This window comes from Ruegeria sp. L11 (assembly GCF_056531755.1).
The window spans coordinates 1-57,671 of the sequence record NZ_JBQFMI010000005.1 but is presented as its reverse complement, the minus strand read 5'-3'; the positions used below and the strand labels follow the sequence as shown (position 1 = coordinate 57,671).

Below are 57,671 nucleotides of genomic sequence, written 5' to 3'. Positions count from 1 at the left end.
CGCCATGCAAATCCGACAACGCGCAGAGCCGACAAATTGCCCGGACCGCTTTTGTCTGAAAACCCAGCGGTCCGGGCTTCCATTTCCATCCAGATAACAGGTCGGGGGATTTCAAAAAACGGAGCAAAACCGGTACCTTGAAAACCGGTTTCCAGAAAAATGTCCAAATGGTAGGCTGCGAGACTATGGAAAGCCGGCCAAATCGTCGATTAGCAGCCATCTTAGCCGCCGATATCGCAGGCTATTCAAGATTGGTTGGCTTGGATGAAGAAGGCACCATCGACAAGCTGCGCCGGATCCGCGCTGAAGTTATCGAGCCCTTGATCGCCGGGTATTCAGGGCGCATTGCGAACACAGCCGGTGATAGTTTTCTGATCGAATTCCCCAGCGCAGTCGATGCGGTTCGCGCTGCAGTCGAGATACAGGCCGAACTGTCGAAAAGAAACTCGGATACCGAACCTGATCGCGCAATCGTTTTTCGGATCGGTTTGAATGTCGGCGATGTCGTCTCGAACGCCGATGACATCCTGGGTGATGGTGTCAACGTTGCCGCACGGCTTGAGGCGCTGGCAGAACCTGGGGGGATTATCGCCTCGCAGGCGATTGTCGGATACGCGCGCAACAAGGTGCCCTTCGCCTTTACGCCAATTGGCCCGCAATCCGTCAAGAATATCGCGGACCCCATTGAGGCGTTCCGCGTCGAAACAGATGCGTTGACCCCGGCGGTAAAGCAAAAAACGAAGAAAGCGCCGCGTTTAATGAAGCTAGCTGCAATCCTGATCGTGTTGGGCGCGACCGGGTATATCGGGACAAAGACATGGGAAAAGGGTCAGTTGCGCGCTTCTGAAGCACAGATGGCTTACCCTCTGCCGGACCTGCCCTCGATCGCCGTGCTTCCCTTGACGAATTTCACCAGCGACGCGTCCAACAAGATGTTGATAGATGGCGTTTCCGAGGATCTGATAACGGACTTGTCCCGCATATCAGGGTTATTTGTCATCGCCGGAAACACATCCTTTGCATTTCAGGACCGCGACATTGATGTGGCAGGTTTTGCCGAGAAACTGGGCGTTCGCTATGTCGTTGATGGAAGCCTTAGACGTAGCGGAGAAGGTTTTCGGGTCAACATCCGCCTGACGGACACGTTGAACGGCAGATTGATCTGGGCGGAACGTTTCGACGGTGAAATCGATGAGATCTTCGACCTGCAAAACAACATTGTACTGGCGATTGCGCGCGAGTTGGATGTCCCGCTCGACACGCAAAGCCGGATTGCTATCGAAAACATAGAGACTGAAAAGATCGAGGCGCGCGAAGCGTTCCAGCGCGGGTGGGCGCTTTATTCACGCTTCAATGAACAGGACAATCTGGCCGCAATTCCGCATTTTGAGCGGGCTGTCGAGTTGGACCCGAATTATGCGCGCGCCTGGGCGATGTTAGCTATGGTACATTTGCGACCGCACATCTTCCACCACTGGTCAGGCTTTGCGAATGCTGAAGAGCAGATGCATATCGGGCTGTTCTATAAATACTACCGTGAACTGACGCATCAGGACACCTCGCTTATCCACGTCATCAGGGCAATAGTCGCTCTCAACCTTCCGGACTGGGACAGCGCCGAGGGTGTAAGTCGGGGAACAGAAGAAGCGAGACAAGAAGCCGCGAAAGCCATTGCCCTGCAACCAAGCGACCCTGAAGCGCATGTGACAATGGGATGGGCCTTGATCGCGGGTGGCGAGCCAGAAGAAGGGCTGGCATTTGTACAGGCTGCAATGCGCCTCGACCCGGAATACCCCAGCCACTACGCGCTATTTCAAGGTGCTGCGCTGTTTGCGATGAATGATCTGAAAGGTGCAGAGGCCGTTATTAGGTCTGAGCTGGACCGAAACCCGCAGGCAGTTGAGTTGATGCCATTTTCAGCGTCGGTTCTGGCCTTGAATGGCGATCGAAGCAGCGCGCGTGCAATGATCGAACAATGGCAGAATGGAAAAAACGAGAAGGTTCTGGGCGAAGCGGTGCGCGATTATTTCTTTATCGTGCGATGGATCGGCGAGCATCAGCATTTGAACAATCGCTTGAAAAACGGCCTTCAATTGGCCGCGCTTCCGCCGAGCACGACAGTTGCGAGCCTCAAAGCTGATCTGATGCGCGGAGATGCCAAGGAACAACGTGACGCGGCTCAGTCTTTGGCGCTCTTTGGAGCTGACGCAGCCCCAGCCGTTCCGGAACTGATCATGCTGTTGGGCAGCCCTTCGGTTTTTGTCAGAAAAGAAGCCGCCAACGCATTGGGTGAAATCGGCGGGAAAGCATCCCCCGCTTTGCCTGCATTGGAAGCAGCCGCAGACGGGTCTTTGTCGGGTAGATTTGCCGCCCGAGCCATTGAACAGATACGCGGAGCCTCACAATAACGACGACTTTGGGCGTATTCGATCCCTTGGCTCCTGCTTTTTCTGGAGAGTGTTGGCTGGAAACGCGGGCAGGTATCCTTCGTCCCGGTGACCGCAGCCTCACGCAAGTGTTCTGAACGCATTCAGACTTTCGCTGAAATGCTCGATGAACTCCAGTGTTATCAAAGACGGCTGCTTCAGAACCGGGCGTACCAGCGAAAGTGTATGCGGCAAAAACGGCTTGAATGGCCTGTAGCTTAGCCCCCGGTCTGTGTAATGGACAGCGTCCAGTTCGCTGACGATTGAGACACCAACGCCTTTTATGGCCAATTCACATGCCGCCGTGAATTGCCGGACTTCGATATGAGAGTTGAGTGTAACATTGGCCTGCTGAAATGCCTTCGAAAGCCGTCCGAAAAAGTCGCTGTCGCGCCGCGTATGTATGATGTTCTCATCTGCAAGATCGGATGGCGTCACCTCCGAGAGGTTCTCAAGCGCGTGATTTTTCGGGAATACGCAAACCGTGCGCACATCTACATTTCTGCTTTCGACCCCCGGATGACCGTTAAAGCCATCGGTGATTCCAAAGTCATATTGTTCGCCAACCATCCATTCCAATATCCGTTCCGGCCTGTCCGGTTCGATCGTCATGGTGACACCTGGCCGGTCTTTCAGAAAACTTGCCACAACATCCGGCAGATGGCTGGTGGCGAAACCGGGCAGGCAGGCGACGCGGATATGCCCGGCTTTACGCTGTGTGATATTCTGACTCGCGTCCGATATCTGCTTCATCAATTCCAGGACACGGTCCACGCTGGGTTGCAGATAGCGAACTTCCTGGGTTGGCACCAATCGCCCTTTGCGGCGATCAAAAAGTTGAAAACCAAACGATTTTTCAAGATCCGACAGCAACCTGCTGACAGCTGGTTGGCTCACCCCCAAATCGGCGGCCGCTGCTGTGACCGAACCATTGGTGGTCACCGCCATGAGTGCTTCCAATTGCCGAATTCTCAAAGTTTGTCTCATTGCAGACCCAGTTCCGCTTTTTTATTCACACTGTATAACATTGTATTATGTTTTTTGCCAATAAGTAGGGCTTGAATTATATTTCTGTAACGGTAACGTCGTGAAATCGTCATGTGTGTCGAATACGCGTTGCAGTCGGTACTCAACGAAGCATCAAACCTGATGCATGGGAGGAATCATGAAAAAGAATTTGCTTGGCGCTCTTGCCGTTACAACTGCCTTGTCCCCCTTGGCGGCAATGGCACAAACCGAAGTTCAATTCTGGCATGCCTTTACCGGCCGCCTTGGCGAACTTGTCAAAGCGCAGGTTGAAGAATTCAACGCCGGTCAGGATGAGTTTGTCGTGGTCGAAAGCCACAAGGGCAACTATTCAGAAACCCTGAACGCTGGCATTGCCGCTTTCCGTGCTGGCGAACAGCCACACATCCTGATGGTTTTCGAGGTTGGCACCGCAACGATGATGTCAGCAAAAGGCGCGATCAAGCCGGTCTACGAAGTCATGGCTGAAAGTGGCGCGTCTTTTGATCCCGATGCCTATATCGGCGCGGTGAAGGGTTACTACACCACCACCGACGGTGATATGTTGTCGCTGCCGTTCAACTCGTCCACGCCGGTCTTGTGGGTCAACCGCGACGCCATGCAGGCGGCAGGTGTTGATCCTGATACTGACCTGTCAACTTGGGAAAAAGTCGGCGATGTGCTGGAGCAACTCAAAGCCGGAGGCGAGGACTGCCCGCTGGTGACGGCATGGCAAAGCTGGATTCACCTGGAAAACCTGTCAGCCTATCACAACGTTCCGTTTGCATCGCAGGACAATGGTTTTGCCGGTCTGGACACAGAACTGATGCTGAACGGCCCGGTACAGGTCGCGCACCTGAGCGCCATGGGTGACTGGGCCAAGGATGGGAAATTCATCTATACCGGTCGCAGAAATGAAGGCGGCGCAAACTTCAGGGCCGGAGAATGTGCCTTGTTCACCGAAAGCTCGGCCGGGTATGCCGGGATCAAAGCCGAGGCCGAGTTCGACTTTGATGTGCGCCCGCTGCCGTATTGGGAAGCGGTCACAAGCGAGCCTCAAAACACCATCATCGGCGGTGCATCCCTATGGGTGATGGAAGGTCATGATCCCGAAGAATACAAAGGCGTTGGCGAGTTCCTTAGCTTCTTGTCCTCGTCCGACGTTCAGGCGGCATGGCACCAGAATACCGGCTATCTTCCGATTACCGCAGAAGCCGGTGAAGCGACTCGTGCGGCCGGTTTCTATGATGAAAACCCGGGCACCGATATCGCTGTGATCCAGATGACCGCGAAAGAGCCGACAGCAAATTCGAAAGGTCTGCGTCTGGGATCGTTCGATCAAATTCGCGGTATAATCGATGAGGAACTTGAGGCCATCTGGGCCGGTGAGAAAACTGCCCAGGAAGCCATGGACAGCGCAAAAGAACGCGGTGACGCGCTTCTGCGCAGGTTCGAATCGGCGAATCAATAAACCTCTGAAATCCGGTGCGGGCTCGGCAGAGCCCGCATCCACTTTTCCCGGCGGGTCATCAGGATGGAAAAACGCGTCACATTCCGCGGCTGGCTGTTGCCATTGGCGCTGATCGCCCCACAGGTCGTCATTTCTGTCGTATTCTTCTTTTATCCCGCTGCACAAGCTGTGTGGCAGTCGCTGTTCATCCCAGATCCGTTCGGGTTGTCGTCCAAGTTCGTCGGTCTGGGCAATTTTGAATTTCTGCTAAGCGACAAGTTTTATCGCGCATCCTTTGTAACCACGGCCGTGTTTTCGACGCTTGTTACGCTCTGCTCCATGATCCCGGCCCTGTTTCTGGCAGTCATTGCAGATCGGCTGATCAAAGGATCCGGAGCTTATCGGACGCTGCTGATTTGGCCTTATGCAGTCGCACCGGCGGTTGCGGGTGTGCTATGGCTGTTCATGTTCAACACGCGCGTCGGTGTCGTGTCGTGGTATCTTGGACAGCTGGGCTATGACTGGAACCACGTCTTGAATGGCACCGAAGCGATGGGGCTTGTGGTTGTCGCTTCGGCCTGGGGGCGCATCAGTTATAACTTTTTGTTCTTCTTCGCCGCACTCCAGTCGGTTCCGAGGTCGGTCATCGAGGCCGCCGCGATCGATGGCGCACGATTCTGGCGCAGGTTTTTCACGATTGTCCTGCCGTTGCTGTCACCGACAGCGTTTTTCCTGCTTGTAGTGAATGTGGTCTATGCGTTCTTTGAAACTTTCGGCGTAATCCACACAATCACCGGTGGCGGTCCGCAGCAGGCCACGACCATTCTGGTTTACAAAGTCTTTTCAGACGGGTTCGTCGGTCAGGATCTGGGCTCGTCTTCGGCGCAATCGGTCATTTTGCTGATTGTCGTCGGCCTTCTGACCGTCATTCAGTTCAAGTACGTGGAAAAGAGGGTGCATTACTGATGGCAGCCCAACAGCACGGAATGGTCGAAAAGCGCGGAGCGGGTATCTGGCTGACACATGCCCTGATGATCCTTGGCGTCCTGGTCATCTTCTTTCCGATTTGGCTGGCATTTGTCGCCTCAACCGTTACCCAGCCGGAAGTTGTATCACCACCCATGCCGCTTTTGCCGGGTGATCAGTTCTGGGAGAACTACAAGGCAGCCTTGTTTTCCGGCGTGAATGTCCCCGTCGCAACGATGCTGTTCAACAGCCTTGTGATGGCCATCGGGATCGCAGTGGGCAAGATCGTCATTTCACTGCTGTCGGCATTTGCAATCGTCTATTTCCGCTTTCCCGGTCGAACAACGTTCTTTTGGCTGATCTTCCTGACCCTTATGTTGCCGGTCGAAGTGCGCATCGTTCCGACATTTGAGGTCGTGGCCGGGTTCGGCATGCTCAACAGCTATTACGGGCTGATCTTTCCGCTGATCGCCTCGGCCACGGCGACCTTCCTGTTCCGTCAGTTCTTTCTGACAATCCCGGACGAGCTGGCCGAAGCTGCGCGTGTGGATGGTGCCCGGCCTATGCGGTTTTTCATCGATATCGTCGTACCGATGAGCCGGACAAACATCGCGGCACTGTTCGTCATCCTGTTTATCTATGGGTGGAACCAGTATCTGTGGCCGCTGCTTATCACCACCGACCCTGAAATGAACACCATTGTGATGGGCATCAAGCAGATGTTCCCGTCTGGCGATGATGTAGCTGATTGGCCGGTCATCATGGCAACCTCCATTCTGGCGATGATCCCGCCGGTCATCGTGGTGGTGTCGATGCAAAAGCTTTTTGTCCGCGGCCTTGTTGATAGCGAGAAATAGAAAATGGCAACAGTAACCCTGGAGAATGTCAAGAAGAGCTTTGGCCCGACAGATGTCATACATGGCATCGACATCCACATCGAAGATGGCGAGTTTATTGTCATCGTCGGCCCTTCGGGCTGCGGAAAATCCACGCTGTTGCGGATGGTGGCAGGGCTTGAGACCGTGACCGCGGGTGAAATCCGGATTGGTGCGGAACGGGCCAACGAAAAAGAGCCGATGGATCGCGACATTGCCATGGTGTTCCAGAACTATGCGCTCTACCCGCATATGTCGGTCCGGCAGAACATGGGCTATGGCCTGAAGATCGCAGGGTTGCCCAAGGCCCAGATCGATCAAAAAGTGACCGAGGCGGCCAGGCTATTGCAGCTTGAACCATTGCTGGATCGCAAACCCAGACAATTGTCAGGCGGCCAACGTCAGAGAGTGGCTATGGGTCGCGCGATTGTCCGTGAACCTGCGGTGTTCCTGTTTGACGAGCCTCTTTCGAACCTGGACGCAAAGCTTCGCGTGCAGATGCGGCTTGAGATTCGTGAACTACAGGAAAAACTGGGGATCACGTCGCTTTATGTAACCCACGATCAGGTTGAAGCCATGACAATGGCCGACAGGATGATCGTCATGAACGGCGGTATCGCCGAACAGGTTGGCACACCGCTAGAGGTATACGAAACGCCAAGAACCCTGTTTGCGGCACAGTTCATCGGCAGCCCCGCGATGAATGTCTTTGAGGCCCAACGCGAAAACGGAACCGTCATGATTGGTGGGGTCGCGGTTGGTTCGTCGCAGGGCCCTGATACTGCCTTCAAGCTAGGGGTACGACCCGAGCATCTATTGCTGGATGACAATGGCACAATTGAGGCTACGATTCAGATGGCAGAGCCACTGGGGGCAAACACGCTGTTGCACGGTCAACTGACCGGCTTGGGCGATCCGATCACGATCAGCCTTCCGGGTGTGCACCCGATCGAAGGCCGACATCCGAACATGCGGTTTTCTGTGTCCTCAGACCATATGCATATGTTTGACCGATCCACCGGTGAAAGGCTGGAAGGCTGATGGCATTCCCTCAGGTCGAGGCTTTCCGGGGGGGCGACAACCTGATCCGCATCGTAGGCCACCGGGGTGCGCGAGGTGTGTTGCCTGAAAACAGCATGATTGGCTTCGACTTTTCGCTGTCCATTGGCGTGCCGCTTCTGGAGTTTGATGTTGTCCTCACGGCTGACGACATCCCCGCCATAACCCATAATCACCGGCTGCACGCCCCCAGTTTTCGCGATGCTGACGGTCAGTTTTTGACCGGGGAAGAGCCGAAGGTTTCAACTCTGACGTTTGAGCAGATTCAGAAGTTCGATATCGGGCGGTTGGATGGGAATTCTGCCTATGGTCGGCGATTTCCAGATCAGGCGCTAATGGATGGCGTTCGCGTTCCAAGACTGCTTGACCTGCTGGATCTGGTGAGTGACCCCCAACATAGCGATGCCTGTCTGATGCTCGAGCTGAAATCGGACTCCGATTTGGCCCATGACGCGCGCTACAGAGAGAAGTTTGTCAGTCTTGTCCTGCAAGAGGTTCGTTCCAAGGCCGTGTCGTCGCGTGTGGTGCTGCACAGTTTCGACTGGAATCTGTTAGAAGAATGTCAGCGGCAAGCGCCGGATATACCATCTTCTTATCTGACCCAACTTCCCGAAAACGCCGAGGATTTAGGGGAGGATTCGTCCAAAGCAGTCTGCCCGGATTTTCGCGGCCGCGAAGGCGATATTCCGCGATTGGTTAAGCAAGCGGGTGGCTCACTGTGGTGCCCGTATTATGCGGATGTAACTGCTGAAAACGTCGAACTGGCCAAAGATTTGGGCCTTTGCGTTGCGGTCTGGACGGTCAATGACCCTGAAGATATTGCCAGGATGATCGACCTGCGTGTGGATGCCATTGTTTCTGATTATCCGGGTCGGGTTCAAAGGCACTTGTCTGACCGGGGTAAAAACTGGCGCTAAACCGCCCTGAAGGCCGGGGCTGAATGCCTCGTCCTTCAGTTTCTTAAATTTCCTTCGTAAGGGCAGAGAACCGCTAGAACAGTTGCAAATCCTTCGCGCCGCTTTGGATTTCAGCAAAGTTCGGCATGTTCTGGATCGTAACAGGTGCGGGTTTCGTGCCCGGCATCGCAACCGTCGGTTTCGCCACGTTCGCCATCCCAAAGACCGGTTTTTCCAGCTCACCCCGGATATCGCGCAGCAGCGTTTTATGATCCGGCATCACTTTGACTATCTGCGCAAGATCCTCTTTCGCACGCTGCATGCCCTGGAACCAGATCACTTTCTTCAACGGTCGCAAACGATCTCGGATGCCGGTACCGTAACCCGTATCATAGACCTGTTTACCCAACAGAACCGTTTGATAAACACGATGGTCAAACAGCGTGGCAAATTCCACATCGTGATCCATCGGCAGACGGTGCTGCCACAGCTCCAGATTCTCGGCCAGCCGATCCGGTATCTTCATCTCTGTCCGCGCGTCGATCCAATAGGGATCATCCTTTCGGTTGCCCAATCGGTAGTGCAGGCAGATGAATTCCAGAACCTCGTTATAAAGCTTGTCCATCTGCCGGTTGTATCTTGCCCGCAGTGACGGTGCGACGTCGCGCGTCGGCAAGTGTTCTGCAAACCAGCGCACTGCGTGGTCAATCATGTGGATCGCGGTACTTTCCAACGGCTCGATAAACCCGCCGGACAGACCAATTGCCACACAATTCTTGACCCAGGCATTGCGCACGCGCCCGACGCGCATCGGGATGATCCGCGGTGTCAAACCCTTGCCGCTGTCACCCAGCCATTCAAGATATTCGTCGGCCGCCTGATCATCCGTTCGATGCGCCGAGGAGAACACATAGCCTGTACCCACACGATTGTAGAGCGGCACCCGCCACGTCCACCCCGCGCCCAGCGCGGTCGACCGCGTGAGGCTTTCGATTTTATTGGGATTGCGGTGTTCAACCTGCAACGCCATGGCGCGGTCATTGGGCAGATAGTCCGAATAATCCAAAAACGGCTCGCCCAGTGCCTGATTGATGATCAGGCCGCGGAACCCGGTGCAATCGATGACCATTTCGATGTCATGACGTCCTGCCCGCTCCAGCATCAGATGGCTGACGTTGCCTTGTTCATCCAGCTCGACCTTCTGTACCTCGTCCTGGATATGCTCGACGCCGCGCTTTGTGCAGACCGTGGTAAGCATACCCGCAAACTTCACCGCATCCAGATGATAGGCATAGCCAAAACGCTGTTCAAACTCGGGCTGACCCAGCTGCCGCGCGCCTTTGCACAGACGTCCCAGATGATCGTGAGGCGAGATGGACTGTGTAAAGTCCCGCTCTCCGTTGCCAAAGCGCAGGAAATACTCGGCGGCGTCCAACCCTTCCAGCATCTGGCCATGGGCAAAGGGGTTCACGTAATCGATGCGTTTTCCTTTGGGGTCTTTGTTCCAGTTGCAGAACTTCACACCCAGCTTGAAGGACGCGTTTGTCTCGCGGAAAAAATCCCGTTCGGAAATGCCCGCCTGACGCAGCGTGACCGGCATGCGCGGCACCGTAGCCTCACCCACACCTACAGTCGAGATATTGGGGCTTTCGATCAGGCAGATATGTGGTCGGTCTTTTGTTGCTGAAGTGCGTGAAAACACCATGTCCAGGATCAACGCGGTCATCCAGCCTGCCGTGCCGCCACCTACGATGGTGATTTTGCGCAAACGATTGTTCATATTCTTCTGTCCCCATTGGTTTTGAGGACTATATCAAGTTTCCGACGCTTATCTAGGCTCTGCCATTATGTGCCTTGTGACCCGGCTTTGAACATGTCCCTAAACTGGTCACGCAAGATGTTCTTTTGGACTTTTCCCATTGTATTGCGGGGCAATTCACCCAGTTGAATAAGCGTGCGGGGATGTTTGAACCGCGCCAGGCTGTCGCGCACTGCAACCATGACCGCGTCGAGATCCGGAGACTGCCCGGGTTCCGCTACAATCAGGCCCAGCACGGTTTCACCGAAGTCGGGATGCGGCACGCCGATCACTGCGCTCTCCAGAACACCGGGGTGGCTGTCCAGAACCAGCTCAATTTCCTTGGGGTAGATATTGTAGCCACCCGAGATGATCAGGTCCTTGTTGCGCCCGACGATATGGACATACCCATCTTCGTCGACCCGTCCCAGATCACCGGTGATGAAAAACCCGTTTTCGCGCAGCTCGGCAGCCGTCTTTTCCGGCATCTGCCAATATCCCTTGAACACGTTTGGGCCACGCACTTCGATCTCACCGATTTCACCCTTCGGCAAGGGGTCGCCGACTGCATCGCATATCTTCAGTTCGACCCCCGGCAAGGGAAACCCGACCGTGCCCGCGCGACGTTCGCCGTCATAGGGGTTTGAGGTGTTCATATTGGTTTCAGTCATGCCATAGCGTTCTAGGATACGATGCCCGGTACGCTCTTGGAATTGTGCATGGGTATCCGCCAGCAATGGGGCCGAACCCGATACGAACAAGCGCATATGTTTGGTCAGCTCGCTGGTAAAACGCGCGTCTGCCAGCAGGCGCGTATAGAAGGTCGGAACGCCCATCATCGACGTAGTGTCGGGCATCCTGTTAATGATCTGATCAGGGTCGAATTTTGGCAGCCAGATCATGCTTCCGCCGACAGCCAGAATGATATTGGTGGCCACAAACAGCCCATGCGTGTGAAAGATCGGCAGCGCGTGCAACAGAACGTCTTCCGACGTGAACCGCCACTCTTTGACCAGTGTCCGTGCATTGGACAACAGGTTGTTCTGGGTCAGCATCGCGCCCTTTGAACGTCCGGTGGTGCCCGACGTATAAAGAAACGCCGCCAGATCCTCACCATCCCGATCCACAGTCGCAAAGCTGTCTGGCATTGCTGCCGCCAGATCCATCAGCGAGCCCGAGCCATCCGCATTCAGCGTTTCCACCCTGCCCCCGAAACGCGCGGCAATCGGGGTCAGTTGGTCTTTGCTTCGGCCGTCGCAGACAACAAGTGACGCGCCGCTGTTTTCGATGAAATACGTCAGTTCGTCCACGGTATAGGCGGTGTTCAGCGGCAGGAAAACCAGACCGGCCTGCGCGCATGCTGCGTATAGCGCCAGCGCCTCAGGCGATTTATCGACCTGAGCCGCAACCCGGTCCCCGGGTTTTAGGCCCAGTTGCGTGGCCACATGGGCGATCCGGGCGGCTGTGCTCAGAAAGTTTTGATAGGTGACGGTCGTCCCGTCTGTCAGGTGCAGGAAAGCCGTATCTTTGTCGGCGTGAATGCCAAACAGATCATCATAGAGAGGGTTAGCCATGTTCGATCCTCCGTTTCCCCAGCCATAACGGCGAACCGCTTCTTAGGGGAAGGTTCAACTGTGTCACACTGCGCTTTTGCTTGCAGTTCAATGTCTGGACACGTCGCATTTATTGCGCGGCGCGAGTTGCAGCTCGGAAATCGTGGTTGGTAATGCCTTTCACCGCCTCTGCACATTTTCTGCACGAAAGCCCCATGAAGGCTGCGGATACGTCGCGCCAAAGATGCAAGCGCCGCAGGCAATCTGCCGGGAAAGGAAACCTGCAAGCAGGAGACAGGACATGAGGCAGGAACTGACAATTCGCGGCGTGCCGGACAGCATCGTACTGGACGCGTGGTGGCTGGGAAAGATGGACGAAGCCCCCCGATGGGGAGGCAACAGACGACAGCAGAGTGGTTCTCTGATGTCTACTCTGAAAATGCGCCATGCGATCCCACTTCTTGCATCGCTGGTTGCACTTGCAGATTGGCTGTTTTGGGAACAGCCGCTAGGCATTTCTGTCTCAGTCTTCGCGCTGGTCTTGTCCGCCGCGATCATGGCGATGAAACCCCGGCGTGCGACTGCAAAGGAGTGGCTCATAGCCGCCGCATTTGCCTTGATCACCAACCTGCCGGTGGCCATCGATTTGCAGCTTCTATCATTATTGTTCAGCCTCTCTGGTTTGGTCAGTCTAGCCACCTGGGCGCTATTCGGTCAGGCTGTAAACGAACGTCTGCTGCTGCGCTCCGCCCTGCGCCTGCCTTCCATCGGCGCGACGCTTTTGCTGCGCGACACATGTCGCACCGCGGTTGCCGCCGATCTTGGGTCCGACAGCCGTCGCCACGCAGCCTCGCTGGCGTTGCCCCTACTATTGGGTGCGGTCTTCCTTGCCTTGCTGGCCGCCGCCAATCCGGTGCTGGAAGACCTTCTGGCCGAGCTGGACCCAAGTCTTTTGTTCGAAGGGTACTTTTGGCTACGACTTCTGTTCTGGGGTGTTATGGCCTCGCTGCTGTGGCCGTTCCTTAACCTCAGCGATCCATGGCTGGGCGGCATTGCCCGCCCCGCCACCATGCCAAAGACAGGCCCAAGCCGGGCCGCATTTCTGATCAATCCAATCTCGGTGCGCAATTCGCTGTTGCTGTTCAACCTTATGTTTCTTGTACAAACCGTGATGGACCTTGGTATCCTGACCGGCGGTGTATCCCTGCCTCAAGGGATGAGCTATGCCGCTTATGCCCATCGGGGCGCTTATCCGCTGGTGGCGACGGCCCTGATGGCGGGCGTATTCACTCTGGTCACTCACAGCATGATCGGCGCGGACCGGACGTTGCGCATTCTGATCTACATGTGGTTGGCGCAAAACGTGTTCCTGGTGCTGACAGCTGCTATCAGGCTGCATCATTACGTCGACGCCTATGCGCTTACCTATTTGCGGGTGGCCGCCTTTATCTGGATGGCACTGGTTCTCACCGGATTGCTGCTGACCGTGGTGCAAATCCATCGCGGCTTCGATACAACCTGGCTGCTGAGGCGTTGTTTTGCAGCGCTTCTGGTAGTCTTGTATACCTGCAACTTTGTGAATTTCGCATCAGTCATTGCCAGCTACAATCTGAGCCACGGCAGCGCTCTGATGCAACAGGACACTGGTTACATATGCAGCCTTGGTGCTGATGCTTACCCAGCAATCCGTGATCATGAAACCAGGACCGGACAGCAAGTTTGTGACGCGTGGATGCGATATGATCTTAAAAAGGATGCAATCACCAACTGGCGCGAATGGGGCTTTCGGAGATGGCGGATCCAAGCCTATTATCGGCAGCAGAGTTGAAGGACCCCATTTGATGCCTGCACGCATTCTTGTTGTCGACGACGATCCGGATATCCTTGAGGTAACAAGGTTCGCGATTGAAAAGGCAGGTTATGCGCCACTTCTGGCCAGCGACGGCCTGACCGCGCTTGATACAAACCGTCAGGAAAGCCCCGACTTGATCGTGCTGGATATCGGGCTGCCCGAAAAGGATGGTCTGGAAGTATGCAGGGACATCCGCAAATCCTCGGACGTGCCGATCCTGTTCCTGACCGCCCGTGATGACGAGGTCGACCGTATCGTCGGGCTGGAACTGGGCGCCGATGATTATCTGACCAAACCCTTTTCCCCGCGCGAATTGGTGGCCCGGATTAAGGCCATCCTGAAGCGCAGCGCGCCGACACCTGCGCAGCCCGATCCGGTGCTGTCGCAAGGCAGCCTGCACCTGGATGCAGAGCGGCACCTGTGCAGGTTCGCGTCAACGCCTGTGACGCTGACCGGATCGGAATTTCGGCTGCTGGCAACTCTGATGGCCCGTCCCGACCGCGTTTTGTCCAGGGCGCAGCTGATCGATGCGCTTTACGGCTACAACATCCACGTCTCGGACCGCACCATTGACAGCCACATACGCAATGTCCGTGCCAAACTGGCCCAGGCCGGCTGTGCCGAGGGGATCGTGACCATTCACGGTGTCGGCCTCAGGATGGGTGCATGCACGCCCGGCTGAACCGCAAATGGCGCCCCAGATTGTGGACCATCGTTCTGCTGGTGCTGGGCATTGTCCTGTGCCTGCCCTTTGCCGGGCTGATCCTGTTCCGTTTTTACGACAGCCAACTGGTGCAACAGACCGAAGAAAGCCTGCTGACACAGGCTGCGGTTATGTCAGCGGCGTATGCCGAGATTTATGCAGATGCAGCCGGGATCAAGCCACCCCACCCGAGTGCAATCTCAACCGAGTACGCGGTGTTCCCATCGCTGTCGGTCAATCGCGAAACGGTTCTGCCGCCGCGCCCGGACGCGCGACCGGCAACCGTCCGACCCGGTTCGGGTTATCAGGCCATCGCCGCCCCGCTAAGCCGCATCGCCAACGCCGCCCAGGCGCAAACCCTTGCGGGTTACCGGATGCTGGATGTCGATGGGAACGTTTTTGCCGGTACTGCGGAAATTGGCCAGAAGCTGGACCATGTTGACGAGGTTCGCGAGGCCCTTTCAGGGAAAACCGTCTCGGTCGCGCGCACCCGCGTGCGCGAGGACGCAACGCCTGCGCTTTATACCCTCAGCCGCGGTGCCCGCGTGCGCGTTTTCGTGGCGATGCCAGTGTTCGTGGATCAGACTTTGATCGGCGCGGTTTACCTGAGCCGCACCCCGAACCATATTTTCCGCTTTCTATACGGCGAACGTTTCAACCTTGCCAAAGCTGCGGCATTTGTCGCTTTGTCCACGGCGCTTATCGGGTACGTGTTCTGGCGGTTCATCACCCGGCCGATCCACCTGTTGATCCAGCGCAGCCACGTGGCGGGCCACGGTGGTCAGGCATGGGAACCACCAGACCAACTTGGCACGCGGGAAATCGCGGATCTGAGCCAGAGCTTTCAATCGCTGACGGAACGCTTGCAGGACAAGCAGGATGGATTGAAAACGTACACCGCCCATGTCACCCACGAGCTGAAGTCACCCCTCACTGCCCTGAAAGGCGCGGCAGAGCTGCTGCGCGACGATGATTTGCCACCCGCGCAGAAACACCGCCTGCTGGACACTGTAGAAAAGGGTGGAAAGCGGATGGAGGATCTGCTGGCCAACATGCGCGCCTTCAGCCTTGCCGATCAGAGCGCCATTAACGGTACATGCTGTCTGAACGACATCACTGATCAGCTCGTCCAGACTTTCCCCGCGCTTGCGATCAAGGCTGAGAACGATCACCTGCCCTTACCCGTCGCGGCACCCACCCTGCACATCATGCTGACACATATGCTTGAGAACGCTCAGCAACACGGCGCACAGAATGCCGTGCTGACAGCCTATCAGGACGACGGTGTCATCTGTCTAAAAATCGCAGATAATGGCGCCGGTATCAGTGAAGGGAACAAGGACAAGGTTTTGCAGCCATTCTTTACGACAAAAAGAGAGGCCGGTGGCACAGGTATGGGCCTGAATATTGTCAAAGCGACCATGGAAGCAATTGGTGGGCAACTCAGTGTTGTGCCAAGCAACCAAGGCGCTTGTTTTCTTCTGACTTTTAATTAATCGGGCGCGCAAGCCGCCTGTAAAAGGGGCAACATTCGCCGTTCAGAAGCGCGGAGGTTCTGTCTATCGAACCGCAGTCGCAGACTTTGCGCTTAGCCGCCATTCGCTCTGACACCGCTGCGCGTTTTGACACATCAATGTCCGAGTGGCGTCAACTTTGCTAAGGATTAGTTCGGGTTGATTACCAAAAGTGAGAAAGGTCCGACGCTTTCTAAATGGCCCTTTCCGAGCGCCGCCAGCATATTGTTCAGGTTGTGTCGTGTCTTTCCACCGAGACCTGTTTTCGCACGAGAGGCGGTACCACTCTCAACCGCACCATCGAACAGTCGATCGCGTTTTTTTCGACCCAAACTTGGCAATCAGTCAGCCTTGCGGCGTGTACCAGATTGGAGACGTGTAGGCACGCTCCTGCTGCGAAGTAGGAGCGCCTTCAGGGATGTCGATACCGTAGCGGTATGCGTCGTAGACGTACCAGGGTGGTGTCGGAATCTCGAGCACACGCGCGTAATAGAAAGCCGGGCGCGTCGGGTCGAATTCAGGATCAGTCCAGATTGTCGCAAGTTCCGCGGCACCAATGGTGTTGGTCCAGGTTGCGGAAGCAACATCCACAGTGTCACCAACGGGCGGAACCTTTCCGTCGCTGCCAGTTTCGCGTTCGTCTGACCAAGCGACGTCAAAGACTTTCTCATCGGTCGTCCCGTCCTCATTGAGCCAACCTTTCACGATTTGCACGCGGTCGAGGTTAGCGCCAATTGGATCACGAAGGGCTGCCACCATGAACCTTGGTGCCTGTGCACCTTCGGAGGGGGCCCTAAGGTCGGCACCCATCGGTACGCCTTTTGCATATCCAACCGTCGCCGGAATGCGGGCTGCGCCCCCGGCTTCCGACTTGGGCAGTGGATGGCAGGAGTGGGCCGTCACGCGAAACGCTTTGCCCCCGCAACGCAAATCACCACAAAGATCGTGACACTGATCATGGATAGCGCAACGGGCTCGGCGAGCAAAAGAGCCGCAAGAGTCAAACCGAAGAACGGCTGAAGAAGCTGAAGCTGTCCAACGCCTGCTGTGCCGCCAAGTGCAAGGCCACGATACCAGAATATGAAACCGATTAGCATCGAAAAGATCGAGACGTAGCCTAGACTGAACCAGACCGGCAAGGTCAGCTCGTTTAACGTGGGTGGCCATGTCAGAATCGCGAAAGCAGCCATAATAGGTAAGGATAGAACCAGCGCCCAGGAAATCACCTGCCATCCGCCCAATCGGCGCGACAACTGCGCTCCCTCAGCATAGCCCAACCCGCATGCCACGATCGCCGCTACCATAAAGAAACCGCCAATGAGCGAACCGCCAGCGCCTTGGGAGAGCGCGAAACCAACGACGGCGGAGCTGCCAAGGATTGAGAATACCCAGAACAACGCGGTCGGACGCTCACCACCACGCAGCACGCCAAAAGCAGCGGTGCTCAAGGGCAATAAGCCGATAAAGACGATCGAATGCGCAGCTGTGATGTGTTGCAGTGCCAGTGCCGTCAAAAGCGGAAAGCCGATCACCACACCGAAGGCAACTACAACAAGAGAAATCAGATCCGTGCGCAAGGGTCGCTTCTCTCTGAAAAGGGCCAACAAGAAAATTGCAAGAACCGCCGCCAGAACCGCACGGGCTGATGTCAGGAAGAGCGGGTCCAGGCTACTTACAGCCACCCGCGTGGCGGGTAGTGATCCGCTGAAGATCAACACACCGAGTAGTCCGCTGCCCCAGCCAGAAAACGAGGAGTTCATAAAGAAAGATCCCTTTTGGGACCTTGTAGCTGGAGTGGTGGGAAAAATGCAGATACAAAGCGATACAATTCACGTAAACTGTACTTTTCATCAGTCCCATACAAAGGCAATCTTATATGGCCGTTGCAACCCGTAGAGCTCTTGTGATGGAACACATAACGCGTCTCATCCGATCGCGGGCACTGGGTGCGGGTGAAAAACTTCCCTCGGTCCGGGGCCTCGCAACGCGCTTGGGCGTGTCACCTTCGACAGTGGTTGAGGCCTATGATGTCTTGGCTGCAAAAGGAGTTATTTTTGCTCGACGCGGCTCAGGGTTCTATGTGTCAGACCGCGTACAGCCGTTCGAGGTTTCACAGACCGGGCCGCTGCTTGAGCGCGAGATTGATCCGCTCTGGGCTGCGCGACAATCGATTGACGCCGGCGAGGGCATGGCAAAGCCTGGATGTGGCTGGATGCCTGCCGATTGGATGCCTGTCGAGTCGCTCCGGCGAGCGATGCGCCGAGTGGCACGTGGCAACGACAATATGCTTACAGATTACAGCTGTGCACAGGGCCATTCTGGTCTGCGCCAGCATGTGGCACGAATGCTGTGCGACCAGAACATAGAGGTAGATCCCGATACTGTTTTGCTCACCAATTCCGGATCGCTGGCGCTGGACTTGATTTGTAGATTGCTTCTCAAGCCCGGTGATACCGTTTTGGTAGATGATCCTTGTTATTTCAACTTTCAGGCCCTTCTAAGAGCGCACCAGATTTCCATTGTCAGTGTGCCCTACACGCCTATCGGCCCCGACCTTGCCGCATTTGAAAACGTGCTTTTGAGAGAGCGCCCACGGCTCTACCTGACCAACTCGGCATTGCACAACCCAACGGGCGCGACACTCACTGCAGCGACTGCACACCGTGTGCTGTCTTTGGCCGAAACCTATGATTTGCAGATCGTGGAAGATGCTATTTTCTCTGAGTTCGAACCTGATCTTTCGCCAAGGCTGGCTTCACTGGATGGGCTGAATAGGGTTCTCACGATTGGGAGCTTCTCCAAAACCCTTTCTGCATCGTTGCGATGTGGATACATAGCAGCGCGCCCTGACTGGATTGCGTCTCTGACTGAGCTTCAGGTTGCGATCAGCTTCGGAGGCCCCAGCCCAATGGTGACAGAATTGCTACATTCAGCGCTCACTGATGGCAGCTATCGCAAACACATGGAGGCGCTTAGGGACAAATTGGATCGCGTCCGCGCGCGTTCAATCGAAGAATTAAATACGCTGGACATAAGGCCTTTCGTGAAGCCCAGAGGTGGATTTTATCTATGGTGCGAACTGCCCAACGGGCAGGATGCTGCTGCGATGGCGCGAAAAGCTCTTAAGAAAAATGTTGTTTTGGCACCCGGAAATGTCTTTAGCCCAACTCAATCAAAGAACTCGTTTCTACGTTTTAACGTAAGCCAGATGGCCGGAAAGACACTATCGCAAGTACTTCGTGATCTGATGAGTGACGCTCAATAAGAACGTCTGCTTCAAGGAACGGTCAAAGACTTTGCCCCTCTAGGTAAATGTCCGGTTAGGGCCGCAAGGAGTTCGGCCTTGGGTTAATCGGTATTGGCAGCAATGACTTCTATTACATTACCGTCCGGATCCTGAGCAAAGAACGACCGACCATTCCAGGGCAGACTGTCGGGCCATGAGCGTTCGCGAATGATCATTTTCAGGCCTTCGAAACGGGACCGCTCCAGATCGTATTGGGCGTCGGGAACCTCAAAGGCGATGTGGTCGAGCGTTGAAAGCGAAGCATCGATGGAGTGTCCTCTCTCGAATAGAGCGAGAAGTTGCGGGTGCCCGACTTTGCCCAGCGGCGAATTCAGTGCGCCGACTTCCAGAAAAACCACACCGGCTTCGCGGTGATGGAATTTGAAGCCCAGAAAATTTTGATAGAACGCAATTGCCCGGTCCAAGTATTCAACACGAATGGCGATTTCTGCGATGCGAAACATGGTAGTGGTCCTCTCTTGCGGGCGCACACGCGATGCCATTGTGACATTCAAAAAAACGAAGCATTGACCATAAGCAGCCGCTGATAGCCGTCGATTCATCGCTCTTTAGGCGCGGTGATCTGCAACCTCCGGCGCGAGTATCGTCATGCCCAACGAAGATGCTTTTGCAACCAGGGCCGGGATATCTGGAGGACCGCTCGGCGGCAAAGGCCGCGTTGCGCCCTCGGGCAATTCGGATCCGACGGACGTAAAGAACCGCTCGTGCATCACGCCGGGGGCGTTCACTATCAGTAGTTTCGCTTCCTCTGAGACACCGGAAAAGGCGTGTATCGCTCCATCAGGGACTGTTAGAAACATGCCTTTCTTCGCAACGATGTCTTCTCCATCGACGTGAAAAGCAACTTCACCATCCAGTACGTAGAATGCTTCCATTTCGCCGGCGTGCATATTTGGTGGGGCACCTGCGCCCTTTGGAACAATGCACTCTATGACGCAGTACTTGCCGTCGGTTTCGTCAGGATACGCCAGAAATTTAACGACATTTCCCAAGACATCGTAGGTGCGGTGACGTTGGACGTTCATTGGCTTCTCCTTGTTGATTCTAGTTCGCATATACGTAATTATGATACATATGTCTCATTTTGAGGCAAGTGTCTTATTTTGGAGTGCTTGATGGCGCCAAGTCTCAGCAAACGATCCAGAACCCGCGAAGCGATTCTTGAGGGCGCGCGAAGTCTGATGTTGCGTGGCGAAACCGTAACCGTTGCGGCCGCAGCGGCAGAGAAAGGAATTTCGCGCGCGACTGCGTACCGGTATTTTTCGGACCCGCAGATTTTGGCCAACGAAGCAGGACTTGCCGTGGCTGTGCGTCCTTACGAAGAGGTGGTCGCAGGACATGAGGGCGCGCGGAAAAAAACGATTGCGGTCGCTCTGTATATTTTCGACCTCTCAGTCGAAAATGAAGCGGCCTTCCGTCAGTTCCTTGCGCGTAGCTTGGATGCCTGGCTCGTGCATGGTCCCGGCGACAGGCGCGGCGCGCGGCGGGTCGAAATGTTCAGAAACGCCCTTTGCTCGGCAAATCTTTCACCCACTGAGAAGACCCGTTTGGTGAACGGGCTGACAGCAGCATCAGGTTCGGAGGCCATGATAGCTTTGTATGATATTGCCAAAACCGACCCAAAAGCGGCGCGCGCTGCAATCCGCGATGTCGCCGAGGCGCTCCTGGACAAGTTCGGAGTCAACGAATGAAGTGCGCCGCTTCCGACCGCCAAACGTGATCGAGCTAAAGACTGCGCGCCAGGCAAGACATCAACGCCAAACCAAATTGACCATCTTCCGCAAAAGCTCCGCGGTGTTCAACAGAAGTACTGAGCGCACAGCCAAGGTCTGCAAGACTGGCTGCGATCGCAGCAGCAGACCAGAGCGCTGAGTGTCTGTTGGGGGCCGCGAGTGATGGTGTTGCGCAGTGCACAAATATCCACTTCTTGAATGATGTCGCCCAGGGCAAACGCCTTTTGATTGACGCACAACCGCGGCCCATTGCGCTGCAAACAGCCCCGCATGCCGTGGCGGTAAAACTCGATTCAGTCGCCCAGACCAATAGCCGCCAAACCAGCCAGAACGCACTGAATATCATCAGGACCAGCTGCGCCGGACACACCCATAGTACCGATCAATACACCGTCTTCAAAAATGGGAACTCCGCCATCCCAAGCACACAGGCCCGGACGGTTCAGCAGACCCATTTCCAAATTCGGATGCGAGGACATGCGTTCAGCAAACGCCCGCGTGGTTTTTCCCAAAACCGCTGTCCGTGCTTTGTCCATCGCGAAATCGGCCACGGCGGCAGGTGCCGTATCCATCCGTCCGGCGGCAACCATGTGCCCGCTTGGGTCGACCACAAGCGCTGCAACTGACCATCCGTTCAGCGCTGCATGATCCAGGGCTGCCTGAACCGCCTTATTGGCCGCAACGTAGGTGATAATTCGTTTGGTGAATGATACCGACATGAACCCTCATCAATCTTGTTGAAGTTGCAGATCAAAGATCAACTCATTGGTTCCTTGCTGAACTCTCAGGTCATCCTGATTGAAAACATCAAACTGAAATTCAATGATCCCGCGTTTTCCCGATGTCGTAATGCGTTTTGAGACGACGATCAGATCAGCCCGGATCGTGTCACCTGCGAAGACGGGTTTCTCAAAGCGCCAGTTCCACCCGAGCGACGCCAGGCCATCGGGTTTTGCTTGAGACTGAAACTTGAGCCCATCAACCACTGACAGCACAAAAAGGCCATGCGCAACGCGGGCTTTGAACCCCCGCCGCCGGGCTGCGGCATCGTCGAGATGAAGCTCATATTCATCTCCGGTCAGCGCGGCAAAAGCGGCAATGCGATCCGCAGAAATCTCTGCGGACCCCGTTTTCATGACATCCCCGACCGTCAGATCGTGATAGCCATATCTTCCTGCCGGCAGAGCAGTTCGCATCATTCCGGGACTGGGGCGTCTTCTCGAAGAAGCCCCTTTGCCTTCAGGTCAGACCAGAATTCTGCGGGAATGTCGTGGCTGAACCAGTTGAGGTTTTGGTCCAGTTGTTTGACCGTACGGGTCCCGGCCAGAAAACTGGGGATTGCCGGGTGTGCCACAACGAATTGCAGTGCGGCTGCAGGCAGAGGTACATTGTAGTCCTCGCATACGGCTTCGATCCTGGTAACCTTGTCCATGATGTCGGCGGGTGCCGGAGCATAATTGTACTTGGCCCCTTCCTTTGCGCCAGTCGCCAGAATGCCGGAATTGAAGCCGCCGCCAACAACCACCGCCGCGCCGCGCTCCTCACATAGCGGTAGGAATTTATCCAGCGCGTCCTGTTCCAACAAGGTGTAGCGCCCCGCCAGCAGGAAGCAGTCGAAGTCACGCTGCTCAAGCGCGGCGTGGCAGACCTCCCACTCGTTCACACCAACACCGATTGCTTTAACAACGCCTTGGTCACGCAGGCTTTCCAGCGCTTTCCACGCACCATCCATAGCTTGTCTGAACACTTCGGGTTGTTCGTCACCGCGCGTAAAGACATCGATATCGTGAATGAAACAGATATCCATCCGCTCCAAGGCCATCCGCTGCAAACTGTCTTCAAACGACCGCATGACGCCGTCGTAAGTGTAATCAAAATGCATCGTGAACGGCGCGGCATTCGTCCAAGGAGCGAAATCGATATCCTGACGTCGGGCAGGCTTCAGCACGCGCCCCACTTTGGACGACAGGATGAAATCGCCACGGTTCTTCCACCGCAAGCTATGACCGGTCCGCATTTCCGAAAGCCCGTGGCCGTACATCGGTGCCGTGTCAAAATACCGAACACCCTTGTCCCAGGCATGCTGGATCATCGCATCCGATGTTTCTTCGTCGATTTCTCGAAAGATGTTACCGATTGGCGCTGTGCCAAATCCAAAGGCGGTCACCTCTAGATCAACCCTGCCAAATTTGTTTTTTGCATTCGGATTCATGCAAGCCTCCCATTGGCAAACCGGAACCAGGAAAGCGGCCGGGTTGCGTATCTCCGTCGTTTAATAAGTAACTGTTTGGTTATTTATCCTAATTTTACCACTCGATCAAGCCACTTGACGACTGCGGGTCCGGCAACGTAATAGTAACTGATTAGTTACATCTTGAGGCGCAGCTATGTTTCTTTCGGAAACCCACATTCAAGTCCGTGATATGACCCGGCAGTTCGCAGAGGATGTAATCCGCCCCGTGGCGGAAGAACTGGATCGGGACTCACGCTTTCCGGCGGAAATTTATGATCAGATGGCCGAACTTGGCCTGTTTGGCATTGGTGTTCCCGAAGAGTTGGGCGGGCCTGGTTTTGACACCGTAACCTATGCGCTGGTGATGGAAGAACTATCCCGCGGCTACGCGTCGATCGCAGATCAGTGCGGCCTGCTTGAGCTGGTTACAACCTTGCTGGTGCGTCACGGAACGGCAGAACAGCAGCAGAAATGGCTGGGCAATCTGCTGGCCGCCAAATTGCGGCCAGCCTATTGCATCACTGAACCCGAGGCTGGCACTGACGTGTCGGGTATCCGCACCACTGCGGTACGCGATGGTGATGGCTGGGTTTTGAACGGCGGCAAAATCTGGATTCACAACGCACCTGTTGCGGATTTGGGTTTTGTTCTGGCCCGAACAGACCCCAAAGCGGGACATCGCGGCATGTCCATCTTTGTGGTCGACCTGCACTTCGACGGCGTTTCGCGAGGTTCGAAAGAGCTCAAAATGGGCCAGCGCGCCAGTCAGGTAGGACCTTTGTCATTCGACAATGTACGTCTGCCCGCTGATGCATTGTTGGGCACCGAAGGGCGCGGCTTTCACATGATGATGAGCGTGCTCGACAAGGGTCGGGTCGGCATTGCGGCGCTGGCCGTCGGAATAGGCCAAGCAGGTCTGGAAGCCGCCACCGATTACGCGCAGCAGCGCAAACAATTCAACAAACCCATCTCGGATTTTCAGGGCGTTCAGTGGTTGCTGGCTGACATCGCCAAGGATGTCGAAGCGGCCCGGCTGCTGGTTCACTCAGCCGCCTACAAAATCGACACGGGCCAAGATGCAATAAAGGCCTGTTCAATGGCCAAATGCTTTGCCGGTGATATGGCTGTACAGCGCTCATCGGATGCTGTGCAGGTATTTGGAGGGTCCGGGTATATCCGTGGATTTGAGGTGGAACGCCTGTATCGCGATGCGAAAATTACCCAGATTTATGAGGGCACAAACCAGATTCAGCGTATGATCATAGCTCGGGAGTTGCTGACAAAAGGGGCAGCAACATGAGCGCGCACGCAGCACTTGTAACCGGGTCCTCCCGGGGGATCGGCCTTGCGGCAGCCTTAGCTTTGGCGCGCGAAGGTTTTGCCATCGCCGTCAACGGTCCCCAATTGGACGACGAACTGAGCGCCGCCGTGGACAGGATCCGCGCAATTGGCGTTCCCGTTGTCGCCGCCGCTTTTGACGTTTCGAACACCGCCATCCACAATGAGCAATTGGCAGCCGTCGAGGCAGCAATCGGGCCTCTGACGACACTGGTCAACAATGCTGGCGTCGGTGTGATGCAAAGGGGAGATCTGCTGGACGTCTCCGAAGAAAGCTATGATCGCTGCATGTCCGTGAACACAAAGGCGATGTTCTTTCTGTCGCAAGCCTTTGCCAGACGCCTTTTGGCGCGGGATCGGGACACGGAGACATTTCACAGCATCGTCAACGTGACCTCCTCGAACGCGGTGGCTGTTGCGACCCCGCGGGCAGAATATTGCGCCTCGAAGGCTGCTGCCGCCATGATTTCCAAGACCTTCGCAGTGCGGCTCGGGCCCGAAAACATTGCGGTTTACGACGTCCAGCCCGGCCTGATCGCCACCGACATGACAGCCCCGGTGATCGAGCAGTACGACCAGCGCGCCAAGGACGGGCTGACTTTGTTCCCCAGGGTGGGTCACCCCGATGAGATGGGTAAGATCATCGCCTCTCTGGCCAGCGGCAAACTTCCTTATACAACCGGACAGGTAATCTCGGCGGATGCCGGGATGCTTGTTCCCCGTTACTGAGGTCACCCGATGAAGATCAGGCTTCCCGACACAACTGGCAAATTGCTTGACTACGCATTAGTCGGAACACCCGTCTCGCCCTCGAAACTGACACCCAATTCGGCCCGGGTTTTGTATTCTGCCGCGCATGTGGTGGCCGACCCGTTTGGCGATCACGACCCGACAGGCCCTGCCCATGTGGACTGGGACAAGACGATGGAGTTCCGTCACTATCTTGCCGGTATGGGTATGGGTATTGCCGAGGCGATGGATACCGCCCAGCGCGGCATGGGTCTGGACTGGAAGGGCGCGCTGGAACTGATCCGCCGCACCAGGGAAGAATTGCCGGATGCGCTGGTCGCCAATGGCTGCGGCACTGATCATCTGGATCCTGCCGATGCGCGCTGTCTGGACGATGTGCGCCGCGCTTATCTGGAACAGGTCGATGCAATTCAGAAACTCGGCGGCCGCATCATCCTGATGGCGTCGCGCGCCTTGGCGAAGGTTGCTACCAGACCCGAAGACTATGTCTCGGTATATAGTGACGTGCTGTCCGCCTGCGATCAGCCCGTAATCCTGCACTGGCTGGGCGAGATGTTCGACCCCCAGCTGGCCGGGTATTGGGGGACCAACAGTTTCGATACCGCACTTGAAACCGCGCTGAACGTTATTAGCGGCAATGTGGACAAGGTCGAGGGCATCAAGATCTCGCTACTTGACGCCGAGAAAGAGATCGTCATGCGCCGTCTTCTGCCCGATGGCGTGAAAATGTATACGGGTGATGATTTCAACTATCCCGAATTAATCGAAGGCGACGAACAGGGCTATTCCCACGCCTTGCTTGGTATCTTTGACCCGTTGGCCCCGGCAGCGGCCTATGCAGTCAGCAAACTCAGCGAGGGTGACGCCAAAACCTTCCGTGCCACGCTTGATCCCACCGTGCCGCTGGCACGTCATGTCTTCCGCGCCCCAACGCAATACTACAAAACCGGTGTTGTCTTTCTGGCCTGGCTCAATGGTTTTCAGGACCATTTCATCATGTTGAACGGCGCACAGGCGACGCGGTCCCTGCCCTATTTCTCTGATTGCTTCAAAATGGCGGATGCGTGTGGCTTGTTGCGCAGTCCGGATCTGGCCGTCGAGCGGATGGAAAACTTGCTGAACCTATACGGAGTCTGAGGGGATGCGCGACTTCTCGCAGGATCATTCCGCGCTGGCCCTAAACACGGCGACCCTTGGCCACAATCTTGACGGCCATGGTGCTGGATGGTCCCCCGAGCGTGTCATCCATGCATGTGCCGAGCGGGGATATGGCGGCATCACCTTCTGGCGGCGCGAACTGGACGGGCGTGAAGCCGAGATCGGGCAGCGTGTTCGCGATGCGGGCATGCAGGTCGCGGGTCTGTGCCGAACACCTTTTCTGACCGGCCCATTGGCGTTGCCTACCGATCAGCAGATCATGGATGATTTCCACCTGTCCATTGATCAGGCTGCGGCCTTGGGAACCTCGGTGCTGACCATTGTAACCGGTGGCCCGGAACCGGGCACCAAGGGTGTTCTGGAAAGCCAGAAAATCCTTGCCAACCGCGTTGGCCGCGCAGCTCCTTATGCGGCAGAGCGCGGGGTTCAACTGGCGCTGGAGCCGCTCAATCCGGCGACTGCGGGCAACCGGACCTGTCTTATGACTGCCGCTGACGCGTTGAACGTCTGCGACGCGGTTGGGGCCGACAATGTGGGCGTGGCGATCGATGTCTATCACGTTTGGTGGGACACGACACTGGCCGAAACGCTGACCACCCGCGCGAAGGGTCGCATTCTGGGATATCACCTGTGTGATTGGCTGGCCGATACGACAGATGTACTGTTGGACCGGGGCATGATGGGTGACGGGGTAGCCGATCTGCCCGCGCTGCGTAGTGCAGTCGAAGCTGCCGGTTATGCCGGTCTGAGCGAAGTCGAGGTTTTTTCGGCTGACAACTGGTGGAAGCGCGACCCAAACGAAGTTCTGGACACAGTCGTTGACCGTTTTCGAAGCTGTTGCTGAGTGGAAAACTGCTCGCGCAGCCCGTCCAGATTATCACCCACTACATCGAAAAAAGGCAGTTTCCCACATTACAGTTCAATGTCACATACAAAGACACCGTCTGGACCACCGGCGACTTTTGCCACGATACGGCTTCCGATTTCCTGATGCGTCGGGTCAACTAGATAAGCATCCCGGACAGTAGCATCACGAAAATCAAACCAGAACATATCATCGAACCCGCGAACCAGGTCCGTCTCGACCGAGACATTCTTTCGACTTTGGAAATCCAAAACACCGTCAATTCGATCCTTGAGGCTCTCAAGGTCCTGATACAGCGCTGTTTTTTGGTCTTCTGACACGTCGACTTCAAAACGCAGGTGAACAAGGTGACGTATCATTTTGGGCTTGCCTTTCATCGAGCTGTTACCAGAATTTAGCTTTTTTGCGGTCCTTGAAGGCGGACAGGCCGGTTTGCAGCTCGGGTTGTGCGGCAGCAATACGACCGGCGAGCGCCTCAAAGACACGCTCGCGCTCTTCTCCTTCGGCGGCATTGATCAGCATCTTCACCAACTCAGTTGCAACAGGCCCGCGATGGCGCATGCTCTTGGCCAAGGCGTCGGCGGTCGCCAGACCCTCGCCCTTTTCAACCACCCGATCGACGATCCCTGCCGCCAGCGCGGCTTCCGCCGAAAACTCTTCACCGAAGATGGCCATGCGCCGCACAATCTGAGCACCAAACCGGCGCACCGCCCGCTGAGTTCCGGACCAGCCGGGGATTATACCAAGCGCGGGCTCGGGTTGCCCGACCCGTATGTGGGATTCTGCGATGCGATAGTCTGCGCATGCCGCCAGTTCAAGTCCGCCGCCCAAAACATGGCCGTTCAGCACAGCAATCACCGGTTGCCGCAGGCGTGAAAGCGCGTCCAGCGCCTGATGCCCGTCCCGTAGCCAATGTCGACTAAACCCGTCCGGAGGTCGGCTTGCCCAGGCGTCGATGTCGCCGCCCGCACAAAACGCCTTGCCCACGCCGGTCAGGACAACAACATGCGCATCGCCGGCATGTTCGATCTGTCGGCAGAGGACCAAAAGATCGTCCATCATGGCTTCATTGATCGCATTCAGCCGGTCAGGCCGGTTAATGGTCAGCCGTGCGACACCGTCCTCGATCTTCAGCAGAAAGTGCTCCATCAAGTCGCCTGCAATTGCAGACCCATCGGGGCCGGATCAAACAGGTCTGCATCCATTGTTGCCAAGTCATCCGAAACCAACAACCGGGTGGCCGCCTGATCCAGAACGTCTTGTTTCAGATCCACGCCTGGCGCGATTTCGGTCACCATCAGGCCACGTTCCGTGAGTTTGATCACACAGCGCTCGGTCACATAGGTCACGTCCTGCCCCTGTGCATTTGCGCGAATGCCGGAAAATGAGATCTGGTCGACCTCGTGAACAAATTTCGCGACCTTACCCTCTTGCAGGATTTTCAATTGCCCTGCTTCAATAGTCATTCTTGCCCCGGCATTGAAATTGCCAGAGAAAACGATCTTCCGGGCCCGCGCTGTTATATCAACAAAACCACCCGCCCCGGCCGTTCTGTGGGGAATAGCGGACAGGCGTGAAACATTGACAGAGCCGGTCCTGTCAACCTCAAGGAACGACAGGAGCGAGGCGTCAAACCCACCCGCCTGAAAATAGCAAAACTGATGAGGCGACGGGACGAAGGCCTCGGCGTTGGCAGAACAACCGAACTTGAAATCCAGCAATGGCACGCCACCAACCGCACCCTGTTCGATCATCCAGGTAACCGACCCATGCAGCCCCTCCTCAACGAGAATGCGAGGGACATTGGCCGAGATGCCAAAACCGATATTCACGGCCCAGCCGTCTTTCAGTTCTTTCGCAACCCGGCGTGCGATGACCTTCCCGACGTTAAATTCCGCCATGCGGAAACTTTCAATGGGACGCGTCAGTTCACCTGAAATTGCCGGGTCGTATTCTGTCGCCGTCGTCTGCAACTGATCCGGGGCCTCGACAATCGCGTCAACCAGAATGCCCGGCACATGGACATCGTGGGGCCGAATGCTGCTGGCGGCAGCGATGCGCTTGGCCTGGGCGATCACGACACCGCCGTTGTTCCGCGCAGCCAGCGCCATTTCCATTGCCCCCAAATATGCGCCTTCGTGCTCAAAACTCAGATTGCCCTTTTCGTCAGCGGTGGTGGCGCGAATTATCGCCACGTTTGGGGCCATGGATTTGAAATACAGCCAATCCTCACCTTCGAACTCCATACGTTTGACGATTGGTTCGGCACGGGCTGCATCGTTCATGGCGCAACCTTCGATGTCAGGGTCCACAAATGTATCCATCCCTACCTTGGTCAAAACACCAGGCCGCTTAGCCGCTGCTTCACGCAACATGTCAAAGATGATGCCCGACGGGACATTATAGGCGCGCACCTGTTCTCTTGTGATCATTTGCCAGATCAGCGGCGGTTCGGCCTTGCTGGGACCTGACGGGTACGAGCCGCCAATGATCCGGGTCAACAGACCGGGTTTTGCAATGTGATCCACGCCTTTGGTGCCAAACATATCTCCAGCCGCGATAGGATGGATCGTCGTCAGGCTACTTGGCGCACCTTCCTCGTCAAAGCGTTCGCCCAGACCTTTGAGAACCGCATCGGGGCAGCACAGTCCGCTTGACGAGTTTATAGCCACTGTCGCCCCGTCAGGAACAAGGTTTGCTGCTTCGCGTGCCGTCATCTGCTTTGTCATGCGATCCTCACGAAAGTAACTAACTGGTTATATGTATGCCTTGGCAGAATACCAAAATCAACCAGAATTAATCACACAGCAGAATTGACCTGACATAAAGTAACCATTAAGTTACTTACTAACTCGAGATCAGGAAGGACCGCTATGAATATTTACTTTCAAAACACCAATCAGCGTACTTTTGGCACATTCCCACTAACCGGAAACGAACTTCGGGACGCCATGATGATCGCGGCAGAGGTCGGGTATCGCTCGTTCGACACAGCACAAATGTATGAAAACGAAAAAGAAACCGGAGACGCGCTGGCTGAGCTCGGTCTAGCCCGCAGCGAGGTTTGCGTCACCACAAAGGTCCATCCCGACAATTTCGGCGCTGCGGCGTTTCTACCGTCCGTTGAGGAAAGCCTGAAGAAACTGCGACTGGATTACGTCGACGTTTTGCTCTTGCACTGGCCTCCAATCGGCGGCGACATCGCGCCATCCCTTAAACAGCTGGAACTAGCACACGCAAAAGGGCTGGCCAGGAATATCGGTGTTTCGAATTACACAGCGCAGATGATGCGGGATGCAACCAAAACCATCGACACGCCGCTGGTAACCAACCAGGTCGAATTCCATCCGTTGCTGAATCAGGACATCCTGCTTGCTGCGGCCAGTGAAACCGGGATTCCACTTTCCTCTTATTGCTCGGTTGCACGTGGAGAAGTCTTCAAATACCCGATCTTTGCAGAAATCGGTGAAGGTTATGGAAAGACTGCGGGGCAAGTCGTACTGAGGTGGATTCTGCAAAAGGGTGTCTCGATCAACACGATGTCCACCAAACGCGCCAATATTCAGGCCAATTTCGAAGTAATGGACTTCACGCTTTCCAGTATTGACATGGACCGGATTGATGCCATGACCCGGACCGGCTACCGGATTGTCAGCGAAGATCTGGTGCCTTGGGCGCCTGAATGGGACTAAATAAAAGGGCGGCGGTGCCGAATTTGGCACCGCCTGTTCGAGGTTATCCACGCCAATGAGAGCGAATTTTCTCAGTGATTACCCCTGATCATGTCCGAGGCTTTTTCTGCCATCATTATTGTTGGGGCGTTGGTATTTGATCCAATCAGGCTGGGCATGGCCGAGCTGTCGCAAATTCGCAACCCTTCAATCCCATGCACTCGCATCCGCGCATCGACCACCGCCATCTCATCCACGCCCATCTTACAGGTGCATGTGGGGTGATAGGATGTACGCCCATATTGCCGCGCATAAGCTTCGAACTCGGCCTGCGTCCTGACACTGTCATCCGGGAACCGGATCTGGCGGATATATCTCTGCAGGCTTTTCTGTCGGAAAATCTCGACACTGTGTTTCACACCTTCGACCGAGGTTTTCAGGTCATCGGGATGCCCAAGGAAGTTGGGGTCAACGAGCGGCATGTCCTCGACACGGTTTGAACGCAGCCTCACAGTGCCTCGTGCCTTGGGACGCAAGGTGTACGAGTTCAGCGTGATACCCGAACTGCCTTTGGGAACACTTGGTACACCGGCCTCGGCACCAGCGCCGGCCAGGAAGTGAAACTGCAAGTCAGGCTGACTTTCGGACCTGTCGCCGTACCAGAATGCACCGCCTTCCACCACGTTCGATGCCACCGGCCCCGTTCCGAACAGGTAATATTGAATCCCGGCCCACACCGCCCAGTGCGGCTTGTTGTATTTGTCGAGGCTTTGATGCCCATTCAACTCTGCCACGATATCAATGCCAAAGTGATCATTCAGATTTTCACCTACTCCCGGCAGATCTTGTTTGACCTCGATCCCATGCGCGCGCAGATGCGCGGACGGGCCAAGCCCAGACAGCATCATCAGCTTGGGGGTGCCGATCGCACCGGACGTCACCAGAACCTCCTGATCGACCTCGACCCGCCGCATCTGTCCGCCCTTGTCGTATTCCACACCGGTCGCCCGCCCGCCTTCAATCAAAATGCGATGCACCTGACAGCCGGTTTCAACGGACAGGTTTGGTCGTGACAGCGCCGGTTTCAGGTAACCCACCGCAGCCGAACAGCGTTTCGCGTTCCATATCGTGGTCTGATAGACACCTGCCCCTTCCTGAACCAGGCCATTGAAGTCAGGATTATAGGGAATGCCCGCCTCTTGGCAGGAACGCACAAAAGCACGCGTCATTTCTTGTGGCGAAGCGATATTCGACACGCCCAATGGGCCTTCGGTCCCGTGCCAGTCACCAGACAGAATTGCATTGCGTTCGGAGCGGACGAAGTACTTCTGGATTTCCTTGAACGACCAACCCTCGCAGCCTTCTTCCTTGGCCCAGCGATCATAGTCGATCGGGTTGCCGCGGGTGAACACCTCGGCATTGATCGAGCTGCCACCGCCGATCACCCGACCCTGAGCATAAGGGATCTCGCGGTTGTTGGCGTTGACCTGCGGAACTGTGGTGAAACCCCATGTGTGGGGACCTTCAGTCATCTTGGCAAAACCCACCGGCATGTGGATCAGCGGATGACTGTCCTTGCCGCCGGCCTCAAGCAGCAGGACTCTGACCGCACTGTCTTCGGTCAGGCGGTTGGCCAGAACGCATCCGGCTGAGCCACCGCCGACGATAACATAGTCATATCCGATTTCAGCCATCACTTCACCCAATGCGTCCGCTTGCCGATCTCGACATGGATTGATTTGACCTGCGTATATTCCTCGACCCCGTGCATTCCGGCCTCACGCCCCCAGCCGGACGCCTTGAAACCTCCAATCGGCAGTTCCGGCCCCCCGGCCAAAGTGGTGTTAACCCAAAACCGGCCCGCCTGAACCCGACGCGAGACGGTCAGCGCCGTGTCGATGTTCTTGGTCCAGACACTCGCGGCCAGCCCATATTCCGTATCGTTGGCAATCGCGATTGCGTCGTCAATCGTATCGAACGGGATCACGCACAGAACGGGGCCGAAAATCTCTTCCCGGGCAATCGCCATGTCGATCGTGACATCGGTGAAGACAGTCGGGTCGATATACTGGCCTCTGGAAATCTCGGGTGTGGTTCCGCCTGTCAGCAGCGTCGCCCCTTCTTCCTGACCTTTTTCGATGTAAGACAGGATAGTGCGATTCTGCGCATCCGTAGTTATTGCTCCGACCTGCGTGTTTTCATCCAGTGGATCGCCAACACGCACCTTCCGCAGCCTGTCTGCCACCTGCTTTGAGAACTTCTCCGCGATCGATCGTTCGACCAGAAGGCGGGCACCGGATACGCAACACTGCCCGGTATTGAACGCGATACCAAAGGCAACGCCGTCGGCGGCATCTTCCAGATCGGCATCCGCAAACACGATTTGCGGGTTTTTGCCACCAAGTTCCAGCCCCAGCTTCTTGAAGTTGCTTTGACCAGATGCCGCAACCACCGACCGCCCGACGGCAGTCGAGCCGGTAAAGGATAGCATGTCGACATCCATATGCTCGGCCAGTTTCTGGCCAATCACACTGCCCGAGCCGGTGACGACATTGAAAACCCCGTCAGGCAACCCGGCTTCACTGAGAATTTCCGCAAGAAGCAGGGTTGTCGCGCTGGTCACCTCGGAAGGCTTGGCGACAATCGTACAGCCAGATGCAAGGATATACGGCACCCTCTCGCAAAGGATCAGAAACGGAAAATTCCAGGGTGTAATCAGACCTACAACGCCAACGGGTTCACGGGTGACGATACCCATTGCCCCGTCACCGCTGTTGTTGAAGCTGTCACCATGCAATGCCCGTGCAAGGCCTGAGGCAAACTCGAACATCCCGACACAGCCCTGAACTTCGGCGCGCGCCTGACTGATTGGCTTGCCGTTTTCCAGCGTTTCCCAATAGGCAATCTCATCTGAACGAGTGCGGATCAGCTCTGCCGCCTTCAGAAGTACTGCGGCGCGATCAGCGCCGGAAAGACCGCACCAGCGACGATCATCAAACGCATTCCTGGCCGAAGCGACAATCGCGTTCAGGTCGTCCTCGGTGCAGCGGGGGATGCGGGTCACCGGAACGCCATGACCCGGAGAGGATCGTTCAAATACCTCACGGTCTCCGGCAGGCACCCATTGCCCGTCCAGAAAAAAGCCAAACTCCCGCGGCTCAGACGGCGGTGTCAGAATGTGGCTCTTTTGATCCATTTGATGTGCTCCATCGTTGCGTTTCGACTCAGGCCGACGCATCCAGCCTGTCGCGGAAATCGTTCCAGCCGCCATCAACCGAAGACGGTGCATCATGCCATTGGTGCAACATCTCTCCGGTCGCCGGGTCTTTATCGGGGATCGGTAGCATCATGATCCGCTTGGCGGCTGCCTGAAACAACTCGGGCGTCAGGAAGGCTTCCTGAATATTGTCCCAGTCGCGGCCTCCGGCATAACCACCGCACATCATGATGTCGTCCGAGCACCCGACCATCTCATGGCTGACACCTGCGGGCATGACGATCACGTCGCCGATTTCGATCCGCACTCTGGTCCAGCCTTCCACAGACAGGTTGAATTCCATCCAGCCTGCGGCACAGCCCAAGCATTCATGTGAGGTCGAGTGGAAATGAGGGTATTCGTAAATGCCAGGGTATTCCCAGTTGTTCCCCCACCCATTTGAACGAAACCGCAACTTGACCGCGTCCACCCCGCCACCGGGAATTGCTCCACGATGGACCAGCAGCGGAAAGCGGCTGTTGGGGATCATACCTTCGGGTTTCGATTTGTAGATTTCAACAGTCAATTACAGCTCCTCCCCGGTTGGCTGATGCGCCATGACGATCTGGGTTTTCAGGTCCTTTGGCCGGTCCTGGAAGCTGTCAAACGCCTCCTGAATGCGATCCAGCGGGTAAGTGGCTTGCGTAAAGAGATCGGTTTTGATCCGGCCATGCGTCAGCAAAGTCAGGGCATCGTGCATGTCCTGCCCCATGCCTGCGACAGACCCTTTGATCGAGTTCTCATGCAGGATGGTCTGCAAGATATCGACCGGCAATGTCTCCCCAGCTCCGGTCAGGCCAAAGGCCGCAATGTGGCCGCCCTTGCGGATCAGGCGCATCGCCTGCCGGTACAACGCCGGCAGACCAACACTTTCGATCACCACATCCGCCCCGCGCCCGCCCGTGTGTTTCAGGACGGTTTGTTCCAGCATGGCCGCGTCGGCAACACCGATGTCGGCCCCCACCTCAAGTGCCATGCTGAGCCGATCCTCGGACAGATCCGCCACGATGACCGGAGCGGCACCAATCGTACGAAGCAGCTGCACATGCAGATTGCCGATGGGCCCTGCGCCCAAGACCACTACGGATTGACCGAAGGTGATATTGGCCTTGCGCGCGCAGCGCACCACACAGGCCAAAGGTTCGGTCAGGGCAAGTACCTCGGCGGGAACGTTGTCCGGGGCCGGGATCACCAGCCTGGTTGGAACCGAAATATATTCTGCGAAAGCTCCGTCCTTGGTGATACCCAACTGCTGCATCTCAGGGCAGTTCAGGACCTCGTTCCGAAGGCACCAATAACAGGTGCCGCAGCCAATATTCATATCAACCACCACCGAAGCACCCAAACTCAGGCCGGTCACGCCCGCACCTAAAGCCGCAATTGTACCGGTAAATTCGTGACCTGGAATCATCGGCAGGTTTTCCGCCGAATAGTGGCCTTTGAAGATATGCATGTCCGTGCCACAGATGCCGACCCGCGATATGCGAACCAGCACCTCGTCCCGACCAGGGTCAGGGCGCGGCACATCCCTAACCTCGAACTGTCCCGGCCTGATCAGGACAGCGGCTTTCATGGTCCCGGTCATTTCACGACCCTGAGCTTTGATCGATCGATGGTCAGGGCAATCGCCGCGATCAGGATGAGGCCAAAAACCATCTGCTGCTGCGTGGCGTCCACCTCGAAATACAACATCGAAGACCGGATCACCGCCACGATCAGTGTACCGATCAACGTGTTGATGACCCCGCCGACACCACCGGTCAGCGGGGTGCCGCCAACCAGAACCGCAACGATTGCAGGCAGCAGGAACCCGTTCGCCAGTGTGGGAGAACCACCGGACAGCTTGACCGAGAACAGCAGGCCCGCAATCGCCGCCAGCCCGCCGGACAGCGCGAATGCCATAATCTTGATCCGGTTGACATTCAGGCCCGAGGCGACCGCCGCAGGTTCCCCCGCGCCCACTGCCTTGAGCGCACGCCCGAAGGTCGTCCGCGACTGCAGGAACCACGCACCCAGAACCAGAACAGCCGCAATGATCAACTCGCTTGGCAAACCCAAAACTGACCCGGTCATCCAGCCGAACGTCGCATCCCGCAACGCCGCGTCCATGAACAAGGCGCGCTGGCCCGACAGGTATTGCGCCGTCGAAAACGCGATGCCGCCAACCGCCAGGGTCGAGATAAATGACGGCACGAACAATCGCGTTGTTACGTAACCCGAGATACTGCCCAGAACGACGCCTGACAGAATGCAGATCAACGCCGCACCAGTGCCAAAGATTGGCAGAGCGATGGTGGCTACAACAGTTGTCATATTTGCAATTGATTGGGCCGACAGATCTATACCGCCGATGTAGATAGCAAACGTCATGCCAAGGGCCATGATGAACAATGGCACGATGTCGGCCGCCATCGATATCAGGTTCGCGGGGCGCAGGAAGTTTGAATCCGCAAGGCCGACCACCAAAACAAGCGCCAGCAAAGTGATCCAGGGCAGATGGGGTTTGATGCGTTCAAAACTCATGGCACGGGCCTCAGATCATGTGGTGGACAAGGTCATACAGCGACGGCTTGTCTCCCGGGGTGCAATCGAAACGTTTCTGTGCGACACCATCCTTGAGAACTATGATCGTGTGGCTGAGGCCGATGGCTTCTTCCAGAGTATCCGCGACCAGAATGATACCGACACCGTCATCCGACATCTCGCGCACCATGTCATAGACATCCTCTTTCGCGCCGATATCCAGACCGCGTGTCGGATGGTCGAGCAGGATGATGTCGGATCCGGCTGACCGCCATTTGGCCAATACGACTTTCTGCTGGTTACCCCCCGACAGTCCGCCGCAATCCTTGTAGACATCCGGTGTCTTGATCGCGAGGTGATCTATCCATTTGCGGGCCAGCGCCTTTTCCTCGGCAACGCGCAGCACGCCCGAGTTGGAATAGTTCCCCATCTGACTGAGCGTCATGTTCTCGTAGACGTTCATCCCGGCGACGATGCCTTCGACCTTACGTTCGCGGGGAACGTAGCCCACCCCGCCCACGACACCGGCCTGCGCGGTAAACCTGCTGACGGTTTTCCCCTTGAGTATCACCGCACCCGAGGACGGGGTTTCCAAGCCGAAAATCGTTCGCAGGATGGCCTCTCTCCCGGAGCCTTCGGTACCAACAAGACACAAAACCTCGCCAGGATGCAGTTGGAACGAAATATTCGCGTATTTGCCGGTGACTGACACGTCGCTGAACGCGACAAGAGGGTGCGCAGTGGACCGGTAGGGGTTCTGCCTTTGCTCGCGGTAGTATTCTTTGTCGACGTCACGGCCGACCATCTTGTGCTGGATGGAATTGACATCGGCGTCATCGTGGGCAACGACATCCACAACCTCACCATCCTTCATCACGTAAATGCGGTCGGAAAGCTCCAGGACCTCATCCATACGGTGGCTGACAAAGATGAATGACGCGCGGTTGGTCAGTTCGCGCACCAGGCCGAACAAAAGCTCGACTTCTTCTTTGGCCAGAACCGATGTCGGCTCATCGAGCAGGATAACCAGATCACCGTCGATCCGTTCTTCCAGCGTCAGAACCTTGGCCAACTCCACCAGTTGCCGTTGTGCAAAGGACAGCTTTGACGTGATCATTCCGGGCTCGATGTCCAGTTTGACCTTGGCCAGTTGCTTGCGCGCGGCTTCGGCCATAGCGTTCCAGTTGATGACGCCAAAACTGACAAATTGCTGCTCGAACCCCAGAAAGATGTTTTCCATCACCGTCAGGTTCGTGATCAGCGATTGCTCCTGAAACACCATGCCGATCCCATGATCCATCGCCTGGCGCGGGTTCTGAAAACGAACTTTGGTACCGTCGATCGTGATGTCGCCGCCATCGGGTTGGTAGGCGCCATAGATGACCTTCATCAGGGTCGACTTTCCCGCGCCGTTTTCACCCACAAGGCCAACGATCTCGCCTCGTTCAATCTTGAAGTTGATGGATTTCAGCGCGTGAACGCCGGGGAATTTCTTGTCAACGTTTATAAGTTCGTACATCTGGCCGCCCCTATTTCACGAAGGTCACGGATTTTCGGTCGGTCGACAGAACGACCGCAGCAATGACCAGAACACCCAGAACGCCGTCCTGCACGTAGCCCGGCAGTCCGATCACAACCATGCCGTTGTTAATGACGTTTACGATCAGAACACCGATCAGCGTGTTCCAAACACCGCCAATTCCACCCCAGAGTGCGGTGCCGCCCACGACGACCGATGTGATTGACACAAACATGAAGTTCGACCCGGTCGCGGTTTCAGCAATCCCGATCCGCCCAACCGCAAGCAGCGCGCCGACCGCGTAGAAAACGCCGGCCAGCGCAAACCCCATGATCCGCACGCGTTTGACGTTCAGGCCAGATGCATGGGCCAGCTCTTCACCCCCGCCAACGGCGTAGAAATTCCGCCCCAAGGTTGTACGCGATTGGATAAACCAGGCAATCAACAGAAGAAACAGGGCCACATAGCACATAATCGGAAAACCAAGCCAACGCTCGGTCAGGAGCGATCGGAACAGCGCATCTTCGACCCGAATTCGATCACCCCCGGTTAACAGCAATGCAAACCCGGTACCTACAAAGCCCATGGCCAAAGAGGCCATGAAGGAAGGAACCCTGAGAATGACATGGACAAGCCCGTTCACCAGCCCGATTGCGGCGCCGACCAGCCCAGCCAGTGGAAGGGCCAGCCACGCCCAGGATGCCAATGTGCCCCCCATGCCAATAAATGCAAAGGCGAACACTACGGCACAGACCGAAACCGTACCTTCCATCGACAGGTCAATCGAACCCATGACGATGATGAAAGTAACACCGATGGCGACCATCAGTGCAGGCGTGGACGAGATACCGATCCGTGCGAAGTTGCGCAGCGAGAAGAAACGCGGCTCTATCGCGGTAAAGAACAAAACCAGGACGATAAGGACGATCAGGGGGGCCCATTTGATCAGAACATCCCGTGCCAGCACATTACGCATGTGCTTCCTCCCACTGAGTGAATTATTCGGGCTGTCTGCCCTTGAACTTCTTAGCCAGACATGAAGTGGAGGACCGGGCTATGACCCGGTCCGCCAAGGCCTTTACTTGTACTGAATCTGGCCGTTCGACGTGGACCAAAAATCTTTCCAGTCATAGGTGGGGACATTGTCCAGATATTCCGCCTTGAACGCCAGCGCATCTTCGGGCCGGACCATGATGGTCGGACCATAAAACTCGCGATGTTCATTGGGCTCTTCTGAGGGTTTGAAATGGCCGGTCGCCGCATAGTAGGCCAACGCCGCCGTTATACCGCCGCCCCAATGCGGGTTGGTAAAGACGGTAGCCAGGATTTTGCCTTCGCCCACCAGTTGGACTGCCTGCGGGTTGCCGTCGTAAGATACGATTGGCATGTCCTCGATACCTTCGGCGCGCAGCGCTTCGAGCACACCGTAGGCGATTGTATCGTTGGCACAATGAACCCCTTTGATCTCATCACCATAACGGGTCAGGAAGGCACTCATGACCTGGTTGGCTTTCTGAGTATCCCAGTCGGCAGGCTCAGCGGCCAACAGCTCGGCGTTCGGATAGTCTTTCAGCGCATTCTTCAGACCTGCCAAACGTTCAATCGCAGGGTTATTCGACGCAATGCCCCCCAGATGGACAACGCCGCCTGAACCGCCCATCGCATCCAGCAGGATGCGCGCGGTCTGCTCGGCGGGTCCCTCGTCAGACCAGCTCATGTGGCTGACGTAGTTGTCCCCGAAATCCCACGGATGCAGATCGTCAGTTTTGTTCCAAAGTGTCGAAACATAGGCGCCGGCTTCCACACAGGATTCCACCACCGGGCGCGCGTTTGGCGCGTCATTGGTGTCGATAGCCAACGCCAGTTCACCATTGGTTTTGGACAGCAGCGCCTTAACATCTGCCAGCGACTTCTCAGACGAGCCTTCATTGATCAGATGCGTCAGAAAATCCTTGGGCTTGCCAAGACTTTCAACGAAAGCCTCGCCACCCGAAACAATCTCGTTCCAGTACGGATTGGTCCGGTTGCGGTACGACCACGCAATCGTCGGGTCTGTGATTGCCGCGCGCGCCATGCCGCCCAACACACTCGATACTGCTGCACCGCCCACACCATAGGCGGATGCGAGCAGGAAATTACGACGGGTTATCGTCTCCTGCTCGATGTATTTTTTGATGAATGACATAATGTCCTCCCTTTCGATCAGCACATAGGACCACAGGTATTTCCCACGTCGGCCCCTCCCCGACACATATCTCGCATAACGGCAATTTGCACCGCTAACGCACTAACCAGTTACTTCTTTACGAAACGCTATGTCAAGCGTTAAGAATGAGGTAGAAACGAAGGAGGGCGGCACGCAGTAGCGTGCAATTGAAATCGGAAGGTCAGGCAAAAGGACCGCGTTGGCCATTTTCACCGTGCAAAAAGCCCGGAAGAAAGGAAGTTCGTAGTGGTCGAAAAAACAAAAAACAAAAAGAAAAGAGATGCTGAGGCGACAAAGGCACGGATACTTCACGCCGCGAAGAAAGAGTTTGCCAAACATGGCTTGGGCGGCGCGCGCGTGGATGAAATTGCCGAGCGCGCGGATGCGAACAAGCGGATGCTCTATCACTATTTCGGAAGCAAAGAAGATCTGTTCCAAACGGTACTGGAAGCGGCCTATCTCGACATCCGAACCGCGGAACGCAAGCTGAACCTAGAAAGCCTGTCACCGTCCGATGCCCTGGAATCCCTAGTGAGATTCACCTGGAAATACTACCTCAAGAACCCAGAGTTCATTACACTCGTCAATAGTGAGAACCTGCACCGCGCGCGCCACATAAAGTCGCTTTCGAGTCTTCCGGAAACAACCAAAGGTCTCGTGGAGATGGTGGAAGACATTCTGAAGAGAGGCGAAGAAAGTGGCGAGTTTCGTTCGGGTATAGATGCCACGCAGCTGAACATCACAATTGCCGCCATCGGGTATTACTACCTGACCAACAGGTTTACCGGCTCATTTCTGTTTCAACGGGACATGATGGACGAACAAGCCTTGAACGAGCGCTTGGACTTCAACGTCGACAGCATTCTGCGGATCGTTCGAAAGGAGCAGCCTTAGTTGTAGTGAAACGAATGCATCGAGTAATGCTGACACTTGGATGATCTGAGAAAGCCTTTCCTGCGTGGCCGCGACGTTACTTCGCGCCCATGCGAGGTGCCGAATAAGTTTTCTTGACTTGGTGAACACTTCCGTCACTATAATGAAAGTAACCGAACAGTTACAAAAATACAATCAGGGAGGACATCATGAACAAGATTGCCAAGATACTGCACTTTACGACGGCAGTTGCTGCCCTATCCGTGACAGCTGCTCAGGCCGAAGATGTGGAAGTTCTGCACTGGTGGACATCAGGCGGCGAAGCTGCGGCGCTGAACGTGCTCAAACAGGATCTGGAAAGCCAGGGCATCGGTTGGCAGGATATGCCCGTTGCCGGTGGCGGTGGAACCGAGGCCATGACTGTATTGCGTGCCCGCGTCACTGCAGGTGATCCGCCCACGGCAGTTCAGGCGCTGGGTTTTGACATACTGGACTGGGGAAATCAGGGGGCGCTTGCCAATCTGAATGAACTTGCCGCCCAGGAAGAATGGGATGAAGTTGTTCCCGAAGCGCTGCAATTCTTTGCCAAAGTCGATGGCAAGTGGATTTCAGCACCTGTCAATGTGCATTCAACAAACTGGGTCTGGGCCAACAAGCCCGTGCTTGATGCCAATGGTATTGCAGTGCCCGAATCCTGGGAAGATTTCGTAGCGGCGGTTGAAACTCTGAAGGCAGCAGGTATTACGCCAATCGCGCATGGCGGTCAGGCTTGGCAGGACGCAACAGTGTTCGATGCGGTAGCCATGTCAACGGGTGGGCCAGATTTCTACAAAGCCGCCTTCATTGATCTCGATGAAGAGGCTCTGGGTTCGGAGACCATGAAAGAGGCATTCGACCGGATGGCGTTCATTCGCGAAAATGTCGATGACAACTTCTCGGGCCGCGATTGGAACCTGGCGACGGCGATGGTCATCAATGGCGAAGCCGGCTTTCAGATGATGGGCGACTGGGCGAAGGGCGAGTTCCTGAATGCAGGCAAGGTTCCGGGCAAGGATTTCCTGTGCTTCCGCTTCCCCGGCACGCAGGATCAGGTCACTTTCAATGCAGACCAGTTCATGATGTTTGATCAGGGCGGCACCGTTTCGGCAGAACAGGCCGCTTTGGCCAGCGCCATCCTGTCACCATCCTTCCAGATCGCCTTCAACAAGGTGAAAGGGTCAGTCCCGGCCCGCACCGACGTAGATGGAAGCGAATTGGATGCCTGCGGCCAGCAGGGTATGAAAGACCTTGCAGCAGCGGCATCCTCGGGCAACCTGTTCGGCTCGATGGCGCATGGTCATGCTGCTCCGGCTTCGGTAAAGAATGCGGTTTATGATGTGGTCACCGCGCATTTCAACGGCGAGTATGACAGTGAAACCGCTGTTCAGGAACTGGTCGACGCGGTTTCCATCGCAAAGTGATCCATTTGCGTGGGGCGGTTCCCAGTGATCGCCCCGCACGACTTTTAACTCACGTAACCCGTCCTCAGGAGAGTTGCCATGGCCACGGTTGCTGAGGCAGATTTCAAGACCCGTCTGCAAAACTGGATTCCCAAGCTCGTCCTGTCACCGTCCCTGGCGATGGTCCTGATTTTTGTCTACGGGTTCATTCTGTTCACGATCTACGTATCGTTTACCGACAGCCGCATCTTGCCGTTCGTCGACAAGAACGGGCAGCGGACATTCGACCTGATCGGGCTGTCGAACTACGAAAAACTGTTCAAGCTTTCCCACTGGGAGATCGCATTGACCAACATGGCCGTCTTTGCCGGTCTGTATATCGTAGTCTGCACAATTATTGGCCTGACACTGGCCATTTTGCTGGACCAGAAAATCCGCGGCGAGGGATTTTTGCGCCCGCTCTATCTCTACCCAATGGCGCTGAGTTTCATTGTAACCGGCACCGCCTGGAAATGGTTTCTGGATCCGGGCATCGGACTGGAAAACATCGTGCAGTCTTGGGGATGGCAGAGCTTCGAGTTCGACTGGATCAAGAACCGGGACTTCGCAATCTATACGGTCGTTCTGGCGGCCGTCTGGCAAACCTCCGGGTTTGTTATGGCAATGTTTCTGGCCGGTTTGCGCGGCATCGACAACGAAATCCTCAAGGCTGCTCAGATGGACGGCGCATCGAACTGGAACCTGTATCGCCGTATCATTATCCCGCAACTGCGACCTGCATTCCTGTCGGCCTTCGTGATCCTTGCGCATCTGGCAATCAAAACCTTCGATCTTGTCATCGCGATGACCGGAGGTGGCCCCGGCAGGGCCACGGAATTGCCTGCGACTTTCATGTATTCCTACACGTTCAGCCGAAATCAGATGGGTATCGGTGCATCCTCAGCCGTCATTATGCTGATGACGATTGCCGCAATCATGATCCCTTATCTCTATGCTGAGCTGAAGGAGAAGAAGTGATGGCCGTCGCAAGCTCTGACACCGCTGTCCGAACAGGCCGATACACTCGCACGCTGATCTACGTCGTGCTGATCCTGTTCGTCTTGTTCTACATGCTTCCGCTTTATGTCATGCTGGTGAATTCAGTTAAACCACTGTCCGAAATCACCGGCGGAGGGATGATGTCCCTTCCAAACGCCTTCACGCTGGAACCCTGGGTAAAGGCGTGGTCCACCGCGCAGGTCGGGGTTGAGCCGACGGGTCTCAGACCCTATTTCTGGAACTCAATTTCGATGGTCGTCCCGGCCGTTGCAATTTCAACGGTACTGGGGGCGCTGAATGGATACATTCTGACCAAATGGAGGTTCCGTGGCGACACGATCCTGTTTGGGTTGATGCTGTTTTCCTGCTTCATCCCGTTCCAGATCGTCCTGATCCCTATGGCTGCGATCCTCGGCGTTCTTGGCCTGTCCGGCAAGACCGCCGGACTGGTTCTGGTCCATGTGGTTTATGGCGTCGGTTTTTCGACCCTGTACTTCCGGAACTACTACGCGGCGTTCCCGACCGAATTGGTTCGGGCCGCTCAAATCGATGGTGCAGGATTCTTTCAGATCTTCTGGCGCATCCTTCTGCCATCCTCGGGCCCGATTATCGTGGTTTGCGTGATCTGGCAGTTCACCAACATCTGGAACGACTTCCTGTTTGGTGCCTCCTTCGCCTCGGGCGATGGCGCCCCGATGACAGTCGCCCTGAACAACCTTGTGCAAAGCTCGACCGGCGTGAAGGAATACAACGTCCATTTTGCCGGCGCGATCCTAGCTGCAATGCCAACCCTGCTCGTCTACATCGTTGCCGGACGCTATTTCGTGCGCGGCTTGATGGCGGGCTCTGTTAAGGGGTAACCGATGGGTTTTCTCGATATCGACAACGTCACCAAGTCCTACGGCTCTGTCGAGGTTCTGCATAAAGTAAATATTGCAGTGGAAGAAGGCGAGTTTCTGGTGCTTGTTGGGCCCTCTGGTTGCGGAAAATCCACACTGTTGAACATGATTGCAGGCCTAGAGGACATCACGTCGGGCGAAATCCGGATCAAGGATGCCCGCATGAACGGGGTACACCCGTCCAATCGCAATATCGCGATGGTATTCCAGTCCTACGCCCTCTATCCGAACATGACTGTCGGCCAGAACATTACCTTTGGTCTGGAAATGCATGGTGTTCCCAAGCCCGAACGTGAAAAGGCGATGGCGGATGTCGCCAAGTTGCTGCAGATCGAACAACTGCTTGACCGAAAACCGGGCCAGTTGTCGGGCGGTCAGCGTCAGCGGGTTGCCATGGGTCGGGCGCTGGTGCGCAACCCCGACGTTTTTCTGTTCGACGAGCCCTTGTCTAATCTCGACGCCAAGCTGCGGGTCGATATGCGCACCGAAATCAAGAAGCTGCACCAGAACCTTGGCACCACCATAGTCTACGTAACCCATGACCAGATCGAGGCAATGACACTTTCGACCCGGATTGCCGTGATGAATGGCGGATATGTACAGCAACTGGGCACACCGAAAGAGATTTACGATACTCCGGCAAACCTGTTCGTCGCTACATTCATGGGCTCACCGTCAATGAACCTGATCAAGGCATCCGTACGGGTCGAAGGGGTCTCGGTCTATGCAGTTACATTTGATGATCGCGGCGACGAAGTGCGACTCGCCCTTTGCGCGCCTTCGGGCGCGATAAAGACATACGAAGGTAAAGATGTGATATTGGGCATCCGCCCCGAAGCGCTTACCGATGTGGAAGGCGCTGATCACCGGTCAACGCACATTGTGTCGATCCGAAACACGGTGACTGTGACAGAACCCGCAGGCTCGGACACATTTGTGGCCACAACGATCGGAGGCGCCGAATGCGTCGCCCGCATGCGCGCGGATGCAGAGGTTACGCCCGGCCAACAGGCCGAGTTTGCTTTCAATATGGAAAAGGCCGTCGTGTTCGACCCGGTTTCCGAAAACAGAATCCCGTAGATGCTCATGACACCAAGCTAAATGCCATTTGTGATAGCAAAGATCGCCCGCTCAACCGGTTCGTTACCGGCGGGCAAGTCAGCGATTACATCCGTGCTCGGTCTCTGCTCAGCAGCATACCGAATGTGGGCTGATTGTTCGGCGATCATGGCCATGGTTCCGACTGGCTCCGAGACGCCTTGAAAGACAAGGAGATACACGCCTGCATCCCCCACAGAAAGCAGCGCGAGACACCGGTCAAGTACGACAATCGCAGATCATCGGCATAGATGCCGCGATTGACTTGACGTTCATTGTCTGCCGGACATTCATGGGTTGCGGCACTCGAACAGTGATGAGGGCCACGCGCGGCTTGTTAGTCTGGCAAATTCGATGCACGCGTTTGTTTGTTTCAAGGCGGCTAGAGGATACCTGGCCGTCTTAGAAAACTAACGAAGAGATACGAGGTGTGTCCGCGGGTTACGAAATTTCGAAGCCGCCTGGCTTTCCCGCCGTTCAGCGACCAGACACAAAACTATGCTCGATCGTTATCTTCCGTCGGTATACTTAAGAATAAATAGTGTAGACTAGAAGCCCAACAAATGGATGAGTTTTTCCCGGTCAACTTTGGATCTGTGACGTTTGTCCATTGGCATTTTTCGCACATGGATCACTTTGGAAACACCAAATTCCTGGGCCAAATTTTCCCAGTTTGATAGCTGATACACATCACCTTCAATGCATAAAGCGGAACTGCCGTTGTAGTTCATGAGCGCGCTGTTCGTCACGCTCGGCCATTGCCGGGCAGCTATTTCGATTGCAAAAGGAAAGATGCGGCCAGACGAAGTTGTCACCTCGCTCCCCAGTCTACCTAACAGCCACAAACGACCCAGGTCATCCAACTGACCAGCATCGCCGGTTCGATGCCAGATCGTGGCGCCATCTTTGATTTTGTTCTCTTTGGAGTGTGCTGGATCTAGATAGCCATCATTTACATGATCACCCGCCACCTGAACTTCGTCCTCCCAAATTCGAAGTTTGATTTGCGAAACCGGATGCCCGACAAGAAGTCCCTTACCCGCTGCCATTTCGCGTTGGTCGCTTTCGGAGATGTCACGCGCGTCAAGATGCGCAATCGGTTCAGCTTCGGTTGACCCATAGACGCAGACCACGTCCAGACCGGTATTGGTGAGAAGCCTTTCAATCAGGTCAGGGAACACCGGGCCGCCACCGGTGAAAACTGTATGCAGTCGGTCCGTATCGCTACACTGAGCAAGCTTTTCGCACAAAGACGGGGGGATCAGAAGCCGCGTAACTTGCTGCATTGACATCCAGCCCGCCAACTGCTTGGGCGATAGTCGATCCAGATTTCTCATCTTCCAGTTCGGAAGAACGGTCGTGCGCCCAGCCGCAAGGTTTATCAGGGTGAACACCGGGAACGCTACCAGATCCCGCTCTGCTTCATTACTGTCAAGAAGCGGTGCGATGGCATCATGTTGTGCCATCAAAAACGCATGGCTGCGGGGGATGGCCTTGGGCTGACCTGTTGTTCCGGACGTAAAGGAAATGAGCGCCGTGTCACTGTCCTTGACAGCCGCTTTCCTCAGGTCGCCCTTGGCATTGCCTGGTAGCAAAAGCCGCAGCTTCCAAAGTTCGGGCACAACAAACCTGAGCAGCGCAAAGAAACCTGATGCGCAAATGGCCTTGGGTCGGGTCGTTCTCGCTGCGTGACGCAACCCCGCTAGCCCCATCGCTGGTTCAGGCAATACCACCGTTGCACCCAACGACCACAAGGCCGCAAGACTTGCGTAGAGATCAGCATTGACTGGCATCGCCAACAGAACGCGATCGCCATGGTCAATTCCCTTTCGGCTCCACTTTCTGGCAAATTGCTGCGCACGTTTCTGAAGCTCACCAAAGGTGACCTCGCGACCGTTGCTTTCGACGATGGCCGTTCGGTTTGGATATCGGTCGACGGCAACGGCAAAATGGTCCAACAGATTAACCATTCAGGCGCAACCCCAACAGGCTGTACCGCCGGAAAACCTCAGCCCCTTCGACAACACTGCGGTCGGCGGATTGATTGTCATCATGGATCAACGCATGGATGGCTGTTTTATAACCGAGATTTAGGGCTGACCTATGGAAATGACTGGCCAAATGACGGCCTGCGCCGCGCTCAAGGCTTGCATAGGTCTTCAGGATGGCCGCAGTTGGATTTGGGCCTTCTGCATAGTTGGGGATTCCAAACAGAAAACCTGCCAACGAGCCGTCCGGACGACGAGCAAAAAAGATAAGTTCGCGCTTCAACATCGGAATGACGGGCAAGTACATTGCAAGAAAATCATTCTCAGATATGGGTTTATAGAAGGCGTTTTTGGAAAAAGCCTCAACTGACAGTTGGTACACTTGCCGGAACAATCCTTCAGGGTTGGTTCCGTCCCAGGGTTCGACATCAAACGAGTCGGCTGCCGCAAGAGGCAACTTGGACGTTTGTGCCAACGACACGCGCGCCGAGAAATACTTGCTGATGGTCGTAAATCCTGCCGCCCGAAACACATCGGGCTCATGTGGCTTGTTCGTCGGCTCCATTAAAAAAGGCGCTGAACCGTCGCTATCGGATACGAACCGATAGCTATGCCATGTGTCGCCAGACATAGGCCCAATGATCCGATCAATCCCGGCCCGCCGGACACACGCAACGGCCGTTTTCAAAGCCTCCAAACCGGCCTCTGGGGTCTGGCAAGAAAAGTCGCCGATTGTTGCAGCGGGAACATCGTCCCAATCGGGGCCTTGCAGATAAACAGACAGTTTGGCGCCATCGGTCTGAATGGTTTCTTTCGTCATGATACAACTCCTGAGACCATCCCACCTCCAACGGCCCCTGCTATGGACCAGATGTAATAGGCAAGCGGTGGAAACAGTGCCAACAGCGTGAGCCTGAAAACACGATTCTTTTGGAGCAAATGTGGAAGCAACAGGGGCACAATCGCCATTGTTGCGAGTGATACAAGTGCGAGTGCAGTCAGAGGCTCGGCCCAATTTGATTGGTCAGAGTTCAGGGAAACCACCCAGGACCGGATGAAGAACAGGAGGGCGGCAGCAAACGGTATCGCTATTGGCGTGGTGCGCAACGCCACTGCAATAAGCCCCATGGCCAACCCCATCGCACTCAGCCCAAAAAAGGATATCGCATCCCATCCCGCAGCATTCCCCGCCGCGAGCCAACCGAAGCCCAACAGGCCCAGGGCGGCAACAATATCCAGATCGGGGTACTTACTGTCACACGGAGAGGCGGTGCGCGCCCAGCCGTGTGCCGCCAGAACCATGATCGGCAGTACTGTATTCTGGAGTTTCGCAGCTGCCAGTAACAGAAAGACCGCAACAACATAAACGCGGGTCGTATGTTTGGTCAGGCCCAGCTTGGTTCCCACCACGCCGAAACTGGCAAGGGAGGCAAGAAACAAAACGGCCAACAACGACAATTCTGCCAAAGAGCTATGATAGTGACTTTTCAGAAAAATCAGCAAACCAAGCGGCAGGAACAGGTTGTCAAACCCTCGCCAGCTTTGCGCCTCGACCAATGTGCCAAAGGCCGCAACCATAAGGCACAGCATCATGATGTTCGAGGGTGGTAGTTTCGACAAGAACAGGAAACAGATGATCGCAACCAATAGCGTTACGACAAAAAACACCACTGACCCTTCTAGGCTCTTGTCGCCGTCTTCAACCACGTAGCGTTTGGTTCCATATGTCGTGCCGGCAAGCGCAGCAGCAGCATCCGCCAGCGTCAAAACGGCGATCGGAAGCACGTAATACAGAGTGTTTGCCCCTGCCAGCAGAAAGCAAAACCCAACGGATAACGCCAACAGGAAATCACCGTATGAGGTGCGTTCGACGCTGTGCAGCGCTGCTCCCAGACCTTTTGAGAAACGTGGCAAACGCAAGATCAACATGACAATCATCGTTACCGCGATCAGCATGTAGACCGGCCAGCGATCCGGGAAAATCCAAGGCAGAACCAGGGTAAAAAGCCCGGTTCCAACATGCATCAGTTTACGTTGCACTTCTGCGTTCAAGCCGACCTTTTGCGCCAACCGACGGACAACTGCCATTAATCCCAACAGGGCGAGAACAGACGTCAAGGCCAGCAGGATCTGTACCAGAACACTCACACAAGCACCTCTTCCACGACAAAGTCCGAGTAGAAAAAGGCCATGTCTCGCGCCTTCAGTCGGTCCTCGATCGCGTGATGTGTTTCTATTTTTTCCTTGTGTACGACCGGCACGCGGCGGGGTGCCATCATGTTCCAATACACAAGGCGGGCCTTGGGCGCGGAAGCGGACAGGATAGACCCGTAAACCTGTTCAAACACTTCGGGCGACATATATTCGAAGATATCCGACAGGTTGAAACCATTGGCTTTTTCACCGGTCGAAACGAAGGCCTCCAACGACCCCGGACGGATATCCAGGCGGTCCAGGCGGGCGCGGATCGTATCAAAATGCTCGGGCCTCCAGGCCATTGGGAGTGCATCGCAATGCGTGCCCTTCAGAATCCAGTGCAAATATGGATTTCGCGATGGGTCGGTATCAACACCTGCGTGGCGAATTCGACGAGCTACATGCTGAGCGGGGCTGCCCTCGACGTGATCAAAGAATGCCTTGTCACGACCCATACGCCCCATCACAAAACGCGAGAAAAACACATTCAGCAACAGCCGCCATCTAAAGGTATCAAAGCGTGTGTCAAAGAAAACTTCGCGCGCTTCGGGTGTTCGGGGCGTAAAGACGTCATCAATCGTGCGTCGGGAATGAACAATCGGCAAAAGCCGGGTGCGGAAGATGCGGAAATACCGCTCAAACTTGCCGACCCCGCCGATCCCGAAACGTTCCACGTCGGGGACCAGGCTGGTCCAGAAGGCGCGTGTTTCAGGGTCGGTTTCCCGCAGGGCCTGCGACAGCAACTCCTTGCGTCTGTTGCTTGGTCGCGATCCGGTCAGTTCCAGAAACTCGGGATGTGTCAGCGACCGGAAAGCGCCGATCCTTAGCTTCAGGCAGGCAATCTGTGCCGGTGACAGATCAACTACCACAACTTTCGACGGGTCCAGCGTCAGCATGGCCAGTGCATTATCACCGGCCGAACATATGGAAACCAGCGTGCCGCCTGCGCAATCTCCCAGCGCCTCGGTCAGAACGTCTGCATCTTCCCATAGCTGCGCGTACCGGATGTGACCGAAATCTGCTTTGCCTTCGATTTCACTATACCCCATCGCACCGTTCCACTTTGCCACTTGCTCCGTCGACCGACAGGGTTTCACCATCCTTGATCCATTGCGTAGCACCCTTCAGACCCACTACACAGGGGATGCCCAACTCGCGCGCCACGATGGCAGAATGCGACAATAGTGATCCCCGCTCCACCACAATGGCCGATGCATTCGAGAACACCGCAATCCAGCCCGGATCAGTGTGGCGCGCCACAAGGATATCGCCAGGTTGCAGCGCCTCGGTCCGCGGATCACGGATCACACGGGCCTTTGCGATTACCTGCCCGGCTGAACAGCCGGTGCCGGTTTTCACACGCTCCGGATCGCTGTCCACCTCTTCAGTATCCGCCCATATCGGAGCAATAGCGGGTCCTCGGATTTCTATACGTTCGGGCGGGTCCGCGCGTTGGGATGCAGCAGCATCTTCGCGTTGGCGTTGCGCTACTATGGTTTTCAGATCAGGCGAAAGACTGAACCCTTCGACGGCGCCCAGGACTTCATATGTTGTCAGATGAAAGACGTCGCGGGGATATGAAAGCAGCCCTCTTGCCGCAAACTCTCGCCCGATGCCCAGAAAAACACGCCGGGCGTGACCGAATATCCGGGTGCGTTCAAAGCGCAGATTCTCTCGATCGCGTACCCGGGCCTTGGCCCACCCTACGATCCATTTTGAAATGTGGCGTTTCAACGGATTAGCTGGAAACAGGGACTTCCAGTCCGGCTCTGTGCCGATGTGCCGCTTACCCTCGGGGCGGGCGGCACTTGCTGCGATGGCCATTAGCAGACTGGTGGGATCATCGCGCAGTGGAATACTCTCCAGCTTCAGCTCCTCAGTACACCTGTCCCCGAATTTACTCAGATATGACTGAACCTCGGCCCTGATTTGAGGATAAGATGCAAGGGTTTCCAACCGGCATTCCGCGCTCAGCTGATCAGTAATCTCAGCCTCGCGGACCAAGTGAGCCATGTGGGTAATACGCTGCGCCGGTTCGGCTGAGACGATATCACCCTGGCCAATCATGACATCGTTATGCAGCATCAGCCCGTCCTCACCCAACCATTTGTGCAGCAGGTTGCGCGATGCGCCAAAGGCGATCATGCACAGGAAATCATTTACAAGCGGCGCGTCCCAGCGATCCAGCAGGGTACTTTCGATATGACGATACTCGGCGGCCAGTTCGGTCGCATTCGCAACTTCTATGTCCAGATCACGATCCAGAATTTCGTTCAGCCTGGCATAGAAGTTGCGCCGGGTGCGCGGCAAACGCACGGCCTGCCAGATCAGGCTGCCCGCAACCGCAGCCAGTTTGGCATACTCCAATACCTTGCGCGCGCCTTTAGCAGGAGCAGGCCCAATCCCATCTGTAATCTCACGCGGCATGGGTTCTGACACACCCATCATTGTTTCCATGTAGTCGCGGTTCAGCGAGAACCCCGGAAGCAGCGCCAACGCACGGTACCAGTTGACCAGATTGTAATAGACACGCCCATCAATGCGCCCAAGGAAATTGTCGAAGATGGCCGAGTTCCGCGCGACGGCTCTATCCGAAACGCCCAGAAGCCGCACGAAGGCGCGATAGACCCGAGAGTAGACATGCACGGCAAAGGAATAAGTCAGCGGACTGACCATGCCCGGATAGCTTTCGACAATGTTCGAGTTGTCAAAGATGGTAAGCGCATTATCCGGTATCGCCACTGGACGCAGTTCGGTCGTAATCGGCCGTGCCTGAAGAATGTGCAACCCATCCGCATCGAATGCCCATTCGATGTCTTGCGGGCACCCAAAAGCCTCTTCCGCTTTGCGCGCCAGCATTGCGACCTGAAGCGCCTGGTCCCGTGTCAAAACCTGGGGCGTGTCTTGCGCGCATTCAGGCTGTCTGGCTTGTTCGATGGTCCAGTCCTCGCCATCAACCTCACCTGCGACCAGGGCATCGCCCAGGCCTTTGACGGCAGACACGACTACAGTGTTTCGTCGCCCGGTTACCGGATCGGCCGAGAAAGCGACACCGGCGGTCGTCGCATCAATCATGCGCTGTACGATGATTGCAGGGGCTTCTGCCTCACCCCCGGATTTGACCGAGCGATAGGTGGCGACAGAATCCGTAAATCCCGATTGCCAAACCCGTTTCGCCGCCAGCAATACCTTGCTAGCATCGACATTCAAGACCGTATCGAACTGCCCTGCATGACTGTGCTCCGCACCATCTTCGGCCCGACCGGAACTGCGCACCGCATATGGCCCCGGACCCAATGCATCCAATGCAACGCCAAGTGCATCACTCAGCCCGCGCACCGCGACTGGTCCAGTCTTGCCTTGTCGGAAAGCGGTATCGCTGATGACAAAAAACGCAGGCGGATTGAATCCGTGGCAGACAAGGCTCGATAACGCAGCGGCTTTACCTCCGACCACGGTCGGGTCAGTTGCATCGGATTGATTGACGATAAAGGTCATCTGAAGCCTCCAACCAGAAACGGTAAAAAGCCCGCTGTGGCGTAACAGAAGAACACCCAAAGTCCCGCGACTGTGTCCATCCTGCCTTGTGCCTTGGGTGTTGGTGCTTTTACGTAACTGCCTGCCGCAAGGCCACAAAACACAAACGCAGCGGACCCGAGCACGACGGTTAACCAACCAACGCCGGTCGCAAACCCAGTACCCACCAACAACAGAAACGACAGCGCAACACTGCACAGCCAAACGATGGCGGCACAGCGATATCCCCAAAGGTCCGAATAGGTGTCTACCCCGTCAATTTCGTTTTCAGGCGACCATAGCTTGCGTCCGATTTCAAGAACGCAACCGTTCACGAAAGATAAGGCCAGAAACAACCATAGCTTCGATGCGGCACCACCGACTGGAAGCCATTCTATACTGGTGAGCAGCAAATCGATCAGGGGCATAATCGCCATGTGGCTGAACAGATAGAGGACCGGCCGCGCCTTTAACCAGACTGGCGCCCCGAATTCGGCTGTCATTGCCGTCAGCCAAAGCCAAACCATAAAAAGGCACCACAGAACCGGGGGGTACCACAACCATGCAGCGGCGACAGTCACCGGTAATGTCAGCAAGCCAAGTACCAGCACCTCAGCCTGTGACACTAACCCTCTTGGAATGGGGCGCTCGGGCCGGTAACGACGGTCGTCCTCGGCATCCTTGAATTCGTCGCAAACGCGCATCTGAAAAAACAGCATCATCGCCAGGATGAAGCCGACGGCGAAGGCGGGCCATTCGGGCAAGGAGCGATCGGCAAGCCGAGCCGAGACACAGATGCTTGCCGCAGAAAATACCAGCAAGAGCGGAACGGTCTTCTTTATCGGAAAGCGTTCGGACTGATAAATCCACAATCGAGCCAGCAAAGTCATCGTTGGCGGGCCAGACTCTCATGGGCGCGCGTGAAATGCCCGGCAGCGATAGCAGCAACAATCGATATCTCTCCGCACAGACAGATAGCGGCAGCTACTTCGGCCAGCGCCTTGCCATGACCCGAGCCCTTCAGTCCCAGAATGTTCAGCGCCGCAGTCTGGCTGGGCAATCCGGTCCCCCCACCCACGGAACCGACAAGGATATTTGGGAGCGTCACCGAGCAGAAAAGATCATCCCCTCTGGGCTCCATCCGCGTCACTCCCATCGCGCTTTCAGCGACACAGGCCGCGTCTTGCCCGGTCGCGATGTAAAAAGCCGCAAGCCCATTGGCATAGTGGGCCTGAGCCCCAAACTGACCCGATATATGTGATCCAAGATTGGCGACCCGGCCATAGGCCAACATGGCATCTACCGTGGTGCCAAGCGTCTTTTCCACGACGTCCGCAGGCAAGGTTACCGACGCGCTTACCTTGCGGCCGCGACCCGTCACCAACCCAAGCGCCGAGGCTTTCTTGTCGCCCGAAAAATTCCCTTCGATATACCAGTTTTCAATTGGCACTGGGCAACCGCTTTCAATTGCACGGCACAGCGCATCCGTTGCAATGGTTACCATGTTCTGACCCGCCGCATCGCCTGTGGTGTAACGGCAAATCAGAAAAACGACATTTGTGTCTATGAAGGGCTCCAACGAGACAAGTTTGCCATGCCGGGTTGTGGCTTCAGCCGCTTTCTGGAGATCATCGACATTGCTGACCACCCAATCCACGAACTGGCCGGCCTGCAAAAGGCTTTCGAACACAAAGGCTGGCGTTCGCAATACACCTTCATACAAGACAGCCGTACTGACCCCACCAGACCGACCAACGGCAAAGGCTCCCCGCGCGTAAGAGGCAACAAGAGCAGCCTCAGTCGTCGCCAGAGGGACAAAAAAATCCCCGTTGGCGTTCATACCGTTCAAACGCAATGGTCCAACGATGCCAACTGGAACTTTCACAGTTCCAATGAAGTTCTCAATATTGGCGCTATAGGTTTCCGAATCCTCGACTGTTGCAGAATCCGCAATCAGTGCTTGATCTGCGTCGCTTGCTGTAGGCTTTAAATGATCCCAGAACCGCGCAATCGTCTTACTGTCAGCCTTGCGAGAGGGGCGCAAAGACGAAAACCCGTCGTCGCTTGGGGCCAACTGCTTTGGCGTGCGGTCAACATCATATCGCGCATTAATTCGCCGCAGCATCTCCCGGACATGAAATGGAATGATCAAAAGGCAGCTCCGATAAACGCTGTACAAAACGACTGCAGATTTAATTCTGCACTGGCAGCACCCTAACAAGAAAGCAAACGATATCCAGCGAATACATTCTGTTGGAGGTTGTGAGTGACTCTACCCTTTTAAGGCGATCCGCCCTCAAAGCTGGGAAACCGAGGATCAGATGGGGCTTCAAGCGGAACAAACCTGAGGAGGTTCCACTAAGTTATGGCAGGTTGGGATGCCATACGGTCGAGGAATGCAGCATGTTATTGCCACCTGCCAAACCAACCGAATTGTGCGTTTCCGCAACCATTGGATGTTTCGCCGCATCGTAACAAACTGCAAACACCGCTGGAGGGGCGGAATGTGAAGCGATCTCTGGTTGAGTGGTCCGTCCGCCCACAGTCTACCGGTCAAGTCACCTAACACCACCTGAAGCGGCCTTTACCCGCCACATTGATTTTGTTCGCCTAGTCCGATTTTCAGACCGGCTGCGTTTTCGGCTGCCCATCCGAGCCCCGCCCAAGAACAACTTGCCAAAGCCAGGCTGAGGCCTTGCATCAACCCTGCTCAAGCAAGGTGAAGTTTTCTGCAGGCATATCTCCAATTGCCTGAGCAACAGCGTTTGTCTGACGTACGAACTCGCCCCCTTCCGTGGTGAGTTCATAGGAAATCGACCACTGATCCTGTTCTTTGCGATGCTCTTCTACATAGCCTTTGCGCGCCAAAGCTTTGAGCGTCTGTGACATCGTTCCACGGGTTGTTCCTATGTATTCTGCAACATGCGACGGCGAGCGCGAAAACACGTTCGCCTCAGCGAGGTATTCGAGCGTCATTCTCTGAGTCGGGTTCAAATCCCGGCCCATCCTTCGGAAGCATCAAATCGCGTCAGACGGTTGATCAGTGTGCGTATGCGATGACCTGTGTTCACGATATTTTTAGTAGCGACTCGAAATTATAGTTGCAATGCGCCGCTCTCTATAGTAGCGACTCGCTACCATTTGATTGGAGGCACTCATGAAACTTTCAACGCTAACTTCCACTCTGGCCTTGTTCATCGGCGGCACAGCTCTTGCTGATGAAAACCATGCCATTCATAAGGATGGCGCCATCCTATCTTCGGCAGACGTCAGTAAAGTTGCGGACTTTGACATTCTAACCGCGCACGCGCATCGCAACGGAAACACAGTCACTTTCCATATGACAACGAATGGTGCCGCTGGCGCCTCGGTCCCGGCGGCAACCGGAGAGGTTGGCGGGTCAGACGTGTGGTCATATGTCTGGCCTACTTCTTTGGACCCTTCAGCCGTTGGGTTCGAAGGCGGCACAGGCATCCTTGCAATGGCCGCAACCAGTCATCCCGATTTTGATGACACACCTCTTTTTGACGAAAACGGCGACGGCAATCCGTCAAATGACGGCATCGAATGGCACAGCCACTGGGTTGTGTTGACCCCGACTGAAGCTTGCGGACCCGACGCACTTGCTGTGCGTGACATCCCCGAGGGTTCCTCGCCCAAGCTACCTGCGACATGGCCTGGGTTTCCGATCTTTCTGGACAGCCCTGGATTTACACCTTTGTTCGACGGCCCTGAAATCTCGGTGAACGCCGGCTTCGCCAGCGAAGTCGAACTGGAAGGTGTCGCTTACGATGGCGTCACTTCGGCCTTGCGTGTGAACGCTAATATTCATGCACCATTGCTGTGTGTCACAGATGTCTTCGACGTCGCATCAGGGTGTCAATCGGCATTGAACTTTAACCCCCTATCGGCATCCAACTTTGACCCCTTTTGTGATGAGCAGGCCCGGCGCTGCGTAGTCTCCATTT

The 57,671-nt window shown here is 55.8% G+C and carries 51 protein-coding genes and 1 pseudogene; 23 read left to right on the top strand and 29 right to left on the bottom strand.

Annotated elements, in window-relative coordinates:
- The first annotated feature begins 167 nt into the window (after positions 1 to 167).
- Positions 168 to 2,408 carry a HEAT repeat domain-containing protein gene (locus ACR0CE_RS11530; RefSeq protein WP_480492737.1) on the top strand — a complete coding sequence of 747 codons (2,241 nt, stop codon included), beginning with the start codon at positions 168 to 170 and terminating at the stop codon, positions 2,406 to 2,408.
- A gap of 99 nt (positions 2,409 to 2,507) precedes the next feature.
- On the opposite strand, the gene ACR0CE_RS11525 is transcribed toward ACR0CE_RS11530, so the two are convergent.
- On the bottom strand, positions 2,508 to 3,413 hold the full coding sequence (locus ACR0CE_RS11525) for a LysR substrate-binding domain-containing protein (protein ID WP_209598847.1): 906 nt from the start codon (positions 3,411 to 3,413) through the stop codon (positions 2,508 to 2,510).
- 178 nt (positions 3,414 to 3,591) lie between these two features.
- Between ACR0CE_RS11525 and ugpB the strand changes: the two genes are divergently transcribed.
- The 5 genes from ugpB (at position 3,592) to ACR0CE_RS11500 (ending at position 8,698) form a co-directional block, all read left to right on the top strand.
- Positions 3,592 to 4,902, top strand: a complete 1,311-nt coding sequence (gene ugpB, locus ACR0CE_RS11520) for a sn-glycerol-3-phosphate ABC transporter substrate-binding protein UgpB (RefSeq protein ID WP_480483833.1) — start codon at positions 3,592 to 3,594, stop codon at positions 4,900 to 4,902.
- 63 nt (positions 4,903 to 4,965) lie between these two features.
- Positions 4,966 to 5,847 (top strand): sn-glycerol-3-phosphate ABC transporter permease UgpA, encoded by an 882-nt coding sequence (gene ugpA / locus ACR0CE_RS11515; protein WP_480832518.1) that lies wholly within the window; start codon positions 4,966 to 4,968, stop codon positions 5,845 to 5,847.
- 20 nt (positions 5,848 to 5,867) lie between these two features.
- Entirely contained in the window at positions 5,868 to 6,704 is an 837-nt protein-coding gene (ugpE, locus tag ACR0CE_RS11510; RefSeq protein ID WP_267365578.1) for a sn-glycerol-3-phosphate ABC transporter permease UgpE, read from the top strand.
- A gap of 3 nt (positions 6,705 to 6,707) precedes the next feature.
- Complete coding sequence (gene ugpC, locus ACR0CE_RS11505; protein ID WP_480487253.1) at positions 6,708 to 7,763, top strand: sn-glycerol-3-phosphate ABC transporter ATP-binding protein UgpC; 1,056 nt, start codon at positions 6,708 to 6,710, stop codon at positions 7,761 to 7,763.
- A complete protein-coding gene (locus tag ACR0CE_RS11500) occupies positions 7,763 to 8,698 on the top strand; it encodes a glycerophosphodiester phosphodiesterase family protein (protein ID WP_480483835.1) in 936 nt (311 codons plus the stop codon). Before ugpC ends, ACR0CE_RS11500 begins: the two co-directional genes overlap by 1 nt.
- A 73-nt stretch (positions 8,699 to 8,771) precedes the next feature.
- On the opposite strand, the gene ACR0CE_RS11495 is transcribed toward ACR0CE_RS11500, so the two are convergent.
- Both ACR0CE_RS11495 and ACR0CE_RS11490 read right to left on the bottom strand, forming a co-directional pair.
- Entirely contained in the window at positions 8,772 to 10,457 is a 1,686-nt protein-coding gene (locus ACR0CE_RS11495) for a tryptophan halogenase family protein (RefSeq protein ID WP_267365576.1), read from the bottom strand.
- A gap of 65 nt (positions 10,458 to 10,522) precedes the next feature.
- Entirely contained in the window at positions 10,523 to 12,049 is a 1,527-nt protein-coding gene (locus ACR0CE_RS11490; protein WP_480832515.1) for a malonate--CoA ligase, read from the bottom strand.
- 280 nt (positions 12,050 to 12,329) lie between these two features.
- Between ACR0CE_RS11490 and ACR0CE_RS11485 the strand changes: the two genes are divergently transcribed.
- Genes ACR0CE_RS11485 through ACR0CE_RS11475 form a run of 3 tightly spaced genes read left to right on the top strand, consistent with a single transcriptional unit; the run spans position 12,330 to position 16,079 of the window.
- Positions 12,330 to 13,856, top strand: a complete 1,527-nt coding sequence (locus ACR0CE_RS11485; RefSeq protein WP_480832513.1) for a DUF4153 domain-containing protein — start codon at positions 12,330 to 12,332, stop codon at positions 13,854 to 13,856.
- Between the two features lie 13 nt (positions 13,857 to 13,869).
- Entirely contained in the window at positions 13,870 to 14,562 is a 693-nt protein-coding gene (locus tag ACR0CE_RS11480) for a response regulator (RefSeq protein ID WP_480487262.1), read from the top strand.
- Positions 14,547 to 16,079, top strand: a complete 1,533-nt coding sequence (locus ACR0CE_RS11475) for a sensor histidine kinase (RefSeq protein ID WP_480832511.1) — start codon at positions 14,547 to 14,549, stop codon at positions 16,077 to 16,079. The genes ACR0CE_RS11480 and ACR0CE_RS11475 overlap by 16 nt, the downstream gene beginning before the upstream one ends.
- Before the next feature lie 363 nt (positions 16,080 to 16,442).
- Here the strand turns inward: ACR0CE_RS11475 and ACR0CE_RS11470 are convergent, their stop codons facing one another.
- Entirely contained in the window at positions 16,443 to 17,000 is a 558-nt protein-coding gene (locus ACR0CE_RS11470) for a DUF3604 domain-containing protein (protein WP_480832509.1), read from the bottom strand.
- Positions 16,997 to 17,857: a DMT family transporter gene (locus ACR0CE_RS11465; protein ID WP_480832507.1), complete on the bottom strand. Its 861-nt coding sequence runs from the start codon at positions 17,855 to 17,857 to the stop codon at positions 16,997 to 16,999. The genes ACR0CE_RS11470 and ACR0CE_RS11465 overlap by 4 nt, the downstream gene beginning before the upstream one ends.
- 116 nt (positions 17,858 to 17,973) lie before the next feature.
- Between ACR0CE_RS11465 and ACR0CE_RS11460 the strand changes: the two genes are divergently transcribed.
- Positions 17,974 to 19,362 carry an aminotransferase-like domain-containing protein gene (locus ACR0CE_RS11460; RefSeq protein WP_480832505.1) on the top strand — a complete coding sequence of 463 codons (1,389 nt, stop codon included), beginning with the start codon at positions 17,974 to 17,976 and terminating at the stop codon, positions 19,360 to 19,362.
- Between the two features lie 83 nt (positions 19,363 to 19,445).
- Here ACR0CE_RS11460 and ACR0CE_RS11455 read toward each other — a convergent pair whose 3' ends face one another.
- Positions 19,446 to 19,847 carry a VOC family protein gene (locus ACR0CE_RS11455; protein ID WP_480492723.1) on the bottom strand — a complete coding sequence of 134 codons (402 nt, stop codon included), beginning with the start codon at positions 19,845 to 19,847 and terminating at the stop codon, positions 19,446 to 19,448.
- Positions 19,848 to 19,952: 105 nt separating this feature from the next.
- The gene (locus ACR0CE_RS11450; protein WP_480483843.1) at positions 19,953 to 20,429 is read right to left on the bottom strand and encodes a cupin domain-containing protein; all 477 of its coding nucleotides are present in this window, start codon (positions 20,427 to 20,429) and stop codon (positions 19,953 to 19,955) included.
- A 90-nt stretch (positions 20,430 to 20,519) separates the two neighbouring features.
- On the opposite strand from ACR0CE_RS11450, the gene ACR0CE_RS11445 reads away from it, so the two are divergent.
- Positions 20,520 to 21,095 (top strand): hypothetical protein, encoded by a 576-nt coding sequence (locus tag ACR0CE_RS11445; protein WP_480832503.1) that lies wholly within the window; start codon positions 20,520 to 20,522, stop codon positions 21,093 to 21,095.
- Between the two features lie 335 nt (positions 21,096 to 21,430).
- On the opposite strand, the gene ACR0CE_RS11440 is transcribed toward ACR0CE_RS11445, so the two are convergent.
- Genes ACR0CE_RS11440 through ACR0CE_RS11430 form a run of 3 tightly spaced genes read right to left on the bottom strand, consistent with a single transcriptional unit; the run spans position 21,431 to position 23,349 of the window.
- Positions 21,431 to 21,856, bottom strand: a complete 426-nt coding sequence (locus ACR0CE_RS11440; protein WP_480832501.1) for a GlcG/HbpS family heme-binding protein — start codon at positions 21,854 to 21,856, stop codon at positions 21,431 to 21,433.
- Between the two features lie 9 nt (positions 21,857 to 21,865).
- Positions 21,866 to 22,333: a MaoC family dehydratase gene (locus ACR0CE_RS11435; protein WP_480832499.1), complete on the bottom strand. Its 468-nt coding sequence runs from the start codon at positions 22,331 to 22,333 to the stop codon at positions 21,866 to 21,868.
- Positions 22,333 to 23,349: an aldo/keto reductase gene (locus ACR0CE_RS11430; protein ID WP_480832497.1), complete on the bottom strand. Its 1,017-nt coding sequence runs from the start codon at positions 23,347 to 23,349 to the stop codon at positions 22,333 to 22,335. The genes ACR0CE_RS11435 and ACR0CE_RS11430 overlap by 1 nt, the downstream gene beginning before the upstream one ends.
- Before the next feature lie 175 nt (positions 23,350 to 23,524).
- Here ACR0CE_RS11430 and ACR0CE_RS11425 point away from each other — a divergent pair, with 175 nt between their 5' ends.
- From ACR0CE_RS11425 to ACR0CE_RS11410, 4 genes are read left to right on the top strand one after another with little or no spacing between them, the layout of a single operon-like run.
- Positions 23,525 to 24,670, top strand: a complete 1,146-nt coding sequence (locus ACR0CE_RS11425) for an acyl-CoA dehydrogenase family protein (RefSeq protein WP_480832495.1) — start codon at positions 23,525 to 23,527, stop codon at positions 24,668 to 24,670.
- Positions 24,667 to 25,437: a 3-ketoacyl-ACP reductase gene (locus ACR0CE_RS11420; protein ID WP_480623405.1), complete on the top strand. Its 771-nt coding sequence runs from the start codon at positions 24,667 to 24,669 to the stop codon at positions 25,435 to 25,437. The genes ACR0CE_RS11425 and ACR0CE_RS11420 overlap by 4 nt, the downstream gene beginning before the upstream one ends.
- A gap of 9 nt (positions 25,438 to 25,446) precedes the next feature.
- Positions 25,447 to 26,595, top strand: a complete 1,149-nt coding sequence (locus ACR0CE_RS11415) for a dihydrodipicolinate synthase family protein (protein ID WP_480832493.1) — start codon at positions 25,447 to 25,449, stop codon at positions 26,593 to 26,595.
- A gap of 4 nt (positions 26,596 to 26,599) precedes the next feature.
- A complete protein-coding gene (locus ACR0CE_RS11410; RefSeq protein WP_480832491.1) occupies positions 26,600 to 27,460 on the top strand; it encodes a sugar phosphate isomerase/epimerase family protein in 861 nt (286 codons plus the stop codon).
- 68 nt (positions 27,461 to 27,528) lie between these two features.
- Here ACR0CE_RS11410 and ACR0CE_RS11405 read toward each other — a convergent pair whose 3' ends face one another.
- Genes ACR0CE_RS11405 through ACR0CE_RS11395 form a run of 3 tightly spaced genes read right to left on the bottom strand, consistent with a single transcriptional unit; the run spans position 27,529 to position 30,210 of the window.
- Positions 27,529 to 27,840 carry a Dabb family protein gene (locus ACR0CE_RS11405; protein WP_480623402.1) on the bottom strand — a complete coding sequence of 104 codons (312 nt, stop codon included), beginning with the start codon at positions 27,838 to 27,840 and terminating at the stop codon, positions 27,529 to 27,531.
- Between the two features lie 25 nt (positions 27,841 to 27,865).
- Complete coding sequence (locus ACR0CE_RS11400) at positions 27,866 to 28,630, bottom strand: enoyl-CoA hydratase/isomerase family protein (protein WP_480623401.1); 765 nt, start codon at positions 28,628 to 28,630, stop codon at positions 27,866 to 27,868.
- Entirely contained in the window at positions 28,630 to 30,210 is a 1,581-nt protein-coding gene (locus ACR0CE_RS11395; protein ID WP_480832489.1) for an acyl CoA:acetate/3-ketoacid CoA transferase, read from the bottom strand. The genes ACR0CE_RS11400 and ACR0CE_RS11395 overlap by 1 nt, the downstream gene beginning before the upstream one ends.
- Before the next feature lie 144 nt (positions 30,211 to 30,354).
- Here ACR0CE_RS11395 and ACR0CE_RS11390 point away from each other — a divergent pair, with 144 nt between their 5' ends.
- Complete coding sequence (locus tag ACR0CE_RS11390; RefSeq protein WP_480832487.1) at positions 30,355 to 31,173, top strand: aldo/keto reductase; 819 nt, start codon at positions 30,355 to 30,357, stop codon at positions 31,171 to 31,173.
- 71 nt (positions 31,174 to 31,244) lie between these two features.
- On the opposite strand, the gene ACR0CE_RS11385 is transcribed toward ACR0CE_RS11390, so the two are convergent.
- The 8 genes from ACR0CE_RS11385 to ACR0CE_RS11350 form a co-directional block, all read right to left on the bottom strand.
- Positions 31,245 to 32,846 (bottom strand): GMC family oxidoreductase, encoded by a 1,602-nt coding sequence (locus tag ACR0CE_RS11385; RefSeq protein ID WP_480832485.1) that lies wholly within the window; start codon positions 32,844 to 32,846, stop codon positions 31,245 to 31,247.
- Entirely contained in the window at positions 32,846 to 34,348 is a 1,503-nt protein-coding gene (locus ACR0CE_RS11380) for an aldehyde dehydrogenase family protein (protein WP_480832483.1), read from the bottom strand. The genes ACR0CE_RS11385 and ACR0CE_RS11380 overlap by 1 nt, the downstream gene beginning before the upstream one ends.
- Before the next feature lie 28 nt (positions 34,349 to 34,376).
- On the bottom strand, positions 34,377 to 34,934 hold the full coding sequence (locus ACR0CE_RS11375) for a hypothetical protein (RefSeq protein ID WP_480832481.1): 558 nt from the start codon (positions 34,932 to 34,934) through the stop codon (positions 34,377 to 34,379).
- Complete coding sequence (locus ACR0CE_RS11370; protein ID WP_480832479.1) at positions 34,935 to 35,993, bottom strand: zinc-dependent alcohol dehydrogenase; 1,059 nt, start codon at positions 35,991 to 35,993, stop codon at positions 34,935 to 34,937. It lies immediately after the preceding gene.
- Positions 35,990 to 36,931 (bottom strand): ABC transporter permease, encoded by a 942-nt coding sequence (locus ACR0CE_RS11365; RefSeq protein WP_480832477.1) that lies wholly within the window; start codon positions 36,929 to 36,931, stop codon positions 35,990 to 35,992. Before ACR0CE_RS11365 ends, ACR0CE_RS11370 begins: the two co-directional genes overlap by 4 nt.
- A gap of 10 nt (positions 36,932 to 36,941) precedes the next feature.
- Positions 36,942 to 38,450, bottom strand: coding sequence for a sugar ABC transporter ATP-binding protein (locus tag ACR0CE_RS11360; RefSeq protein ID WP_480832475.1), 1,509 nt, complete (start codon positions 38,448 to 38,450; stop codon positions 36,942 to 36,944).
- A 10-nt stretch (positions 38,451 to 38,460) separates the two neighbouring features.
- The gene (locus tag ACR0CE_RS11355; protein ID WP_480832473.1) at positions 38,461 to 39,426 is read right to left on the bottom strand and encodes an ABC transporter permease; all 966 of its coding nucleotides are present in this window, start codon (positions 39,424 to 39,426) and stop codon (positions 38,461 to 38,463) included.
- 102 nt (positions 39,427 to 39,528) lie between these two features.
- On the bottom strand, positions 39,529 to 40,635 hold the full coding sequence (locus ACR0CE_RS11350; protein ID WP_480832471.1) for a sugar ABC transporter substrate-binding protein: 1,107 nt from the start codon (positions 40,633 to 40,635) through the stop codon (positions 39,529 to 39,531).
- A gap of 267 nt (positions 40,636 to 40,902) precedes the next feature.
- On the opposite strand from ACR0CE_RS11350, the gene ACR0CE_RS11345 reads away from it, so the two are divergent.
- The 6 genes and pseudogenes from ACR0CE_RS11345 to ACR0CE_RS11320 form a co-directional block, all read left to right on the top strand.
- Positions 40,903 to 41,550, top strand: a complete 648-nt coding sequence (locus ACR0CE_RS11345) for a TetR/AcrR family transcriptional regulator (RefSeq protein WP_480832469.1) — start codon at positions 40,903 to 40,905, stop codon at positions 41,548 to 41,550.
- A 188-nt stretch (positions 41,551 to 41,738) separates the two neighbouring features.
- The gene (locus tag ACR0CE_RS11340; protein ID WP_480832467.1) at positions 41,739 to 42,989 is read left to right on the top strand and encodes an ABC transporter substrate-binding protein; all 1,251 of its coding nucleotides are present in this window, start codon (positions 41,739 to 41,741) and stop codon (positions 42,987 to 42,989) included.
- Between the two features lie 78 nt (positions 42,990 to 43,067).
- Positions 43,068 to 43,985 carry a carbohydrate ABC transporter permease gene (locus ACR0CE_RS11335; RefSeq protein WP_480832465.1) on the top strand — a complete coding sequence of 306 codons (918 nt, stop codon included), beginning with the start codon at positions 43,068 to 43,070 and terminating at the stop codon, positions 43,983 to 43,985.
- Entirely contained in the window at positions 43,985 to 44,866 is an 882-nt protein-coding gene (locus tag ACR0CE_RS11330) for a carbohydrate ABC transporter permease (protein ID WP_480832463.1), read from the top strand. Before ACR0CE_RS11335 ends, ACR0CE_RS11330 begins: the two co-directional genes overlap by 1 nt.
- Positions 44,867 to 44,869: 3 nt before the next feature.
- The gene (locus tag ACR0CE_RS11325; protein ID WP_480832461.1) at positions 44,870 to 45,985 is read left to right on the top strand and encodes an ABC transporter ATP-binding protein; all 1,116 of its coding nucleotides are present in this window, start codon (positions 44,870 to 44,872) and stop codon (positions 45,983 to 45,985) included.
- An 8-nt stretch (positions 45,986 to 45,993) separates the two neighbouring features.
- Positions 45,994 to 46,242, top strand: a pseudogene (locus tag ACR0CE_RS11320) (transposase); the annotation flags it as partial.
- A 309-nt stretch (positions 46,243 to 46,551) separates the two neighbouring features.
- On the opposite strand, the gene ACR0CE_RS11315 reads toward ACR0CE_RS11320, so the two are convergent.
- From ACR0CE_RS11315 to ACR0CE_RS11280, 8 genes are all read right to left on the bottom strand, one after another.
- A complete protein-coding gene (locus ACR0CE_RS11315) occupies positions 46,552 to 47,973 on the bottom strand; it encodes an AMP-binding protein (RefSeq protein WP_480832459.1) in 1,422 nt (473 codons plus the stop codon).
- Positions 47,966 to 48,622 carry a hypothetical protein gene (locus ACR0CE_RS11310; protein WP_480832457.1) on the bottom strand — a complete coding sequence of 219 codons (657 nt, stop codon included), beginning with the start codon at positions 48,620 to 48,622 and terminating at the stop codon, positions 47,966 to 47,968. Before ACR0CE_RS11310 ends, ACR0CE_RS11315 begins: the two co-directional genes overlap by 8 nt.
- Before the next feature lie 185 nt (positions 48,623 to 48,807).
- Positions 48,808 to 50,139: a hypothetical protein gene (locus ACR0CE_RS11305; RefSeq protein ID WP_480832455.1), complete on the bottom strand. Its 1,332-nt coding sequence runs from the start codon at positions 50,137 to 50,139 to the stop codon at positions 48,808 to 48,810.
- Entirely contained in the window at positions 50,136 to 51,236 is a 1,101-nt protein-coding gene (locus tag ACR0CE_RS11300; RefSeq protein ID WP_480832453.1) for a BtaA family protein, read from the bottom strand. The genes ACR0CE_RS11305 and ACR0CE_RS11300 overlap by 4 nt, the downstream gene beginning before the upstream one ends.
- Positions 51,226 to 53,685, bottom strand: a complete 2,460-nt coding sequence (locus tag ACR0CE_RS11295; protein WP_480832451.1) for a PEP/pyruvate-binding domain-containing protein — start codon at positions 53,683 to 53,685, stop codon at positions 51,226 to 51,228. The genes ACR0CE_RS11300 and ACR0CE_RS11295 overlap by 11 nt, the downstream gene beginning before the upstream one ends.
- Positions 53,682 to 54,593: a UbiA family prenyltransferase gene (locus ACR0CE_RS11290; protein WP_480832449.1), complete on the bottom strand. Its 912-nt coding sequence runs from the start codon at positions 54,591 to 54,593 to the stop codon at positions 53,682 to 53,684. The genes ACR0CE_RS11295 and ACR0CE_RS11290 overlap by 4 nt, the downstream gene beginning before the upstream one ends.
- On the bottom strand, positions 54,590 to 55,828 hold the full coding sequence (locus tag ACR0CE_RS11285; RefSeq protein ID WP_480832447.1) for a hydroxymethylglutaryl-CoA reductase: 1,239 nt from the start codon (positions 55,826 to 55,828) through the stop codon (positions 54,590 to 54,592). Before ACR0CE_RS11285 ends, ACR0CE_RS11290 begins: the two co-directional genes overlap by 4 nt.
- Positions 55,829 to 56,403: 575 nt before the next feature.
- A complete protein-coding gene (locus ACR0CE_RS11280) occupies positions 56,404 to 56,679 on the bottom strand; it encodes a MarR family winged helix-turn-helix transcriptional regulator (RefSeq protein ID WP_480832445.1) in 276 nt (91 codons plus the stop codon).
- Positions 56,680 to 56,860: 181 nt separating this feature from the next.
- On the opposite strand from ACR0CE_RS11280, the gene ACR0CE_RS11275 reads away from it, so the two are divergent.
- A partial coding sequence (locus tag ACR0CE_RS11275; protein WP_480832443.1) for a hypothetical protein occupies positions 56,861 to 57,671 on the top strand: 811 nt, incomplete at its 3' end.

Bases quoted from the DNA above. Each gene is read 5' to 3' on its own strand.
- ACR0CE_RS11455 (WP_480492723.1), bottom strand. From the start codon at position 19,847: ATGTTTCGCATCGCAGAAATCGCCATTCGTGTTGAATACTTGGACCGG.
- ACR0CE_RS11490 (WP_480832515.1), bottom strand. From the start codon at position 12,049: ATGGCTAACCCTCTCTATGATGATCTGTTTGGCATTCACGCCGACAAA.
- ACR0CE_RS11530 (WP_480492737.1), top strand. From the start codon at position 168: ATGGTAGGCTGCGAGACTATGGAAAGCCGGCCAAATCGTCGATTAGCA.
- ACR0CE_RS11460 (WP_480832505.1), top strand. From the start codon at position 17,974: ATGGCCGTTGCAACCCGTAGAGCTCTTGTGATGGAACACATAACGCGT.
- ugpB (WP_480483833.1), top strand. From the start codon at position 3,592: ATGAAAAAGAATTTGCTTGGCGCTCTTGCCGTTACAACTGCCTTGTCC.
- ACR0CE_RS11370 (WP_480832479.1), bottom strand. From the start codon at position 35,993: ATGACCGGGACCATGAAAGCCGCTGTCCTGATCAGGCCGGGACAGTTC.
- ACR0CE_RS11300 (WP_480832453.1), bottom strand. From the start codon at position 51,236: ATGGGGTATAGTGAAATCGAAGGCAAAGCAGATTTCGGTCACATCCGG.
- ACR0CE_RS11450 (WP_480483843.1), bottom strand. From the start codon at position 20,429: ATGAACGTCCAACGTCACCGCACCTACGATGTCTTGGGAAATGTCGTT.
- ACR0CE_RS11525 (WP_209598847.1), bottom strand. From the start codon at position 3,413: ATGAGACAAACTTTGAGAATTCGGCAATTGGAAGCACTCATGGCGGTG.
- ACR0CE_RS11425 (WP_480832495.1), top strand. From the start codon at position 23,525: ATGTTTCTTTCGGAAACCCACATTCAAGTCCGTGATATGACCCGGCAG.
- ACR0CE_RS11315 (WP_480832459.1), bottom strand. From the start codon at position 47,973: ATGGTTAATCTGTTGGACCATTTTGCCGTTGCCGTCGACCGATATCCA.
- ACR0CE_RS11360 (WP_480832475.1), bottom strand. From the start codon at position 38,450: ATGTACGAACTTATAAACGTTGACAAGAAATTCCCCGGCGTTCACGCG.
- ACR0CE_RS11335 (WP_480832465.1), top strand. From the start codon at position 43,068: ATGGCCACGGTTGCTGAGGCAGATTTCAAGACCCGTCTGCAAAACTGG.
- ACR0CE_RS11395 (WP_480832489.1), bottom strand. From the start codon at position 30,210: ATGACAAAGCAGATGACGGCACGCGAAGCAGCAAACCTTGTTCCTGAC.
- ACR0CE_RS11495 (WP_267365576.1), bottom strand. From the start codon at position 10,457: ATGAACAATCGTTTGCGCAAAATCACCATCGTAGGTGGCGGCACGGCA.
- ugpC (WP_480487253.1), top strand. From the start codon at position 6,708: ATGGCAACAGTAACCCTGGAGAATGTCAAGAAGAGCTTTGGCCCGACA.
- ACR0CE_RS11410 (WP_480832491.1), top strand. From the start codon at position 26,600: ATGCGCGACTTCTCGCAGGATCATTCCGCGCTGGCCCTAAACACGGCG.
- ugpE (WP_267365578.1), top strand. From the start codon at position 5,868: ATGGTCGAAAAGCGCGGAGCGGGTATCTGGCTGACACATGCCCTGATG.
- ACR0CE_RS11415 (WP_480832493.1), top strand. From the start codon at position 25,447: ATGAAGATCAGGCTTCCCGACACAACTGGCAAATTGCTTGACTACGCA.
- ACR0CE_RS11500 (WP_480483835.1), top strand. From the start codon at position 7,763: ATGGCATTCCCTCAGGTCGAGGCTTTCCGGGGGGGCGACAACCTGATC.
- ACR0CE_RS11355 (WP_480832473.1), bottom strand. From the start codon at position 39,426: ATGCGTAATGTGCTGGCACGGGATGTTCTGATCAAATGGGCCCCCCTG.
- ACR0CE_RS11440 (WP_480832501.1), bottom strand. From the start codon at position 21,856: ATGTCGGTATCATTCACCAAACGAATTATCACCTACGTTGCGGCCAAT.
- ACR0CE_RS11485 (WP_480832513.1), top strand. From the start codon at position 12,330: ATGAGGCAGGAACTGACAATTCGCGGCGTGCCGGACAGCATCGTACTG.
- ACR0CE_RS11400 (WP_480623401.1), bottom strand. From the start codon at position 28,630: ATGGAGCACTTTCTGCTGAAGATCGAGGACGGTGTCGCACGGCTGACC.
- ACR0CE_RS11350 (WP_480832471.1), bottom strand. From the start codon at position 40,635: ATGTCATTCATCAAAAAATACATCGAGCAGGAGACGATAACCCGTCGT.
- ACR0CE_RS11475 (WP_480832511.1), top strand. From the start codon at position 14,547: ATGCACGCCCGGCTGAACCGCAAATGGCGCCCCAGATTGTGGACCATC.
- ACR0CE_RS11465 (WP_480832507.1), bottom strand. From the start codon at position 17,857: ATGAACTCCTCGTTTTCTGGCTGGGGCAGCGGACTACTCGGTGTGTTG.
- ACR0CE_RS11285 (WP_480832447.1), bottom strand. From the start codon at position 55,828: ATGCTGCGGCGAATTAATGCGCGATATGATGTTGACCGCACGCCAAAG.
- ACR0CE_RS11430 (WP_480832497.1), bottom strand. From the start codon at position 23,349: ATGAATCCGAATGCAAAAAACAAATTTGGCAGGGTTGATCTAGAGGTG.
- ACR0CE_RS11385 (WP_480832485.1), bottom strand. From the start codon at position 32,846: ATGGCTGAAATCGGATATGACTATGTTATCGTCGGCGGTGGCTCAGCC.
- ACR0CE_RS11405 (WP_480623402.1), bottom strand. From the start codon at position 27,840: ATGATACGTCACCTTGTTCACCTGCGTTTTGAAGTCGACGTGTCAGAA.
- ACR0CE_RS11280 (WP_480832445.1), bottom strand. From the start codon at position 56,679: ATGACGCTCGAATACCTCGCTGAGGCGAACGTGTTTTCGCGCTCGCCG.
- ACR0CE_RS11480 (WP_480487262.1), top strand. From the start codon at position 13,870: ATGCCTGCACGCATTCTTGTTGTCGACGACGATCCGGATATCCTTGAG.
- ACR0CE_RS11380 (WP_480832483.1), bottom strand. From the start codon at position 34,348: ATGGATCAAAAGAGCCACATTCTGACACCGCCGTCTGAGCCGCGGGAG.
- ACR0CE_RS11340 (WP_480832467.1), top strand. From the start codon at position 41,739: ATGAACAAGATTGCCAAGATACTGCACTTTACGACGGCAGTTGCTGCC.
- ACR0CE_RS11330 (WP_480832463.1), top strand. From the start codon at position 43,985: ATGGCCGTCGCAAGCTCTGACACCGCTGTCCGAACAGGCCGATACACT.
- ACR0CE_RS11310 (WP_480832457.1), bottom strand. From the start codon at position 48,622: ATGTCTGGCGACACATGGCATAGCTATCGGTTCGTATCCGATAGCGAC.
- ACR0CE_RS11445 (WP_480832503.1), top strand. From the start codon at position 20,520: ATGGCGCCAAGTCTCAGCAAACGATCCAGAACCCGCGAAGCGATTCTT.
- ACR0CE_RS11435 (WP_480832499.1), bottom strand. From the start codon at position 22,333: ATGCGAACTGCTCTGCCGGCAGGAAGATATGGCTATCACGATCTGACG.
- ACR0CE_RS11365 (WP_480832477.1), bottom strand. From the start codon at position 36,931: ATGAGTTTTGAACGCATCAAACCCCATCTGCCCTGGATCACTTTGCTG.
- ACR0CE_RS11420 (WP_480623405.1), top strand. From the start codon at position 24,667: ATGAGCGCGCACGCAGCACTTGTAACCGGGTCCTCCCGGGGGATCGGC.
- ACR0CE_RS11325 (WP_480832461.1), top strand. From the start codon at position 44,870: ATGGGTTTTCTCGATATCGACAACGTCACCAAGTCCTACGGCTCTGTC.
- ACR0CE_RS11290 (WP_480832449.1), bottom strand. From the start codon at position 54,593: ATGACTTTGCTGGCTCGATTGTGGATTTATCAGTCCGAACGCTTTCCG.
- ACR0CE_RS11390 (WP_480832487.1), top strand. From the start codon at position 30,355: ATGAATATTTACTTTCAAAACACCAATCAGCGTACTTTTGGCACATTC.
- ugpA (WP_480832518.1), top strand. From the start codon at position 4,966: ATGGAAAAACGCGTCACATTCCGCGGCTGGCTGTTGCCATTGGCGCTG.
- ACR0CE_RS11295 (WP_480832451.1), bottom strand. From the start codon at position 53,685: ATGACCTTTATCGTCAATCAATCCGATGCAACTGACCCGACCGTGGTC.